The following is a 57,671-nucleotide window of genomic DNA, read 5'->3' as shown; positions in this document are numbered from 1 at the left end:
TCCGGCAAGGACAACTCGCAGGGCGGCGCCAACGTCCCCGGCCCGACCACCACGTCGGTCTACCGCACCACCGGCGCGACGGCCCCGACGACGACTCTCGTGCCACTGTCCGGCTCCGTATCCGGCACGGACACACAGGGTTTCATCGGGCAGGGCGCGCGCTGCAATTCGGACGATCCGGCCATGGCCATCGGCCGCACCGACAAGTCCCGGCTGGTCGTGTGCCGCACCACCACCGGGCGTTTCTACTACGTGGGCCAGCGCATCAGCGACAATGCGGGTATCCAGCTCGACGACCCGGTCCCCGACGGCACCGGCGGCTACACCGTCACCAATCCGACGGACGGCACCAAATACCGCATCACCGCCTACAGCCTGGTCATCACCAAGGGTGGCGAGACCCTCGCGAACGAATCCATGATCGAATACGCCCACCGCTGAGCTCGATCCAACGAAAAACCTCGCGCCCGATGAATGATCATTGGCAGGGGCCCGGTGCATCCGCTACGTTCGGCTGTAATCGCAGGTGGATTGATCGGAGTTGATCGGGAAATGCGCGCAGCCGTCGTGAGCAAGCTAGAGGGCCCCGAATCCATCGAGGTGCTCGACGTTCCCGAGCCCGCCAGCTATCCCGGTGGTGTCCTCATCGACGTGCACGCCGCCGGTATCGCCTTCCCCGATGTGCTGATGACCCGCGGTCTCTACCAGATGAAGCCGCCGCTGCCCTATGTCGTCGGCTGTGAGGTCGCGGGCATCGTGCGTGAGGCCCCCGAGGACGCACACGTGCGCCCCGGTGATCGCGTGGTCGCGCTGACCCTGCTCGGCAATGCCGCCGCGGAAGTGGCCGTGGCTCCCGTCGACATGGTGTTCAAGCTGCCCGACAACGTCTCGCTGGAATCCGGTGCCGGCGTGCTGTTCAACGATCTGACCGTGCACTTCTGCCTGCGCAACCGCGGCCGCCTGGCCGAGGGCGAGACCGTGCTCGTGCACGGCGCCGCGGGCGGCATCGGCACCTCCACGCTGCGCATGGCGCAGGCGCTCGGCGCGGGCCGTGTGATCGCGGTGGTCAGCACCGAGGAGAAGGCCGAGGTCGCGCGGGCGAATGGCGCCACCGATGTGGTGCTGACCGACGGCTGGCTGGCCGCGGTCAAGGAACTCACCGGCGGCCGCGGCGTCGATATCGTGCTCGATCCGGTCGGCGGCGACCGCTTCACCGACAGCATCCGGTCGCTCGCCTCCGCCGGGCGACTACTCGTGGTCGGCTTCACCGCGGGCGACATCCCGACCGTCAAGGTGAATCGCCTGCTGCTCAAGAACGTCGAGGTGGTCGGCGCGGCCTGGGGCGAATGGGTCATGTCGCATCCCGGCTACCTGAAGGAGCAGTGGGCCGAGGTGGAACCGCTGCTCGCCAACGGCAAGATCGCTCCGCCGGAGCCGGTGATCTACACCCTCGCGCACACGGCCGAGGCCGTCTCCGCCCTCGACAAGCGCACCGCCACCGGCAAGGTTGTCGTCACGCTCCGCTGACGCGTTTGCCTTCCTCCATTACCTTCACCTGCCCGCATGACATGCGGGCAGGTGAAAATTGGGATCCAGAACGCGTAGCGTGCTGAATCGTGAAGCTGTCCAACCGGATCCTGAACCGGACGCTGCTCGCGCGTCAGCACCTGCTGGAGCGATCCACGCTCGGCGTGCACGACCTGTGCGACCACCTGATCGGCCTGCAGGCGCAGGACATGCTGCCGCCTTTCGTCGCATCCTGGAGTCGCATAGCCGATTTCGATCCGGCGACGGTGTCGAAGGCGCTCGACGACCGCTCCCTGGTGCGAATCACCTTGATGCGCGGCACGATTCACCTGGTCACCCCGCCGGACGCGCTGCGCATCGCCCCGCACATCCAGCCGGAACTGGAGAAGATCCCGTTCCGCAAGGGCTTCAACTACGGCGCGCTGGTCGGCCTGGATCCGGAAGCCGTTCGCGCACACGGTGAATCGGTTCTCGGCGACGAGCCGATGTCCGCCGCCGAGCTGCGCGAGCACGCCGCCGCCCGCTACCCCGACCGCGATCCGGGCGCGATCGTGCAGGCCTGGCTCTACCAGCTCCCCGTGCTGCAGACCCCGCCCCGCGGCCGCTGGGGCGACAGCAGCCGCCCGATCTGGTCGCGCGTACAACCCTGGCTCGGCGCACCCCTCGACCCGGACTACCCGCTCGAAGAATTGCTGCTGCGCTACCTGCGCGCCTTCGGTCCCGCCAGCACCATGGACATGCAGACCTGGTCCAAACTCACCGGCATCAAGAAGGCCGTCGACAAACTCGGCGACCGGGTCCGCACCTACACCGACGACCGCGGCCGCACCCTCTACGACGCCGCCGACTGCACCCTGGCCGACCCTGATCTCCCGGCCCCCGTCCGCCTGCTCGGCTGGTACGACAACGCCATCCTCTCCCACCAGGACCGCACCCGCATCGTCCCCGACGGCAATGCCCCACCCCTGCGCGCCTTCGCCAACGCGGTCTCGCCGATCCTGGTGGACGGCTACCTCTCCGGCGTTTACAAGATCTTCCCCGAGGGCGACAAGGCCACCATGCGCATCATCCCGCACAGCGGCTGGACCGCCGCCGAACAGGACGCCATCGAGGCCGAGGCCCATGCGCTGCTGGCCTTCCTGGAACCGAATCGCACCCCGATCGTCGAAATCCTCACACCGGGAGCCGATCTGCGGCCCTCGCGGTAGGCTTCCCGGCACGGCGCTCATGGCTGCAACGGGCGTGCGGGCACCGGCCGAACACCGGGCGGGCGAACCAGCCGCGTTTCCGAGAGGAATGCCGCATGGTGCGCAGCCAGTCCTGTTCCGTCGTCATCGGCGGGGTCACCGTCTACGCCGCCACGCCCGAGGGGCCGCGCTGGCTGCCCGGGCAGCACGTCGTCGTCACCGATGGCGTGATCACCGGTATCGGTTCCGAGGTCCGATCCGACCTGCCGTACACCGATGGTGCGGGCGGCCATCTGATTCCGGGGTTCGTCAACACCCACACCCACTTGCAACAGTCCGTCCTGCGAGGTGCGGGGGAGGGGCTGCCGCTGCTCGAATGGCTGCACTGCGTCGGCGAATTCACCGTCGCGGCCACCCCCGAACAGACCTACCTCGCCGCGCTGGCGGGCGGTCTGGAACTGCTGCGCAGCGGGGTCACCACCGTCGTCGAGCACATGTGGCCGAATCCGTCGGAGGCCGTGCACGACGCGGCGCTGCGGGCACTGGGGGAGTTGGGGATCCGGGTGGTGTTCGGGCGCGGCCTCGCCGACCGCTCCGACCCCACCCGCAAGTGGGGCATGGATCCCCGCCTGGTGCAACCACTTCCGGAGGCCTTCGCGCACATCGCGGATCTCGATGCGCGCCTGGCGGATTCCCGCATCACGACCGCACTGGCCGTCCCGAATCCGCGCTGCCTCACCCCGGACGGCATGGCCGCCGTCGCCGAATACGCGGCGCGGCACGGCAAGACCATCTCCATCCACCTGCTGGAGACCACCACCGACGAGGACATGTGCCGATTGCATGCAGCCTGCTCGGCCGTCGACTACCTGGACGACGGCGGCCTCCTCGGCCCCCGGACCCTGGCGGTTCACTGCTGCAAACTCGACGCCCACGGCCGCGAAACCCTCGCCGCACGAGGCATTTCCGTGTCCTACAACCCGCTCAGCAATATGCGCCTCGGCAGCGGCGTGGCCCCGATCCCCGCCATGCTCGCCGCCGGCGTGCGCGTGGGCCTCGGCGTCGACGGCGCGGCCAGCAACGACACCCAGGACATGCTGCTGGCGCTGCGCATGGGCGCGTACCTGCAGCGTGCGCACCACGAACGCGCCGACCTGCTGCCCAGCGACGAGATGCTCCACCTGGCCACCCGCGGCGCGGCCCCCGCCCTCGGACTCCCGGACGGTCCCACCGGCCTGGCCGTCGGCGACCGCGCCGATCTCACCCTGCTCCGCTTCGACCGCGACTTCGCCTGCCTGCCCGTTCGCGACCCGGGCGCGACCCTGCTGACCACCGGCTCCCCGCGGGTGGTGGACACCGTCTGGGTCGACGGCGAGGCCGTGATCCGCGACGGCCACAGCACCCGGATCTCGGAGCGGGATCTGGTGAAGCTACTGAATGGCATGCGATAACTGTTAATAAGCTCGAAACAGAGGCTTGATTGCATGTAATCCAGCTCGCCAATACTGAGTGCATCAACAAGTTGCACGCAGTACGGAAAGTTGGTGAGCATGGTGACCGTGACCTCGGAAGTCATGAGACCGGAAATCATGACCGCGGAGATCTCCTTCACCGGAGCCGGAAAGCGCTACGGCGGCAACGGTTCCGGTGAGGTGGTCGCCCTCACCGGTATCGACCTCGACATCCGGCGCGGCGAATTCGTCGCGGTGGTAGGGCCTTCCGGCTGCGGTAAGTCCACGCTGCTGCGCCTGGCCGCCGGACTGGAGTCCTGCACCTCGGGAAGCGTTGCGGTGCACACCGATTCGGTCGGCGTCATCTTCCAGGACGCCACCCTGCTGCCCTGGCGCAAGGTGCTGCGCAATGTGGAACTGTGCGCCGAGCTGCGGGGGATCGGCCGCGCCGAACGCCGGGCCCGCGCGACCCGCGCCCTGTCGGCGGTCGGCCTGGCCGATTTCGCGGGCAAACTCCCCGGCCAGCTGTCCGGCGGCATGCGCATGCGGGTCTCCCTGGCCCGCGCGCTGGCGCTGGAACCCGAACTCATGCTGCTGGACGAACCGTTCGGCGCACTCGACGAGATCACGCGTCTCGGCATGCAGGAGGAGTTGCTCCGCCTGTACCGCGACAATGCCTTCACCGCCCTGTTCATCACCCACTCGGTCTCCGAGGCCGTCTTCCTCGCCTCCCGCGTCGTGGTCATGTCCGCCCGCCCCGGCCGCATCCACGAGGTCATCGACATCGACCTCCCGTACCCGCGCACCCGCGACCTGCGCTACGAGCCCGCCTTCACCGACCTGGCCGGGCGCGTCTCGCGAGCGCTGAAAGAAGCCTCCTGATGGCCGTGTCAGCCCCCGCCCCAGCCGTTTTCACCGCCGCGTCCGACAGTCCGGCGGCGGCCGCCGACCCCGCCGTGCGGCGTTCGTTCGTACCCCGCCTGATGCGGCGGCTCCTGGTCCCCGCCATATCGGCCGGATTGGCGCTCGGCGCCTGGTATCTGGTGTCGCTGGTGCTGCTCTCACCGGAGCGGCGGTTCCTGCTGCCGCCGCCGCATCGGGTGTTCACCGAATCCCTTTCCAACCCGGCGAAATTGGAGACCATGCTGCGGGCGCTGGCCGTCACCGCGCGGATCGCCGTCACCGGGCTGGCGCTGGCCGCGGTGATCGGCGTCGCGGTCGGGGTGATCATGAGCCAGGCCAAGGTGGTCGAGCGGGTGGTCTACCCGTATGCCGTGGTGCTGCAGGCGATTCCGGTGCTGGCCGTGGTGCCGCTGATCGGGCTGTGGTTCGGCTACGGATCCACCGCGCGGACCATCGTGTGCGTCCTCATCGCGGTGCACCCGATCATCGCCATGACGCTGTTCGGGATCCAGTCGGTGGACGCCAATCTGCGCGAGCTGTTCGCCCTCGGTCGCGCGAATCGCCTGCGCCGCCTGGTCTCCCTGGAGTTGCCCGCCGCCCTGCCGTCGATCATGGCCAGCCTGCGCACGGCCGCCGGACTCTCGGTGACCGGCGCGGTCATCGGCGACATGTTCTTCGCCAAGGGCAGGCCCGGCATCGGCACCCTGCTCGACACCTATCGCGCCCGCCTGCAATCGGAGGATCTGCTGGCCGCGCTGGTGCTCGCCGCCCTCTTCGGCGTCACCGTCTTCGCGCTGTTCACCGCGGCACAGCGGCTCACCGTAGGTCGCTGGCACGCCTCCAGCCGCTGAAAATCCCTTGCCCCCAGCACTATTCGTGGAGAAGCCATGCCCAAAACCATCCGGCGGCTCGGCGTCGCGGCCTTCGCCGCGCTGACCGTCACCGCGGCGGCCGCCTGTTCCGATGACCCCTCCGACACCCCGGCCGTGGCCCTGCCCGCCGCCCCGGCCGAACAACAGCTCGCCGGCGTCTGCCCCGCCACCGTCGCGGTACAGCTGCAATGGGAACCCGAGACCGATTCCGGCCCGATCTTCGGCCTGCTCGGCCCCGGCTACCGCGTCGACGCCGACAACAGCAAGGTCACCGGCCCACTCGTGGTGGACGGCAAGGACACCGGCGTGAAGCTGGAGATCCGCGCGGGCGGCCCGGCCATCGGCTTCCAGACCGTGCCCTCGCAGATGTACGTCGATTCCTCGATCACGTTGGGCCTCACCCACTCCGAGCAAGCCCTCGCCGCCGCGGGCAAGCAGCCGGTCGTGGCCGTCACAACCCTGCTCCGCTACAGCCCGCAGATGCTCATGTGGGATCCCAAGACCCATCCGGATTGGCACGGCATCGCCGACATCGGCAAAGCCGGTGCACCCGTGGTCGTTTCGAAGGGCCAGCTCTACCCCGACTGGCTGGTGGACCGGGGACTGCTGAACGCCAAGCAGATCGACGCGTCCTACGACAACTCGCCGTCCCGCTTCGTCGCCGATCCCTCCTTCGCGCAGCAGGGCTTCGCCAACTCCGAGCCCTACGTCTACGAGCACGAGGTGAAGGCCTGGAACAAGCCGGTCGCGTATCAGCTGCTGCGCGACGTCGGCTACGAGGGCTACGCCCGCACGGTCACCGTGCGGGCCGACAAGCTGAACGAACTGCGTCCCTGTCTGCAACGGCTGGTCCCCATGATCCAAAGGGCCACGGCGCAATTCCGCGCCGACCCGAAGCCGGTGAACGACGTGGTCGTGGACGTCGTCGCCAAGAGCCCCAAATTCACGCCCTACAGCGCCGAACTCGCCGCCTTCGGGTCCCGGATGCTCATCGACAACGGTCTCGTCGGCCCCGAAAGCGACGGTGTCATCGGCAGTTTCGACACCGCCCGCGTGCAGCGCGTCATCGACGCGTTCACCCCGATCCTGCGCCGCGGCGGCGCGGACGTCCCCGCCGGTCTCACCGCCAACGACCTGGTCACCACCGAATTCATCGACAAGAAGGTAACCCCATGACCTACGACCTGTCCGAAGTCGCCCGCGAACAGCGCATGGGCGGAATCGGTTCCGAGACCGACACCCGCGAGATCCGCGTCATCGACCTCACCGATTTCGAAACCCGCCGGGCCGAGATCACCGACCAGCTCTGGACCGCCGCCACCGAGATCGGCTTCTTCCAGCTGTCCGGCCACGGCATCCCGCAGGCGCAGATCGACGACGTCTTCACGCGCACCGCAGCGTTTTTCGCGCTCCCCGAACCCGTCAAGGCGCAATACCCGCTGGTCAAGGCGAACAACGCGGGTTGGGAGAGCCTGAGCCAGGTGCGCCCGTCCATCGGCGTCCCGGATCAGAAGGAGTCGTACCAGATCACCCGCCCGCACATGGCCGAGCTGTGGCCCAGCGACACCGAACTGCCCGGATTCGCCTCGGCCATCCTCGATTTCGAACACCGTTGCTGGACCGTCGCCATGCGTGTGCTGTCGTGTTTCGCCGACCGCCTCGGCTTCCCCCGCGACCACTTCACCGCCGGCCACGACCCGGCCTCGCCCGAGTATCAGAGCACCCTGCGACTGCTCCACTACTTCGCCGTCCCCGAGGAACTGCGCGACGTCCCCGGCCGCTGGCGCGCCGGCGCGCACACCGACTTCGACTGCCTCACCCTGCTCTTCCAGCGCGACGGCCAAGGCGGACTGCAGGTCTGCCCCGGCAAGGAGATGGAAGACCAGCAGTGGACCTCCATCACCCCCTCCTCGGCCCTCATCACCTGCAATATCGGTGACATGCTCACCCGCTGGAGCGACGACCTGCTGCCCTCCAACTTCCATCGCGTTCGCAGCCCCGGGCCCGAGGAGTACCAGGGCGACCGCTACAGCATCGCCTACTTCGCCCAGGCCGATCGCGACGCCGTCATCGCCGGTCCGCGCGGCGCCTATCCGCCGGTCACCGCCGCCGACTTCCTCACCCAGCGCGTCCAGGCCAACTACCAGCCGCAACGGTAAATTGCACTGCGACAGGAAAGGACCCCTCATGACCGAACCGGACGAGCTGCTCGGCCCGAGCGTGCACCGGCAGCTGCGGCAACTCGTCCTGTCCGGCGAGCTGGAACCCGGTGCGCCGCTGAGCGTCCTGGCCCTGTCCGCGCGACTGGGCGTGAGCCGCAGCCCCGTTCGCGAGGCCGTGCAACAGCTCATCTACGAGGGCCTGGCCGTCACCGTCGCGCACGCGGGCGCGCGGGTGGCCGTCGTCGACGACGACCGCATCCGCGAGGTCCTCGCCGTGCGCGCGGTCCTCGACGGCCTCGCCGCCGCCCAGGCCGCCACCCGCCTCACCGAATCCGACCTCGGCAAACTCACCGCCCTGCTGGGCGTCCAGGAAGAAAACCTGCGCGACAACGCCGACCCGGCCCGCGACACCGAACTCGACCTCGAGTTCCACACCTTCATCCGCGACCGCGCCGGAAACGCCACCCTGGCAACCGAACTCGCCCGCCTCGAGGCCCAGGCTCACCTCTACCGCGGCGACCTGTGGCGGCACCCCCGCAACCGCAGCACCGCCCTGCGCGAGCATCGTCGCATCCTCGACGCCCTGGAATCCGGGCACCCCGGCGACGCCCGCGCCGCCGCCGAAGCCCATGTCTGCGGGCTCATCACCCGCCTGGATCGCCGCTGACCGGTACCGCCCGCCGCTGATCAGGGATGCGCGGCCCGGTACGCCGGGGCCTTGCTGGACCCGGCGGGGGTGAGGGTGCGCAGCAGCGGCAGGGTGCGGTGCCCGATGACCGTGGACAGCACCACCACGCTGTGCGAGCGCACCACCGAACTGGTCTTGTCGATGCTCAGCAGCACCGCCTGCAGCCCGGCATGGGAGTCCGCGCCGATGCGGCACAGCACATCACCGGACCCCGTCGTCGCATACGCCTCCAGCACACCGGGAATCGCCTCCAGGTCCGCGCTCACCGCCTCCAGCGCACCCTGGGCGATCTCCAGCGTCACGAAGGCCTGGACGTCGAAACCGGCTGCGGTGACATCGATCTGGGGGTCGTAGGAGGAGATCACCCCCGCCTCCTCCATGCGCGCGATGCGCGACTGCACGGTGGCGCGGGCGACCCGGGTGCGGCGGGAGAGTTCGAGGATGCCCGCCTTCTGGTACTCGTGCATGGCGGTGAGAATGGCCAGATCCAGCTCGTCTAGCCGGGCGGGCGTGCGAGACATCGCGAAGCCTCCGCTCTGATTCGAGCGGTAGCTCCGCTCGTGCGTGCGCTGCTATTCAAATTGTCCAGCACCGGCGGGCAGATGGTGGTGCAATTCACCAGAGTGTCCAGTGGAATTCGGCGATATTGCCTAGTCGCCACCCCCGGGTTTTCCTGGGCACATGAGCATCGACGCAGGAAAACCAGGCCTCGACGGTTACCTCCCCGCCAGATCCGGCGACCTGCCCGGCGACGACGAGTTACGCCGCCTGGTCGGCCTGGTGGACCACGATGCCGCCGCCGACCCGTTCCCCGTGCTGGGCTGGGACGCGGTGGTATGGGTGGTCGGCAACGCCACCCAGACCGCCCACTATCTGCAGTCCGCCTTCGGCATGCGGTTGGAGGCCTACGCGGGTCCCGAGACCGGCAATCGTGACCACAAGGCGTTCGTGCTGCGCAGCGGCGGCGCGCGATTCGTCGTCAAGGGTGCGGTGGATCCGGCCAGTCCGCTTGTCGCACACCACGATCGGCACGGGGACGGGGTGGTGGACATCGCGCTCGAGGTCCCCGACGTGGACCGCTGCATCGAGCGCGCCCGCGCCCAGGGCGCCACCGTGCTGGACGAACCCCGCGACGAGACAGACGAATACGGCACCGTCCGCACCGCCGCCATCGCCACCTACGGCGAGACCCGGCACACCCTCGTCGACCGCTCCCGCTACTACGGCCCCTATCTCCCCGGCTACATCTCGCGCACCTCCGCCTACGCCCCGCGCCCCGGGCAGCCCAAGCGCATCTTCCAGGCCATCGACCACGTGGTCGGCAATGTGGAACTCGGGCAGATGGACGAATGGGTCGAGTTCTACCGGCGCGTCATGGGATTCGAGAACATGGCCGAATTCGTCGGCGACGATATCGCCACCGAGTACTCCGCCCTGATGAGCAAGGTCGTGGCCAACGGCAATCACCGCGTCAAGTTCCCGCTCAACGAACCCGCGCCCAGCCGCAAGCGCTCGCAGATCGACGAGTATCTCGAGTTCTATCAGGGCCCCGGCGTCCAGCACATCGCGTTGGCCACCAACGACATCCTCACCGCCGTCGATGTGCTGCGCCGCGAGGGCATCGAATTCCTCGACACCCCCGACAGTTACTACGAGGACCCGGAACTGCGCGCCCGCATCGGCCACGTCCGCGTCCCCGTGAACGAACTGCAGCGCCGCGGCATCCTGGTCGACCGCGACGAGGACGGCTATCTGCTGCAGATCTTCTGCAAGCCCATCACCGACCGGCCCACCGTCTTCTTCGAACTCATCGAACGCCACGGCAGCCTCGGCTTCGGCAAGGGCAACTTCAAGGCCCTGTTCCAGGCGATCGAACGCGAACAGGAGGCGCGTGGAAACCTGTGAACAGCAAAGCAACACGGCCGCAAACCCGCCCGCCGAGCCTGATCCGGCAAAACCAGTAGAGTTCACGCCATGCGAATGGCGTCGGCGATCGTGGCGGGGTTGAGCCTCGCGCTGCTGCTGTCGGCCTGTGGGGGGAAGAAGGATTCGAGCGACGAGCCGGGGTTCAAACCACCGCAGAAGGTGGCGACCCTCGGCCCGTTCGTCGGCGAATGCGGCCACCTCACCGACGACGAGGTGCGCGACCTGGGTGGGCTCGGCACCCTCACCACCGTCTTCAAGAACTCCGTCGGCTGCAACTGGCAGGCCGGCGGCATCAGCTCCTCCAGCGTCACCTTCGCCTCCTACCGCGGCAGCCCGATCGACCGCGAGAAGGCGTGGGTCGCCAGCGTCGGCCGCACCCCCGACACCATCGAGGTCGGCGGCAAGAAGGGCTTCCAGGCCCTGGACCCGAGCAACGCCGTCTGCGATCTCGCCGTGCAACTCGACGACGACTTCTTCGAATGGTCCATCTCCTACGGCGTCTTCAGCAGCGGCAATCTGGGCAACCCGTGTGACCGCACCCGCAAGATGGCCGAACTGACCGTGCAGCGGCTCGGATGAGGGGCACTGTGATGCGATCCAGGACCGCGGCCGTCTCGCTCGCCGCGCTCGCCCTGACCGCCACCCTCGCCGGCTGCGGCAAGACCGTGCCCGGCACCGCGCTCCCCGCGGGCGGGACCACCGGCACCGGCGGCACCACCCGCATCAACACCAATTTCGACAAGCTGCTGCGCGAATGCCAGGTGGTCGCCGTCGACGACATCGCCAAGGCGGTCGGCGACAACATGTACGTCGACCCGTCCTTCAACGGCGCGGTCTGCATGTGGAATCTGACCGGCGGCACCGCGGGCAGCGGCATGGTCACCCTCAGCTGGTACGAGGAGGGCTCGCTCAACAATGAGAAGCAGAACAACGACCGCCTCAAATATGTGAGCAACGACATAACCGTGCAGGGCCGCCGCTCGGTGGAAACGCGTCGCCCGAATGATGGGGACTCGTGTGGAGTGAGCGCACCCGCGGCGGACACCGGCATCGTGGGCTGGTGGGTCAACTATCGCGCCGGAACCCAGCACGGGGACCCCTGCGATGCGGCGCGCAAGCTGGTCGAGCTGACATTGAACCTGGCTCGATAAGCCCTCTACCAGCCCCGCTCGAGGGACCCACTTTTGCCCCGGATAGAGCCTGCGGGTATCGTGGACCGCTGTGCCCGGAGCATGCGGGCAAGTTGATGTGCAGTACGTAGGCCAGCGAGAGCGGCTGACCGTTTCAGCATGCCTTGAAAAAGGCCTCTGAGCTGCGCACGACACGCCCGACCTCGTGGCGACGAAATGCCACGGGAACAGGGCGGAAAGCTCGAATGACAAAGACATGAAGTTCCAGACACCTGGTTACTAAAAGGAAAGCCGGTCTATGCCAACCATCAACCAGCTGGTCCGCAAGGGTCGCCGCGACAAGGTCGCCAAGACCAAGACTGCGGCCCTCAAGGGGAGCCCGCAGCGTCGTGGCGTGTGCACCCGCGTGTACACCACGACCCCGAAGAAGCCGAACTCCGCGCTGCGTAAGGTCGCGCGTGTTCGCCTGACCAGCGCGGTCGAGGTCACGGCTTACATCCCCGGTGAGGGCCACAACCTGCAGGAGCACTCGATGGTGCTCGTCCGCGGCGGTCGTGTGAAGGACCTCCCGGGTGTGCGCTACAAGATCATCCGCGGTTCGCTCGACACCCAGGGTGTGAAGAACCGCAAGCAGGCCCGCAGCCGCTACGGCGCCAAGAAGGAGAAGAGCTAATGCCGCGTAAGGGTCCCGCTCCCAAGCGTCCCCTGATCAACGACCCGGTCTACGGCTCCCCGCTGGTGACGCAGCTGGTCAACAAGATCCTGCTGGACGGCAAGAAGTCCACCGCCGAGCGCATCGTCTACGGTGCCCTCGAGCAGGCCCGCGAGAAGACCGGCACCGATCCGGTCGTCACCCTCAAGCGCGCGCTGGACAACGTCAAGCCCGCCCTCGAGGTCAAGCCCCGTCGTGTCGGTGGCGCCACCTACCAGGTGCCGGTCGAGGTCCGTCCGGGCCGCGCCAACACCCTCGCGCTGCGCTGGCTGGTCAACTACTCCCGCGCCCGTCGCGAGAAGACCATGGTCGAGCGTCTGGCCAACGAGCTGCTGGACGCCAGCAACGGTCTCGGTGCTTCGGTGAAGCGCCGTGAGGACACCCACAAGATGGCCGAGTCGAACCGGGCCTTCGCGCACTACCGCTGGTGACCTGTGGCCCGGCCCTCCGTTCGGAAGTGCCGGGAGACGAGTCACATGTCGGGCGCGACCGCCGAGCTGCTACAAGCGAGGCACTTATGCGTCGCGCCCGACGTTGACACCGAGGGCTTCGGAGAACTCGAGGCCTATCCCGTTGAATCCCAACTAGCTACGAGCGGGGAAGATTTCCGTGGCACAGGAAGTGCTCACCGACCTGAACAAGGTCCGCAACATCGGCATCATGGCCCACATCGATGCGGGCAAGACGACCACCACCGAACGCATCCTGTTCTACACCGGTATCACGTACAAGATCGGTGAAGTTCACGATGGCGCCGCCACCATGGACTGGATGGCGCAGGAGCAGGAACGCGGCATCACCATCACGTCCGCCGCGACCACCTGTTACTGGAACGACAACCAGATCAACATCATCGACACCCCCGGCCACGTCGACTTCACCGTCGAGGTGGAGCGTTCGCTGCGCGTGCTCGATGGCGCCGTCGCGGTGTTCGACGGTAAGGAAGGCGTCGAGCCGCAGTCCGAGCAGGTGTGGCGCCAGGCCGACAAGTACGACGTGCCGCGAATCTGCTTCGTCAACAAGATGGACAAGCTGGGCGCTGACTTCTACTTCACCGTTCAGACCATCAAGGACCGCCTGGGCGCGAAGCCGCTGGTCATCCAGCTGCCGATCGGCGCCGAGGACACCTTCGAGGGCATCGTCGACCTGGTCGAGATGAACGCCAAGGTCTGGAAGGGCGAGACCAAGCTCGGCGAGCAGTACGAGGTCGTCGAGATCCCGGCCGATCTCAAGGATCAGGCCGAGGTGTACCGCCAGGAACTGCTCGAGACCGTCGCCGAGTCCGATGAGGCGCTGCTGGAGAAGTTCTTCGGTGGCGAGGAGCTCTCGGTCGAGGAGATCAAGGGCGCCATCCGCAAGATGACCGTCAACTCCGAGCTCTACCCGGTGCTGTGCGGTTCCGCGTTCAAGAACAAGGGCGTGCAGCCCATGCTCGACGCGGTCGTGGACTACCTGCCGTCGCCGCTGAACGTCGAGTCCGTGCAGGGCCACGTGCCCGGCAAGGAAGACGAGATCCTCACCCGGAAGCCGTCTTCCGAGGAGCCGTTCGCGGCGCTGGCGTTCAAGATCGCCACGCACCCGTTCTTCGGCAAGCTGACCTACGTCCGTGTGTACTCCGGCAAGGTCGACTCCGGCGCCCAGGTCATCAACGCGACCAAGGGCAAGAAGGAGCGTCTGGGCAAGCTGTTCCAGATGCACTCCAACAAGGAGAACCCGGTTCCCGAGGCCGTGGCCGGCCACATCTACGCGGTCATCGGTCTGAAGGACACCACCACGGGTGACACCCTGTGCGATCCGCAGAACCAGATCGTGTTGGAGTCCATGACCTTCCCGGATCCGGTCATCGAGGTGGCCATCGAGCCGAAGACCAAGGCCGACCAGGAGAAGCTGGGCACCGCCATCCAGAAGTTCGCGGAGGAGGACCCCACCTTCAACGTGAAGCTGGATCAGGAGACCGGCCAGACCGTCATCGGCGGCATGGGCGAGCTCCAGCTCGACATCTACGTCGACCGCATGAAGCGCGAGTTCAAGGTCGAGGCCAACATCGGTAAGCCGCAGGTGGCCTACCGTGAGACCCTCACCAAGACGGTGGACAAGTACGAGTACACCCACAAGAAGCAGACCGGTGGTTCGGGCCAGTTCGCCCGTGTCATCATCGCTCTCGCGCCGCTGGTCGACGCCGAGGACGGCGCTACTTACGAGTTCGAGAACAAGGTCACCGGTGGCCGCGTTCCGCGTGAGTACATCCCCTCGGTCGACGCGGGCATCCAGGACGCCATGCAGTACGGCGTGCTGGCCGGCTTCCCGCTGGTGAACGTGAAGGCTTCGCTGCTCGACGGCGCCTACCACGAGGTCGACTCCTCGGAAATGGCGTTCAAGATCGCCGGCGCGATGGCCCTCAAGGAAGCGGCCCGCAAGGCCGGTCCGGTGATCCTCGAGCCGCTCATGGCGGTCGAGGTCACCACGCCCGAGGATTACATGGGCGAAGTGATCGGCGACCTGAACTCCCGCCGTGGCCAGATCCAGGCCATGGAGGAACGCAGTGGTGCCCGTGTCGTCAAGGCGCTGGTTCCGCTCTCGGAGATGTTCGGCTACATCGGTGACCTGCGGTCGAAGACCCAGGGCCGGGCCAACTTCTCCATGGTGTTCAATTCGTACGCGGAGGTTCCGGCCAACGTGTCGAAGGAGATCATCGCCAAGGCGACCGGCGAGTAATTCGCTGTCGGGACGGGTTTGCGAGAATCCGTCCCGAGTGGTCGTCGATCGACCCCAAGTAATACAAACCGCACTGCTGCAAAAAGCACGCACTAACTAGTCCAGGAGGACAACAGTGGCGAAGGCGAAGTTCGAGCGGACGAAGCCCCACGTCAACATCGGCACCATTGGTCACGTCGACCACGGCAAGACCACGCTGACCGCGGCGATCACCAAGGTGCTGGCTGACAAGTACCCGGACCTGAACGCGGCCTTCGCGTTCGACCAGATCGACAAGGCGCCGGAGGAGAAGGCTCGTGGTATCACGATCAACATCTCCCACGTCGAGTACCAGACCGAGAAGCGCCACTACGCGCACGTCGACGCCCCGGGCCACGCGGACTACATCAAGAACATGATCACCGGTGCCGCCCAGATGGACGGCGCGATCCTGGTCGTGGCCGCCACCGACGGCCCGATGCCGCAGACCCGTGAGCACGTGCTGCTCGCCCGCCAGGTCGGCGTTCCTTACATCCTTGTCGCGCTGAACAAGTCCGACATGGTCGACGACGAGGAAATCCTCGAGCTCGTCGAGATGGAGGTCCGCGAGCTGCTGGCTTCGCAGGAGTTCGACGAGGATGCCCCCGTCGTGCGCGTCTCCGGCCTGAAGGCCCTCGAGGGTGACGAGAAGTGGGCGCAGTCCGTTCTCGACCTGATGAACGCCGTCGACGAGTCGATCCCGGACCCGGTCCGTGAGACCGACAAGCCCTTCCTGATGCCGATCGAGGACGTCTTCACGATCACCGGTCGTGGCACCGTCGTCACCGGTCGTATCGAGCGCGGCATCATCAACGTGAACGAGGAAGTCGAGATCGTCGGCATCCGTGAGAAGGTCACCAAGACCACCATCACGGGCATCGAGATGTTCCGCAAGCTCCTCGACAACGGCCAGGCGGGCGACAACGTCGGTCTGCTGGTCCGTGGTATCAAGCGCGAAGATGTCGAGCGTGGCCAGGTCGTCGTGAAGCCGGGCACCACCACCCCGCACACCGAGTTCGAGGGCCAGGCGTACATCCTGTCGAAGGACGAGGGCGGCCGCCACACCCCGTTCTTCAACAACTACCGCCCGCAGTTCTACTTCCGTACCACCGACGTGACCGGCGTCGTGACCCTCCCCGAGGGCACCGAGATGGTCATGCCGGGCGACAACACCGAGATGAGCGTCAAGCTGATCCAGCCGGTCGCCATGGACGAGGGCCTGCGTTTCGCGATCCGTGAGGGTGGCCGCACCGTCGGTGCCGGTCGCGTCACCAAGATCATCAAGTGATTTCCTGAATCACCTGGTGATTCCTTGAATCGCTAGCAAGCGGCGTCGCTCCGAAAGGAGCGGCGCCGCTTGTGTTTTCGGGGGTCTTCAGGACTTGCGGGGCTCGCCGTTCTCGTCGATCCAATCGGTGACGGCGGTGCCGGAGACCATGCCGTCGCTGCCGGGCAGGACGCTCGGCCGGCGCTCGTCCTTGTAGCTCTCGGCCATGCGATGGGCCTGGGCGCGATGCTCGTCGGTCACCTCGGGCTCCGGGGTCCGCTCGGGCTCCGGGGTCCGCTCGGGCTCCGGAGTGACGGGCCGTTCTTCTTTCGTGGTCATGTCGCAGACCTGCCCGGCTCGGCCGGGATCAAACGTCAGAGCTGTTGCGCGGCAGTGATCTTGCCGTCCGCCGGGGTCGCGCCCAGGATCCGGCCGGATTCGAAAGCGGCTGCGGCAGCGGGCAATTCGCCGGATCGGCCACTGACCATGACGCGCACACGGCCGCCACCGGCGCTCGGGCGGCCCAGGGCGTCCAGGCGGCGCAGGGTCTGGCCCGCAACGGCTTCCGCGCTGTCGAAGACGCGGACACCGGCCGGCAGCGCGGCGAGGATGTCGTCCAGGACGAGCGGGTAATGGGTGCAGCCCAGCACGATGCCCTCGGTGTCGGCGGGGGTGCGCGCGGCCGCGTCGGCAATGGCCTCGGCGATGACGGGCAGATCCCCGCGGTCGATGGCATCGGCCAGGCCGTGGCAGGCGACCCCGGTGATATCCGCGTCGCCGCCGAAGCGGGCGATCAGGTCGGCCTGGTAGGCGCTGGCGGTGGTGGCCGCGGTCGCCCAGACAGCGACCTTCCGGCAAGCGGCGGCCGCGGGCTTGATCGCGGGCACGGTGCCGATCACGGGCACGCCGGGGCCGACCATGGCGCGGACGTGTTCGAGGGCGGTGACGCTGGCCGTATTGCACGGCAGCACAATGACTTCCGCGCCCTCGCGCAGGGCGAGGCGCGCGGTGTCCAGTACCCGGTCGATGACCCACTGCTCCGGTTTCGGCCCCCACGGCGCGCCGTCGGGATCATTGAGCAGCAGCAGGTCGAGATCGGGCCGCAGCTTCCGCAACCAGGCGGCCGTGGGCAGCAGCCCCAGTCCGGAGTCGATGAGCGCGACGATCACACCTAGCACGGTAATGAAGACCCCGGCGATACCGCGAACCGCGGGGTCGATACCGCTCAGCCGACGGCGGTGGGCCTCAGGTTCGCGGCGAGTTCCGCCCGGGCCTTCATGACCTTGCCGACCATGCTCGCGCCCACCACGGCGACCAGCTGGCCCGCGCGCAGGTAATGGGCGAGGAACTTGCGCCCCTTGTCCTCCACGACGCGGATCTCGTCGGCCAGCGCGGGGATCCCCAGCACCTGAATCTTCATGTCGTACTGGTCGCTCCAGACGTACGGCACCTGGACGTCGGCACTCGCCTCGGTACCGAGCAGCGCCGCGGCCAGCGCCTGCGCCTGCTCGCCCGCATTGGTCCAGTGCTCCACACGCTTGAGACGGCCGCTGGCATGCGGCCAGGCGGCCACATCGCCGACCGCCCAGACGCCGGGAACCGAGGTGCGGCCGGTCTCGTCGGCGAGCACGCCGCCGCCCTCGCCGGGCGCGGCGAGCGGAATGCCGGAGTCGGCCAGCCAGTCGGTGACCGGCACCGAGCCGATACCGATGACCACCAGGTCGGCGTCGATGACGCCGCCGTCCGCCAGGCGCACGCCGCTGACCGAGTCGCCCTCGGTGACAAGCGATTCCATGCCGACTCCGCAGCGCACCTCGACGCCCTCGGATTCGTGCAGCCGGGTCACCAGCGCGCCCACCTCCGCGCCGAGCGCGGCGAACAGGGGAGTGGGCTGTGGTTCGACGATGGTCACGTCGAGACCGCGCGCCCGGAAGCTCGCCGCGAGTTCGCAGCCGATGAATCCCGCGCCGACGATGACGGCCTTGCGCGCGCCCGCCAAATGGTCGCGCAGCCCGGCGGCGTCCTCGTGCGAGCGCAGCACGTGCACCCCGGAAACCTCGGGCAGTCCCGGAATGCGACGCGGCCGCAAACCCGTGGCGATCACCAGGGCGTCGTAGCCCAGCTCGCTGCCATCGGACAGCCGGACCCGCCGCGCGGTGGTGTCGACCCCGGTGGCGGTGGCGCCCAGCCGTAACTGAATCCGCTCCTCCGCGTAGAACTCGGCGGGCCGCAGGGCGGTGTCGTCGGTCTCGCCGCGCATGTACTGCTTGGACAGCGGCGGCCGGTCGTAGGGCGCTCGGTTCTCATCGCCGAGCAGGGTGATCTCGCCCGGGTAACCCGCACGTCGCAGCTCTTCGGCGGTGCGGAGTCCCGCCAGCCCCGCACCCACTATTAGAACGTGTTCTACCGAGTCCGACATGCGGTAACCATATCGGTTCCCGAGCACGCGCATCGATGTGTCGCGCGTCACACCCGAACTGCGGCCGAAGCGTATCCGAGCATTGATTGATCGGGCGGTCAATCAGGAATACAACGAAAGCAGAACATATTCCCTCGCCTTTCAAAGGAGGCATTCCATGTTCACCGTGAGTCGCGCCGAGCAGGCCGTAACCGTCGTGCTCGGCGCAGTCGCCGCGCTGTCCCCGATCTGGGTGGCGCACAGCAACCGCGCACTGTGGTCCCTCGTGGTGCTCGGCGTGCTGATCGCACTCGCGGGCCTGTCCCAGCTCACCGACCGGGCCAGCTCCTGGACCGGCCGCGCGCTCGGCGTGCTGGGCGTCCTGATGTTCATCTCCCCGTGGGTGATGAACTTCCACTCCTACAGCAACGCCTCGTGGGTTGCGTGGATCGTGGGTGCGTTGACGGTGGTGGTCGCATTGGCCGAGATGCCCGAGGTTGCGGGTCGTTTCGGCGCCGCGGCGCACTGACCGGTACCGGGCACGCCGGCCTCGGGACCCCCGTGACCGCGGGAGAGTCCCGAGGTCGGCGTATCCGCGCGTTATGCTTGTCGTCTACGTCCGCCCGACCGGTGGCGGAAGCCTCCGCTCGTGAGCGTGAGGAGGAAGTCGAGCAGTGCCCACACCACGGCGTCGTCGCAGCAAGAAGACCGACGGGGATGCTCGCCAGCTCATCCTCGATGCTGCCGAAAGGCTCTTCGCGGCAAATGGATTCGACGCGACCCCCACGGCCTCGATCGCCGATGCGGCCGGGGTGCCGAAGGGCCTGGTCTTCTATTACTTCCCGACCAAGGGCGCGATTCTCTCGGCCCTGATGGAGGAGCGGGTTCCGCCGCAGCCGCTCGATGACATCGAATCCGTGGTGGTCCCCGGCGATCCGGCCAAGAGCCTGGTCAATATGGACGCCGCGCTGAATCTGCGCGACAACCACTCCTCGGTGCTGCGGGTGATCATGTGGCGCGAGGCCGACACCCATCCGGATGTGCGGAAACAATTGCGCCGCATGCGTGATCAGCTGCTCGACGCGACCGCGTGGGTGCTGGCGGCGAGCACGCCCACCCCGGTGCAGCCGGGGACGCTGCGGGCCTGCGCGGCGGCGTGGGTGTCGGCCATGCTGGCCATCGCGAGCACCGATCGGTTGCATGCCCTGGACGGGGTGCCGCTGCCGACGGCCGACGAGATCATGAACGTGGCCCAGGTGGTCGCGGCGGGCATGACCCAGATGGGCTGAGCCCGGCCATATTTCGCCGGCCGAAAATGTTTGCTGGCGTGTCGCTATATCTTCTTCACGACTCCCGGACGACACTCGTCATGGGTTAAGCGTGTGATTTTCACTGCGAAGATCGTGGAGGAACCTGGTGAAGGCCAAGTGGTTGCTGCGTGCGCTCGGAATCCTGACGACGGGTCTGGCCCTGGCCGGAATGACGCCTGTGGCACAGGCGGATCCGATCTATCCCGCGCCCGATCCGGATCCGTTCTACGCGCAACCGGCCGATCTCGCCGAGCGCAATCCGGGTGACGTGCTGGCGGTGCGGTCCATGCCGCCGCTGCCGATCTTCCCGGACACCACCGTCACCCTGGTGAAGTTCCGGTCCACCAATTCGGAGGGCGGCCCGATCGCCGCCGTCACCACCGTGCTCACCCCGCGTGAGCATCGGACCGACGGACCCCTGCTGTCCTATCAGCACATCATCAACGGCCTCGGCGCCGACTGCGCGGTGTCGCGGGTGCTGTACACCAGCGATCCGAATCTGTATGTGAAGGAAGCCGTCGCGCTGAACGGCGCGCTGCGGCGCGGCTGGTCGGTGGCGCTGCCGGATCATCTCGGCCCGAATTCGGCTTATGGCGCGGCCAAATTGGGCGGGCAGATCACGCTGGACGGTATTCGCGCGGCCCAGCGGCTGCCCGAATTGGGTTTGGGCAACAGCGAGGTGGCCATGGCCGGATACTCCGGCGGCGGCATGGCGACCGCGTGGGCCGCGGCGCTCGCGCCCCGCTACGCGCCGGAGCTGAAGCTCGCGGGCGCGGCCACCGGCGGGGTGCCGATGAATCTGGTGAAGATGGTGAACTCCCTGGGCCTGCAGCCGCATCCGGCGTTCGGGCTGGCCATGGCGGCGGCGATCGGGCTGGAGCGCGAGTATCCGGATCGGCTGCCGATCAGCACCCAGATGAACCCGGCGGGCCTGGCCGCCCGCAATGCCATGGCCAATGGCTGCACCAACGAGATCATGGCGATCGGCGCGGGTCACAGCGCCCGTGAATTCGCCGCCAGCACTTCGATGATCGACGATCCGACCGTGATGGCGGTGCTGGAGGAGAACAGCCTCGAGCTGTACGACGGGGTGCCGAATATCCCGGTCTTCGAATGGCATTCGCCGAGCGATCCGCTGATTCCGGTGGACGCCATCGTGAATACCGATCGCCGCTATTGCGCGGCCGGGGTGCGCCTGGACATGGATATGAATCCGTCGCCGGAGCATCTGTCCGCGGCGGTGCTGGGCCTGCCGGACGCCTTCGCCTGGATCGATGCGCGCCTGCGCGGGGAACCCGCGCCGTCCAACTGCTGAGATCCGTGTCGCGTCAATGCCCCGATACCCTTGATCGTGTATCGCTTTCACGGTGTGCGCTGCCGTGTTTCACGATGTGCGCTGGCGTGCCAGGAATCGTGGCCCGACTCGCCTCCGGTAGCGCGGCCCGGTAAGAATGGCGGCCATGGATGCCGATTTCACTGCCGGTCCGGGAGATTCGCGCCCCGCGCGCCAGCCGGGCTACCGCCTCACCCACCCGGATACCGCGTCGCCGGGCACCTCGCCGAACCCGGTGCTCACCGGCATCGACACCGGCAGCCACGGTGGCCTGGGCCGCAATGGCCAGGACGTGCAGGCGGTGCAGTGGTCCTCCGCGCCCGTAACCCTGCGCAGCGCACCGGAATCCGATGCGCTGCCGCGCCGGCTGGCCCCGGATCTGCCGCAGCGCACCGCGGATCCGGAGGCGGTGGCCGCGCGCCTGGCCGCCGATGAGCCGTTCGCGGCCCGCATCACCACCGACCTCGACGCGTACGCCGCGCCCGCCACGAACGGGGAGCCCTTCGCGGCGCACCCGGCCACCAACGGCTCGCCGTTCGCCACCCGCACCACCGCGCAGGAAGACGTCTTCGGCGCGAGCCCGGTCATCGACGAGCCCGTCGTCTCCCGCCGCTACGCCCCGGACCCCGAACCCGCCGTCCGGCCCGAGCACCCGGTCCGGCTGGAGAGCATGGAGGCCGTCGCCGCCTCGCTGCGCGAGAGCGTCCAGGACGTGCCGAGCGAGCCGGTGCCCGCCCCCGCACCCAAGGCCCCGTCCCGCCGCCGCGCGGCCCCGGAGCCGGAACCGGTTGTCGCGCAGCAGGAATCGGCTCCTGTCGAGTCGGAGCCGACACCTCGCGAATCGAAGTCGGCCGAGTTCCGCACCAGCGACGCCACCATCGAACTGCACCACATCATGCGACTGCTGACGGCCAGCCACGATCTGGACGAGGCTGCGAAAGCAGCCGAAAGCGGCGAGATCACCGTCGCCGAATTTGCCCAGGCCGCACGCCGCACTCGCGCGGCAGCCGTCGATATCGTCGCGGCCTGGTACGGCGGCTCCGACCACATGCGGAAATTCGGCGAGGTGCTGTTACAGGCCGCGGCTGAAAGCTCCCCCGCCCCTCCGCGCCTTTAGCGGCGGGCTCAGGAGCGTAGCCAGTTTCGCATCCGGACCGCGGTGGGGTGCCGAAACGATTTTGGACGTACCCGGGGAGTTACCCCGACCGTTACGAGATCAGTCGTCGCCTTAGTATTCGGTCGAGAGCCCACCGATGCGGGAGGCGCGATGAGCGGGACCGGCATAGCAGCGAATGACCTGACCGCGGCGGCGGTACAGGCGGAATTGGCGGCGCTCGCCGATCCTGCCGATGCCGTGCATCTGCAGCGGTTTTTCAAGACGGGGCCCGGGGAGTACGGGGAGGGTGATGTTTTTCTCGGCGTCCGGGTTCCGCAGACCCGGAAGGCCGTGAAACGTTTTGCGGGCATGCCGCTTTCGGAGATCGACAAGCTGCTGGATTCTCCGGTGCACGAACACCGGCTGGCCGGGCTGGTGATTCTGAATGGGGAGATGGCGAAGGCGTCGCGCAAACGCGGGGGAGACGAGGCGCGGCAGCGCGAAATCGTCGAGCTGTATCTGGCCGCCGTGCGGCGCGGGCGGGTGAACAACTGGGATCTGGTCGATGCTTCGGCCGAGTTCATTCTGGGGCCGTGGTTCGCCGAGCGCCCGCGCGATCTGCTCTTCGAATTCGCGGCGGCGGATTCACTGTGGGAGCGGCGGGTGGCGCTGCTCACCACCTTCGCCTTCATCAAGCAGGGCGATACCTCGACGACTCTCGATCTGTGTGAGCGACTCCTCTCCGATCGCCGGGATCTGATTCAGAAGGCGCTCGGCTGGATGCTGCGGGAGATCGGCAAACGGGTGGATGCCGCGATTCTCACCGGATTTCTGGACGCGCACGCCGCGGATATGGGCCGCACGGCACTGAGTTACGCGACCGAACATCTGACCCCTGAGCAGCGGATTCATTACCGCGCACAGCGGTGAAATCGACGCTGCCGGATTGCTGTGACATACCGCTCGGCCTACAAACACTGACTGTTCACCCTGTGTTCAGTTTACGTTAACCTAGCGCAATCATTCTGTGATCAGTCGGCGACGGCCGATACCAGCTCGAAACGAGCTGGTACCCCTCGCGCGGAGACCGCCAACCTTGGGCGAGAGCGCGATCGAACGGTGATTGCTCGGAAATTTCCGAGTCCCGTTCTCCCACATTGCACATCAATCCATGCAGTGCGTCGACGGGTTCTCCCGGGAACCCGTCGTGGTCAGCGCTGCGCCGTGTCGCCATGCCTTTGAAAAAACTGATCTCCCAGCCCAAGGCCGCCGTCGCTCTCGCGCTGGCCGCCACCGCCGTGGTCGCCGCCTCCGGCACCGCCTCCGCCGACGTCATCAATGGCGTCCCGCCGGAGTTCCAGGCCACCGCCCAGCAGGTTCAGCAGCAGGCCGTCCAGATCAATGACGGTCTGCCCGCGCCGCAGCAGGACCAGATCCGCCAGTGGGTCGAGACCCTGCCCGCGCCCTTCAACCAGCTGCTGCCCCCGACCTTCGCGAACGACCTCGACGGCTGGATCAAGAACGCGCTGTACGTGATGAACCAGCACGGCATTCCGGGCAGCTACGACGGCATCTTCCGCAATATCCAGCGCGAGTCCGGCGGCAACCCGCAGGCCATCAACCTCTACGACTCGAATGCCGCCGCCGGCATTCCGTCCAAGGGCCTGCTCCAGGTGATCGACCCGACCTTCCAGGCGTACCACGTCGACGGTACGTCGTGGGATATCTACGACCCGGTCGCGAATATCGCGGCGGCCTGCAACTACGCGGCTCACCGCTACGGTTCGATCGACAACGTCTTCGGGGCTTACTAGCCGAAGGGCCGCAAAGAATTTCGGCCGCCGCGTGATTCACGCGGCGGCCGAATTCGTTGGGGGGTTCGGGGGCGAAGCCCCTGAGAGTCCCGAGAGTTGGTTATCTCAGAACTGGATCTTCAGGTGATCGGTCACCGGCCGCGCCTGGCAGCCCAGGATGTAGCCGTTGGCGATGTCCTCGGGATCGAGAATTTCCGCGTTCTCCATTTCGACCTCACCCTCGAGCACGGTGCACGCGCACGATCCGCATTCGCCCTCGAGGCAGGAATACGGCACGTCGATGCCCTTCGAGAGCATGATGTCGACCAGCGTCTGACTGCGCGGCCACGTCAATTCGTGCGTCTCGCCGTCCAATTCGACCTCGACGCTGGCGGCGTCGGCGGCCTCCTCCTCGGTGATCTCGGTCGGCGCGACCTCGGCGAACGGATCGCCGGACAGCGAATTGAACACCTCCGCGTGAGTCCGGTTGCGCGGCATGCCGATCTGGCCGAGCGCGTCGTGGACGCGGTCCATGAACGGCTTGGGCCCGCACATGAACGCCTCGTACCCGGCGTACGGCGCGACCAGGGTGGCCAGCGCGTCGGCGGTGGGCAGCCCCTGCAGGTGCTCGAGCCAGTGGATGACGACCAGCCGCTGCGGGTGCTTGTCGGCGAGTTCGCGCAGTTCGCCCGCGAAGATGACCGACTCGTGGTCGCGGTTGGCGTAGACCACGACGATGCGCCCGTTGCCGCGCGAGAGCGCCGACTTGAGGATGGACATCACCGGGGTGACGCCGCTGCCGGCCGCGAACAGCAGCAGGTCCTCGTCGAGGTTCTTGGGCGTGAAGACGCCCGAGGGCGGCAGCACCTCGAGGGTGTCGCCCGCTTTCACGTTGTCGCACACCCAGTTCGAGGCGTAGCCGTCGGCGGTGCGCTTGACGGTCACCTTCGGCTTGTCGTCGGTGTGGGGCGAGCTGGCCAGCGAGTAGCAGCGGGCGACGGACCCGGTGAGGTCGCTGGGGATGCGCAGGGTCAGGAACTGGCCGGGCGAGTAGGCGAAGCGCTCACGCAGGTCCTCGGGCACGTCGAATACCAGCGAGCAGGAGTCGGCCGTCTCGTTGATGACCGCGGAGACCCGCAGCACGGCCGATCGCGAGCTGTGCGGTACGTCGACGGTGGTCATAGTGTCCTCTCGAACCGAAACTAGAACGTGTTCTAGTTTCACTATACGATGCTGTCCCGTTGGCGGACAAGCTGAGCCTCCAGGCCCGCGATCAGCACGTCCATCGAGAAGTCGTAGGAGTACCTGCCGCGCAGATCGGCCAGATGCTTGGTGGCGCGCTCCACTGCTTCCGGGAGTACCCGATCCACCAGTGCATTACGGTCGCGCGGGTTCACCTTCGAGCGGCCGAACAGGTAGGTGTGGATGGTGGCGTAGGCGGAGAGCACATTGCGCTCGTCGAATCCGGCGTCGAAGAGGATTTCCATCACGGCGGCGATGAGATCGAGCTGTTTGCCCAGCATCTGCTCGATCAGAACATCGCCGAGACCGGGATGTTTGCGCAATTTCTCGTCGATCTGGTCGATCAGATCGCGCAACCGCATTTGCCACGAACCGAATTCGGGTGGGGGCTTGCGCACTCCGGTGAGCGCGGCGGTGGCGACCAGATCGAGTAGCTCGCGCTTGTCGGCGACGTAGTAATAGGGGGCCATCGGAGAAACTCCGAGTTCGCGGGAGAGCCGGCGCATGGACAGCTTCTCCACGCCGTCCTGCCGGACCACCCGCAGGGCGGCCTCGACGATCTCGGATTCCGAGAGGGTGTTGCCGCCCCCACTTGTCTGCATGCGCCCGACTCCCATACCGCCTCGACCACTATGAGGACGCGATGCCGTCCCCGACCTGTTCAACCGCCAATTTTCCTCACGCAGTGTAGAGCGCCACCGACTTCGGCAGTCGAGCTACGGTCCGACGCGAACCCGTGCGATGAGAAGTAGCGGGCAAATTCCGCACTGCCAGCGTGGCAATCATCATTGCTACTGGTGTGCTGACTTAGCATTCGGGAATGCGCCATGATCGCCTTCCCGATGGTTTCGGGGTGCGAATCGATCCCAAGGTGCGCACTTATTCCGGTGGACGGCTCCTGGTCGGCGGCACGCCGACGAGGTTGCTACGGCTCGCGCCGGAAGCTGCGGCCTTGATCGGTGACGGCTACCTCGAGGTGACCGACCCCGCGTCGGCTCGGGTTGCCAGACGTCTTCTGGATTCCGGCGTGGCCAATCCGCGCCCGCGGCTGCTGCCGTCGCTGGAGGACGTGACCGTGATCGTGCCGGTGCACAACAACGCTCCCGAGCTGCCGCGGCTGCTGTCGGCGCTGCGCGGGCACACCGTGATCGTGGTGGACGACGGATCGGACGCACCGGTGCGGATTCCGGAGTCGCGCGGCAACCGCTGCCGGATCACCGTGCTGCGCCGGGATCGCCGGCACGGTGTGGCCGCCGCCCGCAATTACGGATTGCGGGCCGCGTCAACCGAATTCGTGGCCTTCCTGGACCCGGACGTGGTGCCCCGCACCGGCTGGCTGGAGGTCATGCTCGGCCATTTCAGCGATCCCAAGGTGGCGTTGGTGGCCCCGCGCATCCTGGCCATGGATCCGGATTCGACGCTGCTGGCCCGCTACGAGCACACCCGCGGTTCGGTGCACCGCGGCCGCCGCGAGTCGGCGGTGCACGCGCACGGCCCGGTGCCCTACGTGCCGAGTTCGGCGGTGCTGGTGCGCCGCCTGGCCCTGCTGGCCGAGGGCGGTTTCGACGAGTCCATGGCCGCGGGCGGCGATGTCGACCTGTGCTGGCGGCTGGACCGCGCGGGCTGGCGGCTGCGCTACGAACCGGCCGCCCGGGTGGCGCACAGCAATCCGGTCTCGCTGCGAAAGTGGTTCGCCCACAAGGTCACCCACGGTACCGGCGTGGCCCCGCTGGCCCAGCGGCATCCGGGCCTGGCCTCGCCGCTGTCACTACCGATCTGGACCGCGGTGTCGGCCGCGCTGCTGAGCACGCTGTCCGGCTGGGGCGTGTTCGGCGGTCTGCTGACCATGGCCGCCACGCTGATCCGATTACGCCGGGTCTTCGCCGGGCTCGACAATCCGACGCGGGTGGCCGCCATCTATATGACGCGCGGATTCACCGGCGGCGTCTGGCGATTGGCCTCGGCCATGTGCCGGCACTATTGGCCGGTCACCCTGCTGGGCATGGTGTGCTCGCGCCGGGTCCGGCATATCGCGATCACCCTGGCCATGGCCGAGGGCCTGGCCGACTGGTTCACCCACCGGGAGCCGGGCAGCCTGGATCCGGTCCGCTATGTGCTGTGCAAACGCGTGGACGATGTGGCCTACGGCGCGGGTCTGTGGTGGGGCGCGGCCCGCATCCGCAGCGCCGCGGCGCTGAAACCCACGCTGCCGCCTACCTAGTCGGCGATCAGGCGGACCGGCATGTGCCGCACGCCGGTGTGCTTGTTGCTGCGGGTGTACTCCACAGGCCCGGTGAGCTCGGCGCTCGCGACCCGATCGAGCAGCGCGTCGAAGATGACCCGCATCTCCATCCGCGCCAGATTGGAACCGAGGCAGAAATGCCCGCCGCGCCCGAACGCCAGATGCGGATTGGGCCGCCGTCCGATATCGAAGCGGTGCGGTTCGTCGAATACGCTCGCGTCCCGGTTGGCGGAGGTCCACCACAGGGTCACCTTGTCCCCGGCGCGAATTCGCCGCTCGCCCAGCACCGTGTCACGGGTGGCGGTGCGCCGGTTGTAGGAGGTGGAGGAGGCCCAGCGCAGCATTTCCTCGACGGCGCCGTCCAATTGGGAGCGATCGGCGCGCAACGACCGCCACAGTTCCGGCCGCTCGATGAACGCCAGCATCCCGACGGCGATGGAATTGCGCGTGGTCTCGCTGCCCGCCGTCATCAAAAGGCTGAACAGCATGGCCTTTTCCATATCGCTGAGCGGTTTCCCGTCGAGGGTGGCGTGCGCGGCCAGCGACATCAGGTCCTCGGCCGGATCGGCGGTCTTGGCCGCGAGCAGCCGTGCGCCGTAGGCCCGGGTCTCGGCGGTCGCGCGCCGGGTGCGTTCGGTGTCCTCGCCCAGTTCCCGATCGTCGTAGTCCAGCTTCACATTCGCCCACGCGAACAGCTGATGCCGATCCTCCTGCGGCACCCCGAGCAATTGCGCGACCGCCTGCAACGGCAGTTCGGCGGCGAGGTCGAGCAGAAAGTCGCAGTCGCCCTTGGCCACTGCCGCGTCCACGATGGTCGCGGCGCGCTGCCGCAGATCGTGCTCGATGAGCTTCAGGGTGCGCGGCGCGACGCTGGGCATGAGCAGTCGCCGCACTCCGGCGTGCCGCGGATCGTCCATCATATTGAGCAGCACCCCGACCGCCCAGTCCGCGGGCAGATCCTCGATCAGCGTCCCGCCGCCCGCGCGTTCACCGCCGGTCTCGGAGGAGTAGGTCCGCGAATCTCCCGCCACGGCAACGATGTCCGCGTATCGGCTGACCACCCAGAATCCCTCGCCGTCCGGGGTGTGCGCGGTGGGCGGATGCCACCACACCGGTTCCCGTTCCCGGAGCCGATCGAAGTCCGCGTGCGGAAACCCGTCAGCGAATCGATCGAGGTCGGTCAGGTCGATGTCCTCCACGGCCCCACTGTGCCACGATCGAACCTCTGACTGAACAGGTTCCATTTAACTAAATGCTGCGTAGCTCACATTCCCGGTCGAGGGTGTCGCTGTGTGACCTGTCGGACAAACGTCCTGCTTCCGCCTTGAGGTCTCAGGTGTGTCGGTACTCTTTGGGGCGGAAAGAAAGGCAAATGGTCAGCAATCTCGCAGGTGGAGGCCAGCCCCACCACGGCGTCGAACCGGGCAGTCAACTCGGGGCGCTCGAAACGTATGCCGCCCAGGCGCATGGATACCTCAGCGTGGGCGGCGATCAGCTGGGGCAGCTACCCGGTTTGCTGCGGCCGATGGTCCTGGAATCATGGCTGCGCAGCGTGCGCGGTGGCGTGGATCCCATGGACGACGGTGACGGTCGGGGCCTGCGCGGGGCGGATTTGGCGCGCTATCGCGACGCCCACGCCATTGCCGCGGTCATGCCGTTGGTGGACAAGCTATTACTGCGCGATGCGACCAGCACCGGCCTGATCGTGGTGGTGGCCGACCAGTTCGGCCGCGTGCTCTCGGTGCACGGCAATGCCGATCGGGTGCAGGCCGCCGCGGAGGCGGGCCTGCGCGAGGGCAATGATCTGAGCGAGCGCCGGGTCGGCACCAATGCCGTCGGCCTGGTGGTACGCACCGGCCGCGCGGCCTGGATCCACGGGCCCGAGCACTTCCTGCACCGCATGCACCAGATCACGGGAGCCGCTGCGCCGGTGCACGATCCGGACGGCCGCCTGGTGGGTGTGCTGATGATCGCGGGCGGGGTGCGGGTGGCACGCCCGGAGATCCTGGCGCTGGTGAAGGCGGCGGCCACGGCCGCGGAGATGGATCTGCTGCTGGCCGCGGTGCGTTCGGGTCAGGACCGGCGCGCGCACGCCGATGCCCCGGAGCCGGAGCGGCTCGGGCTGGAGGTGCTCGGGCTGGGGCAGCCGCAGCTGACCGTGGCGGGGGAGCGAGTTCCCTTGTCGCAGCGGCATGCCGAGATCCTGCTGCTGCTGGCCGAGCACACCGAGGGCCTGTCGGCCGATCACCTGGCGCTGCTGCTCGACGACGCCGATCTGGACAACGCCACCATTCGCGCGGCCATGTCGCGGCTGCGGTCGGTGGTCGGCTCGAATGTGTTCGGTTCGCGCCCCTACCGTTTGCGCGTTCCGATCGCCACCGATGTGGAGGCGCTGCGCGCCGCACTGGATTCCGGTGATGTGGATACCGCCGTGCGTTTGTACGCGGGTCCGGTCCTGCCGCGTTCGACCGCGCCGGGAGTTATAGACATTCGCGATGAATTGCGAGTTCGGCTGCGCACCGCCGTCTTACGGTCGGGCGACACTTCGGTGCTGAGCCGGTGGACCGCCGGCGCCGAGGGGCGTGACGATGCGGCCGCGTGGGCGGCCTACCGCGCCACCGTTGATCGGGAGTCTCCGCTGTACGCGCAGATCGAAGCCAAGATTCGCGTGCTCGATCGGCGCATGGGCGCCGATGCAACGCAGTTGCAACGTTTCGACTCATAGTCTCCACATCCGAAAGTGCGGTCTGTCACACCGCCGCCTCGCCATGTGGTCGTACCCACATTCATCGCGATCTTCGCGTGAGCTCTGCTCCCAACTAGACGCTCGTCCAACTTTTTTTCGGGAAAAAGTTCCTTTTTATTGTGTAAACGCCTAGTGTCCACATGCATGAACGGCATCCATGTGATGCAGGTGACAGTTGGAGGAGATCGGCAGCAGGACACCAGCGGATGCGATGACCCGGAGGCACTCGCATCCCGGCCGGCGAGCCAGTAGGCCCGGCCGCTTCGAGCACTAGTTGGATCACACGCGCGGCTGCGTCATTGCAGTGACCACCTGCGCATTCGTCGAATCACCCAGGGCGGTGCGAACTTTCGCGGCCTGGCGCGCTCTCGTACACGGGGCGCACCCCAGGTCTATTTCGCGATGCCCCGAAACCGTTGGTCGACATAGCAATTCGCAATGACATGGGAGGCTCTGGTGCAAGGTACGGACTCGACTGGTCTGCGACCCAGTGAAGTTCCGACGTCGGATATCTCAGCGCCATTTCCTCTCGGGCCCGCACAGATCGGGGTCTGGTACGCCCAGCTGCTGAACCCGGATGTGCCGTTGACCATGGCCCAGTACGTCGATATCGAGGGTGATTTCGATGTCGATCTGCTGCTGCGAGTCTCCGAGGACGGCGTGCCGATCTGGCGCTCCTCCCAGCTGCGCTTCACCGAGATCGACGGGCAGCCCCACCAGTACCTGGACCTGTCCGCGGGTCACAACACCACCCTGATGGACCTGCGCTCGGAATCGGATCCCGTTGCGGCGGCGCACGAATGGATGCGGACCCAGGTCGTCAAGCCGGTGGACGTGCTCACCGATACCGAAATGCTCTTCGCCCCCACCCTGATCCGGGTCGCCGATCAGCGCTGGTTCTGGTTCGTGATCGGTCACCACATCGTCGGCGACGGCTACGCGGCCATGAACACCATGCAGTGGTCCGCCCGCCGCTACACCGCGCTGCGGCGCGGCCTGGAGCCGGAGACGGTCAAGGTCGGCACGCTGCGCGAACTGGTCGAGTCGGAGTTCGCCTACCGCGAGAGCAGCCGGTTCCGGACCGACCGCGCGCACTGGGCCGAGCGCACCGCGGGCCTGGAGGGCGGCACCACCCTCAAGGGCCGCACGGCCCCGCCCCGCGCGGGCAATATGCGCTACGAGGCCCCGCTGCCCGAGCAGCTGCAGCGACGCGTCGAAGAAGTTGGCGCGCAGCATGATTCGGGTCTGCCCGGCGTGGTGGTGGCGGCCTTCGCGGCCTACCTGGCGCGGCTGACCGGCAAGGACGAGGCGGTGCTGAGCCTGCCGGTGACGGCGCGCACCACCGCGGTTATGCGGCGCTCGACGGGCATGCTGTCCAATATCGTGCCGCTGCGCATTCCGGTGCGCGAGGACACCACCTGGGGCGAGCTGCTGAAGTCGGCGCGCGTGGAGATCTCGGGCGCGCTGCGCCATCAGCGCTACCGGCACGAGGACATCCACCGCGATGCCGAGCAGCAGGGCAGCCCAGCCTCCCGGGGACTGTTCGGCCCGATGGTCAACATCATGCTGTTCCATCCCCACCTGGAGTTCGGGGATATCAAGGCGCGCCTGCACCTGCTGTCCTCGAGCCCGGTGGAGGACATGAGCCTCAACCTCTTCTACGGCGAGAACGACCGCATCCACCTCGATCTCGAGGTGAACCCGAATCTCTACTCGAGCGCCGAGACCATCCGGCATCACCGGCGTTTCGTGAACTTCCTGGAGCGGCTGGTCGGCCTGGACGCCGAGGCGGCGATCGCGGGGGTGGACGTCTGCACCGAGCTGGAACGCGATGTGGTGCTGCGGCTGTGGAACGACACCGCGTTCCCGCTCGACGCCGAGGCCACGCTGGTGTCGATGTTCGAGGATCGGGCGGCGCACACGCCGTCGGCCCCGGCCGTCCGGTTCGCCGGTGAGCCGGACCGCGATCTCAGCTACGGCGCGTTCGCGGAGCGGGTGAATCGCCTTGCCCGCCACCTGATCTCGCAGGGCGTGGGCCCGGAGTCGCTGGTCGCCCTGCACCTGCGCCGGTCGCCGGAGCTGGTGGTGGCCATGTACGCGGTGCAGGCCGCGGGCGCGGCCTACGTGCCGCTGGATCCGGACCATCCGGCCGAGCGCACCGCGCACATCCTGAAGACCGCCTCGCCCGCGCTGCTGCTGACCACCTCGGCCGACCGCATCGAAACCGACATCGCCGCACTGCATCTGGACGAGATGGGCGATGACGCGCTGGCCGCGTACTCGGCCGCGCCGGTGACCGACGCCGAGCGCTCGGCTCCGCTGCGCCCGGCCAATACCGCCTACGTCATCTTCACCTCGGGTTCCACCGGCCGCCCCAAGGGCGTGGCGGTCACCCACGCGGCGATCGTCAACCGCCTGGTGTGGATGCAGCGGACCTACGGCCTGTCCGAGACCGACGTGGTGCTGCAGAAGACGCCCGCCACCTTCGACGTGTCGGTGTGGGAGTTCTTCTGGCCCTTGCAGATCGGCGCGACACTGGTGCTCGCGCAGCCGGACGGCCACCGCGATCCGGCCTACCTGCGCGCGGTGATCGCCGAATATGGCGTCACCACAGCACATTTCGTACCGTCCATGCTGGATGCCTATGTGGCCGAGCTGGAGTCGAGCGGCGCCGACCGCTCCTCGCTGACCCGGGTGTTCGCCTCCGGTGAGGCGCTGCCCGCGTCCACCGCCCAGCGGCTGCGCGCCTTGACCGGCGCGGCCCTGCACAACCTCTACGGCCCCACCGAAGCTGCGGTCGATGTCACCTTCCACGAGGTGACGGCCGCGGACACCGTTTCCGTGCCGATCGGCGCACCGGTGTTCAATACCCGGCTGTACGTGCTCGACGCGCGTCTGCGGCCGGTTCCCGTGGGTACCCCGGGTGAGCTGTATCTGTCGGGGGTTCAGCTCGCCCGGGGCTACGTGACGCGACCGGGCCTGACGGCCGAGCGTTTCGTGGCCGATCCCTTCTCCGGGGTCGAGAACGGCGCCGGGAACGCGGGCGGCGCGCTCATGTACCGCACCGGCGATCTGGTCTGCTGGACCGACAACGGTGAGCTGGAGTACCTGGGCCGCACCGATTTCCAGGTGAAGCTGCGCGGCCTGCGCATCGAGCTGGGCGAGATCGAGGCCGTGCTGGCCGAGGTCGACGGCGTGTCCCGCGCGGTGGTGATCGTGCGCGACGAGCAGCTGGTCGCCTATGTGGTCGCGCCCGCCGAACTGGACGCCACCCGCTTGAAGGCCGCCGCGGCGCGGGCGCTGCCGGGCTATATGGTGCCGAGCGCGTACGTGGTGCTGGATGCCCTGCCGGTCAATGCCTCCGGCAAGCTGGACCGAGCCGCGCTGCCCGCGCCGGTGCGGACGGTGGCCCGCTTCGAGGCCCCGGAGACCGTCACCGAACGGGCCGTGGCCCGGGTGTTCGCCGAGGTGCTGGGCGCCGCGGCGGTCGGCCGCGCCGATGACTTCTTCGCCCTGGGCGGCAACAGCCTGATCGCCACCCAGGTGGCGTCGCGGCTGAACGCCGAGCTGGGCTGCCGGTTGACCGTGCGCGAAATGTTCAGCGCCACCTCGGTATCCGAGCTGGCGTCGGAGATCGACGCCCAGTTCCTGGACGCGGACGCGCAGGCCGGTAAGGCCGTCGCCCTGGTGCGCCGCGAGCGCCCGGAGGCGCTGCCGCTGTCCCCGGCTCAGCAGCGCATCTGGTTCCTCAATCGCTTCGACACCGCCAGCGCCGGCTACAACATGCCGTTCGTGGTGCGCCTGCGCGGCGAGGCCGACGAGGCGGCCATGGCGGCCGCGCTGACCGACGTGCTGGATCGGCACGAGGTGCTGCGCACCGTATTCCCCTCGACCGCGGCGGGTTTCGCGGTCCAGCGGGTGCTGCCCGTGGCGGAGGCGGCCGCGCCGGTGGTGCGCGAGCACGCCGACGCCGACGAACTGGACGCCCGGCTGCGCGCCTTCGCGGCCCGGGGTTTCGACCTGGAACGCGAGATCCCGTTCCGTGCACAGATGTTCACCGTCACCGGCGCGGTCGCCTCGGATTGCGGACTGGGCGGTCCGGTCTCGGTGGATGCCGCCGATCTCGACGTCCCCGAGTACGCCCTCGCCATCGTGCTGCACCACATCGCCGCCGACGGACTCTCGCTGCCGATCCTGGCCCGCGACCTGATCACCGCCTACCTCGCGCGCACCGAGGGCCGGGTCCCGGACTGGCGGCCGCTGCCCGTGCAGTACGCCGATTACACGCTGTGGCAGCGCGATCGCCTCGGCGCGGCCGAGGATCCGGACTCGCTGCTCTCGCGTCAGTTGGACTTCTGGCGGCAGACCCTGGCGGGCGCGCCGGACCTGCTGGAACTGCCCACCGACCGCCCGCGCCCCGCGCTGGCCACCGGGCGCGGCGCGAAGCTGGACCTCGACCTGCCCGCCGAGTTGCACGCGCGTATTTCGGAAACGGCTCGGGCCGAGGGTGTTTCGACCTTCATGCTGATCCACACCGTGCTGGCGATCCTGCTCGCGCGCCTGTCCGGTCAGCCCGACATCGTGATCGGCACCCCGGTCGGCGGCCGCGGCGCGCGCGAACTCGACGATCTGATCGGCATGTTCGTCAATACGCTGCCGCTGCGCACCGAGATCGACGGCACGCTCGGCTTCGGCGAGTTGGCGCGCCGGGTCCGCGACACCGATCTGGCCGCCTTCGCACACGCGGATGTCCCCTTCGAGCAACTCGTCGAGGTGCTGAATCCGCCCCGCTCGCAAGCCCGTCACCCGCTGTTCCAGGTGGCGCTGTCGTTCACCGCCACCGGAGACATCAGCCTCGAACTGCCCGGATTGCTTGCCACGACGGGTACCCTGGATACCGGAGTGACCAAATTCGACCTCTCGGTCGCGGTCACCGAAAGCTTCGCCGGTGCCGGTCCCGGGGAAGGTCCGGCACCGGCGGGGATCCACGCGGAGTTCGAATTCGCGGTGGATCTGTTCGATTCCGCCACCATCGAGGGTTTCGCGCGCCGTTTCACCCGGCTGCTCGAGGCGGTCACCGCCGATCCGTCCGTGCTCGTGGACGCGCTGCCGCTGCTGGCCGAGGCCGAATACGACGATCTGACAACCCGTTCCGGCGGCGCGGTACAGACCGTCCAGTTACTTCCGGAGATCATGGCGGCCGCCGCGGCCGCCGCGCCCGATCGCCTCGCGCTGGTCGAGGGCGATACCGAATTCACCTATGCCGAACTGGACGAAACGTCCAATCGCTTGGCGCGCTTGCTGATCGATCGCGGGCTGGGCACCGAGGATCTGGTGGCCGTCAGCCTGCCGCGTTCGGTGGAATACATCGTGGCGGTGTGGGCCATCGCCAAGACCGGCGCGGCCTGGGTGCCGGTCGATCCCGCCTTCCCGGCCGACCGCATCGACTACATCGTGCGCGACGCGGGTGCGAAGCTGGGCATGACGGTGAACTCCGTGCGTGACGCGCTGCCGGACACGCTGCCCTGGCTGCTTCTCGACGACGCCGGATTCACCGGCGCCTGCGCGGATTTCGCCGCCGACCCGATCACCGACGCGGACCGCGTGCGCCCGCTGCGCGCCGCGAACGTCGTGTACTCCATCTACACGTCCGGTTCGACCGGTCTGCCCAAGGGTGTGGTGGTCACCCACTCGGGTCTGGCCGGACTGGCCGAGGCGCAGTACGAGCGCTTCTCCGGTACCGCGGACGCCCGGGTCCTGCACGTGACCAGTTCCTCGTTCGACGTCTCGATCGGCGAGCTGCTGCTGGCCCTGCGCTCGGCGGCCACCCTGGTGGTCGCGCCGACGGGTGCGCACATCGGCGCGGAACTCGCCGAAGTGATTCGGACGCAGCGGGTTACCCACGTCTTCATGACGCCCTCGGGTGTCAGCACCATCGATCCGGCGGATGTGCCGACCCTGGCCCACGTCGCGGTCGGCGGCGAGGCGTTCTCGCCGGAGATGGTGCGCCGCTGGTCGCAGGCCGGGCGCGAATTCATCAACGCCTACGGCCCGACCGAGGCCACGGTGGTCGTGAACATCACCGGGCCGCTGTCGGCGGACAAGCCGGTGACCATCGGCCGCCTGGTGCCGGGCGCGCGGGAGTGGATTCTGGACGGCCGGCTGCGGCCGGTGCCGGTCGGCGCGGTCGGCGAACTGTACGTGGCGGGCAATCCGGTCACCCGCGGCTACCGCGACCGCGCGGCCCTGACCGCGGCCCGCTTCGTGGCCTGCCCGTGGTCGCCCGGTGAACGCATGTACCGCACCGGTGATCTGGTGCGCTGGACCGCCGACGGCGATGTGGAATACCTGGGCCGCAATGACACCCAGGTGAAGCTGCGCGGCTTCCGCATCGAACTCGGCGAGATCGAGGCGGCGCTGGCGGAACTGCCGCAGGTGCGCACCGCCGTGGTGACCATGCACTCCGATGCCGCGCGCGGTGATCAGCTGGTCGCCTACCTGGTGCCCGCCGCGGGCGAGGTGGATGTGGCCGAGGTGAAGACGGCTCTCGCGGGCCGGTTGGCCGCGTACATGATTCCGGCGGCCTTCACCGTCATGGATGCCTTCCCGATGACGGTCAACGGCAAGCTCGACTATCGCGCGCTGCCCGCGCCGGTCTTCGCCGCCCGCGAATTCCGCGCTCCCGCAACGCCGGTCGAGGAACTGGTGGCGAAGGTATTCGCCGAGGTGCTCGGCCTGGTCCCGGCCGAGGCCGCCGCGTCGCAGGCCACGACCGCGCCCGTCCGGACCGCCGCGCCCGGCATCGGCGCGGACGACGACTTCTTCGAGCTCGGCGGCAACTCGCTGGTCGCCACCCAGGTGGTGGCCCGGCTGGGCGCGGCCCTGGACACCCAGGTGCCGGTGCGCCTGCTGTTCGAGGCGTCCAGCGTCGCCGAACTGGCCGCGCGCCTGGGCGAATTGGCCGGAAAGGGCGGCCGGACGCCGCTGGTGGCGGGGGAGCGGCCCGACATCGTGCCGCTGTCCTACGCCCAGCAGCGCATGTGGTTCCTCAACCGCTTCGACAACAGCTCCATCGCCGACAACCTGGTCGCGGCCATCCGCCTGGACGGTCCGCTCGACGAGGCGGCGCTGGCCGCGGCCGTCACCGATGTGGTTGCGCGGCACGAGACTCTGCGCACCGTGTACCCGGCCATCGATGGTGTCGGACGTCAGCTGGTGCTGCCGGTCGAGGCGGCCGGTGTCGCGCTGGCCGCCGAGCAGGTCAGCGCCGAGGACCTGCAGTCGCGCATCTTCGACCTGGCGGTGCTGCCCTTCGCGGTCGACGAGCACGCCCCGGCCCGCCTGACCCTGCTGCGGGTCGCGCCCGAGACCCACGTGCTGGTGCTGGCCGTGCACCACATCGCCGCAGACGGCTGGTCCATCGCCCCGCTGACCCGGGATCTCATGCTGGCCTACGCTTCCCGCCGCGGCGGCGAGGCCCCGCAGTGGACGCCGCTGCCGGTCCAGTACTCCGACTACACGCTGTGGCAGCGTGACCTGCTGGGCAACGAGGAAGATCCGGAATCGCTGCTGGCCAATCAGATTCGCTTCTGGCGAGCCGAACTGTCCGGACAGCCCGAGACCTTGGACCTGCCCGGCGACCGTCCCCGCCCGGCCGTGGCGACCCGCCGGGGCGCGCAGTACCGCTTCTCGATCTCCGCCGAACGTCAGCTGGCGCTGCGTGAACTCGCCGAGGGTGAGCGCGCCACCGCGTTCATGGCGCTGCACGCGGCCTTCGCCACGCTGCTCGCGAAACTGTCCGGCACCGGCGACATTTCGATCGGCTCGGTCGTCGCGGGTCGCGGTGAGCAGGTCCTCGACGACCTGGTCGGCATGTTCGTCAATACCGTGGTGCTGCGCACCCAGGTGGCCCCGCACCGGTCCTTCCGGGAGCTGCTGGCCCAGGTGCGCGAGACCGATCTGCGCGCCCTCGCGCACGTGGACGTGCCCTTCGAGCGGCTGGTCGAGGTGCTCAACCCGATGCGCTCGCAGGCCCGCCACCCGCTGTTCCAGGTGGCCCTGGACCTGCAGAACACCACGCCCGCGACGCTGGAGCTGGACGGCCTGACGGCCACCCGCATCGATCTGGATCCCGGCATCGCCAAATTCGACCTGCAGCTGTCGCTGGTCGAGGACCACGCGACCGGTGCGTTGGACGCGGTATTCACCTACGCCACCGATATTTTCGACGAGGCCACCGTCGCCGCCTTCGCCCGGCGGCTGGATGTGGTGCTCGAGGCCGTCACCGCCAACCCGGACCGCCTGATCGGCGAGATCGACCTGCTCATCGGCGACGAGCGCGCCCGCGTGCTCATGTCCTGGAACGACACCGCCCACCGGATCGCCCCGGCGACCCTGGTGTCGCTGTTCGAGGCGCAGGCGCTGACCAGCCCCGATGCCCCGGCGCTGGAATTCGAGGGGACGACCCTGTCCTACGGCGAGTTCGCCGACCGGGTGCACCGGCTGGCGCGCAAGCTGGTCGAGACCGGAGTGACCGCGGAATCCCGTGTGGCGCTGGCCATCCGGCGCTCCACCGATCTGGTCGTCGGCATGTACGCGGTGCTGGCCGCCGGTGGCGCGTACGTGCCGATCGACCCGGATCAGCCGCGTCAGCGCATCCGGTACGTGCTCGACACGGCCGAGCCGGTCGCGGTGCTCACCACGGCCCGCGATGGTTTCACCGCCGAGGGTGACCTGCCGACCCTGCGGGTGGACACCCTCGATCTGAGCGACTACCCGGGCACTCCGCTGACCGACGCGGATCGCCCTGCGCCGCTGCGGGATTCGAACACCGCCTACGTGATCTTCACCTCCGGTTCGACCGGCCGCCCGAAGGGTGTGGCCATGCCCCACTCCGGCGTGGTCAACCGCCTGGTGTGGGGTCAGGCCCGCTACGGCCTGACCGCGGACGATGTCGTCCTGCAGAAGACGCCGGCCACCTTCGACGTTTCGGTGTGGGAGTTCTTCTGGCCCTTGCAGACCGGTGCGCGCCTGCTGCTGGCCGCGCCGGACGGCCACCGCGATCCGAAGTACCTGGCCGACCTCATCGCCGACCGCGGCGTGACGGTCGCGCATTTCGTGCCGTCCATGATGGCCGTGTTCGTGGCCGAACCGGCCGCGGCGCGGTGCACCGGGCTGCGGCAGGTGTTCTCCTCCGGCGAGGCGCTGCCCGCGCCGACCGCACAGAAGCTGCGCGAGCTGACCGGCGCGCGGCTGCACAACCTGTACGGCCCGACCGAGACCGCGGTCGAGATCACCTATCACGAGGTGGCCGAGGCGGATTCGGCGATCGTGCCGATCGGACGGCCGGTCTGGAATACCCGCGTCTATGTCCTCGATGCCCGCCTGAACCCGGTCGCGCCGGGTGTCGCGGGTGAGCTCTACCTGGCGGGCGAGCAGCTGGCCCGCGGCTACCTGGGCCGACCGGACCTGTCGGCGGACCGCTTCGTGGCCGACCCGTTCGGCACCGGCGGGCGCATGTATCGCACCGGTGACCTGGTCACCTGGACCGCCGACGGCGAGCTGAACTACTTGGGTCGCACCGACTTCCAGGTGAAGCTGCGTGGCCTGCGCATCGAGCTCGGCGAGATCGAGGCCGCACTGCTGGCCCAGCCGGGCGTCGCCCAGGCGGTCGCGCTGGTGCACGCCGACGCGCACGCCGGTGATCAGCTGGCCGGGTACCTGGTCCGGGAGCCGGGCGCGGTGCTCGACGCCGACGCGATCAAGGCGAACCTGGCGACCGCGCTGCCCGGCTACATGATCCCGGCCGCGCTGGTGGTGCTGGATGCCTTCCCGCTCAATGCCTCCGGCAAGCTGGACCGCACCGCGCTGCCCGCCCCGATCTTCGAGACGGCGGAATACGTCGCTCCCGAGACGGTGGCCCAGGAGGTCGTCGCGGGTGTGTTCGCGGATCTGCTCGGGGTCGAGCGGGTCGGCGCGAACGACGACTTCTTCGCCCGCGGCGGCAGCTCGCTGCTCGCGGCGCGCGCCATCGCCCGGGTGAGCGCGGCCCTGGACGCCGAGCTCTCGGTGCGCGAATTGTTCTACGCGCCAACGGTTGCCGGGCTGGCCGCGCTCGCCGAAGCGCGCTCGGGTGCGGGCACCCGCCTGCCGCTGATCGCGCGCCCGCGTCCGGCGCACATCCCGCTCTCGGACGCCCAGCGTCGCATCTGGTTCCTCAACCGGTACTACGCCGACGAGGGTGTCCCGGGACCCGGCGCGGCAGCCGACAATATCCCGCTCGTCCTGCGGGTATCGGGTGCATTGGATCCAGCAGTGCTGAATGCCGCACTGCACGAAGTGGTTTCGCGTCACGAGACCCTGCGCACCGTCTACCCCGACGGCCCGGAGGGCCCCGAGCAGCAGGTGCTGCCGACGGCCGATATCGCACTGACCGTCGCCGAGATCACCCCGGACGAGGTCGTCGACCGGGTCGCCGCCCTCATCGGCCAGTCCTTCGACCTGACCAGCGAAATCCCGCTGCGCGCCGCGTGTTTCACCCTCTCGGACACCGAGCACGTATTGGTCCTGGTGGTCCACCACATCAGCGCGGACGGATTCTCGCTGGGCCCGCTGGCCCTCGACTTCCTCACCGCCTACCAGGCCCGCCGCGAGGGCGGCGATCCCGCCTGGACGCCGCTGCCCGTGCAGTACGCCGACTACACGCTGTGGCAGGCCGAACGCCTCGGTGACGACACCGACGCCCGCACCGCCGCCCACAAGCAGCTCGAGTTCTGGCGGCAGCGCCTGGCCGATCTGCCCGACCTGCTGGAACTGCCCACGGACCACCCGCGTCCGGCCGTCACCACCCAGCGCGGCCGCGAATTCCGCGCGGTGATCGACGCCGAAACCCATGCGGGCCTGAAGGATCTGGCCCGCGCCGCGGACGCCACCCTGTTCAGCACCGTGCACGCGGCCCTGGCCGCCCTGCTGGCCCGGCTGTCCGGCTCCACCGATATCGCCATCGGCACCCCGGTGGCCGGTCGCGGTGAGCAGGCCCTCGACGGCCTGGTCGGCATGTTCGTCAACACCCTGGTGCTGCGCACGCAGGTCGATCCGCGCGCCGGATTCGACGTCGTCCTGAAGACGGTGCGCGAGAACGACATCGAGGCGCTCTCGCACCCGGACGTCCCGTTCGAGCGCCTGGTCGAGGTGCTGGCCCCGGCCCGCCTGGCCAACCGCCACCCGCTGTACCAGGTGGCGCTGTCCTTCCAGAATTACGACCTGCCCCCGCTGGAGCTGCCGGACCTGCGCGTCGCGCCGGAGCCGATCGATATCGCGGTGGCCAAGGTGGATCTGCAGTTCACCGTGGCGGAGACCTTCGACACCGAGGGCCGCCCGGCGGGCCTGACCGTCGACATCACCTATGCCACCGATCTTTTCGATGCCGCGAGCATCGAGCGGCTGGCCGAGCGCTTCGAGCGGGTGCTGGCCGCGGTGGTCGCCGATCCGGCCGTGGCCGTGCAGGCGCTGCCGCTGCTGTCGCCCGCCGAATACGCCGATCTGACCACCCGCTCCGGCGGTGCCGTCGAAACCGGCCGCCGCCTGCCGGATTTGCTGGCCGCCGCCGTAGCCGCGCGCCCGGACCACATCGCGCTGGTCGACGGCGGCCGGGAGCTCACCTACCGCGAGCTCGACTCGGTCTCGAACCGCCTGGCGCGCCTGCTGATCCAGCGCGGCCTCGGACCGGACGACATGGTCGCGGTCGCCATGCCGCGCTCGCTGGATTCGGTGCTGGCGGTGTGGTCGATCACCAAGGCGGGCGCGGGCTGGGTGCCGGTCGATCCGGCCCACCCGGACGACCGGATCCGCTACATGGTCTCGGATTCCGGTGTCGCACTGGGCCTGACGGTGCGCGCCGTCGCCGACGGACTGCCGGGCGACATTCCGTGGCTGGTGCTCGACGACTTCGAATTCCGCAGCGCCGCCGCCGAGTTCGACGACGCGGCGATCGGTGAGCAGGAGCGGGTGCGCCCGCTGCACGCCGACCACCTCGCCTACACCATCTACACCTCCGGTTCGACCGGCCTGCCCAAGGGCGTCATGGTTGCCCACCGCGGCCTGCCCGGCCTGGCCGCCGCCCAGACGACCCGCTACTTCGGCTCCCCCGAAGCCCGTGTCCTGCACGTCTCGTCGCCGTCGTTCGACATCTCGGTCGGCGAGCTGCTGTTCGCCGTCGACTCGGCCGCCACCCTGGTGGTGGCCCCGCCGGAGCAGGCGCTGGGCCACGAACTCTCGGATCTGATCCGCGCGCACCGGGTCACACACCTGGTCATGACCCCGTCCGTACTGGACACCATCGATCCGGCCGATACCCCGGACGTGCGCTTCGCCGCCACCGGTGGCGAGGCCGTCCCGGCCGAGCTGGTGCGCCGCTGGGCGGAAGCCGGTCGGCTGCTGGTGGACGCCTACGGTCCCACCGAGGCCACGGTCATCGTGAATTGCACTGCGCCACTCAGCGCTTCGGATCCCGTCACCATCGGTACGCCGCTGGCCGGTGTCCGGGAATGGGTGCTCGACGCCCGGCTGCGGCCGGTGCCGGTCGGCGCGGTCGGCGAGCTGTACGTGGCGAGCGCGCAGCTGGCGCGCGGCTACCGCGGCCGGGGCGCGCTCACCGCCGATCGCTTCGTGGCCTGCCCCTGGGCCCCGGGCGAGCGCATGTACCGCACCGGCGACCTGGTGCGCTGGACCGCCGCCGGCGATGTGGAATACCTGGGCCGCAACGACTCCCAGGTGAAGGTCCGCGGCTACCGGATCGAGCTGGGCGAGATCGAGGCCGCACTGGCCGCGCATCCGTCGGTGCGCCGGGCAGTGGTGGTCGTGCACTCCGATCAGCTGGTCGCCTACCTGGAGCCCGAAGCCGAAGGCCTGGACCTGGATTCGGTGCGTGCGGAGATCACCGGCCGCCTGGCCGCCTACATGGTTCCGGCCGCCTTCACGGTGCTCGAGTCCATGCCCATGACGGTCAACGGCAAGCTCGACTACCGGGCCTTGCCCGCGCCGGTCTTCGAGGGCAATGCCTACCGCCGCCCGGCCACCCCGGCTGAGGAACTGGTCGCGGGCGTGTTCGCCGAACTGCTCGGCGTGACCTCGGTCGGTGCGGACGACGACTTCTTCGCCCTGGGCGGCAGCTCGCTGGTCGCGGCCAAAGCCGCTGCGCGCCTGGGCTCCGTCTTCGAGACCACGGTCGGCGTGCGTGCGCTGTTCGAGGCCCCGACGGTCGCCGCGCTGGCGGCCCGGATCGCCGCGGGCACCGGCGAGGCGCAGCGGCCCGCGCTGATCGCCGGTGAACGCCCCGAGCGGCTGCCGCTGTCCCCGGCCCAGCAGCGCATGTGGTTCATCAACCGCTTCGATCGCGCCTCGACGGCCTACAACGTGCCCATCGCCCTGCGGCTTTCGGGCGAGCTGAACGTCGAGGCCCTGACCGCGGCGTTCGCGGACGTGCTGACCCGGCACGAGACGCTGCGCACCGTATACCCGGAGACCCCGCAGGGTCCCGCCCAGGTCATTCTGCCCGCAGCACAGGCGGTCTCGGTCTTGCGCACCGGCCAGGTCACCGAGACCGAACTGCCGGTGCGGGTCCGCGAGATCCTCACCACCACCTTCGACGTCACCACCGAGGTCCCGATCCGGGTGGAGCTGCTGCACCTGGTGGACGCCGACGGCAACACCACCGGAGAGCACGTGCTCGCCGGTGTGCTGCACCATATTTCGGCCGACGGCTCATCGGTGGTCCCGCTGGTGCGCGACCTCATGGTGGCCTACCACGCGCGGCTGGCCGGCGCCGAGCCGTCGTGGCAGCCCCTGAGCGTGCAGTACGCCGACTACGCGCTGTGGCAGCACGCCATGCTCGGCTCCGAGGACGACGCCGAATCGGTCGCCGCCACTCAGCTCGGCTACTGGCGTATCGCCCTGGCCGGACTGCCGGACCAGCTGGACCTGCCCACCGACCACCCGCGTCCGGCCCGACAGAGCCTGCGCGGCAACTACATTCGGCTCCCACTCGACGCCGCGCTGCACGCCCGCCTGACCGAACTGGGCCGCGCCAATGGCGCGACCCTGTTCATGGTCGTGCACGCCGCCTTCAGCGCCCTGCTGGCGCGGCTGTCCGGCACCGACGACATCGCGGTCGGCACCCCGATCGCGGGCCGCGGCGACCGGGCCCTGGACGACGTGATCGGCATGTTCGTCAACACGCTGGTACTGCGCACCCGCACCGACGCGGCCGAATCCTTCACCGATCTGCTGGCGCGGGTGCGGACCGCCGACATCGCGGCCTTCTCGCACGCAGACGTGCCGTTCGAGCGGCTGGTGGAGGTGCTCAATCCGGCGCGTTCGACCGCCCGGCACCCGCTCATGCAGGTGGGCCTGTCCTTCCAGAACCACGAGCGCGCCGAGCTGGCGCTGCCCGGCCTGACCGTGTCCGAGATCGAATTCGACACCCACGTGGCGCAATTCGACCTGCACCTGTTCGCGGTGGACGATTACGCCGAGTCCGGCGCGCCCGCCGGGCTGGGCCTCACCCTCGGCTACGCCACCGACCTGTTCACCGACGCCACCGCGCAGCGCATCCTGGCCGCCCTGGCCCGGCTGCTGGAAGCCGTTGCCGCCCAGCCCGACACGGCGATCGGCGATATCGACCTGCTGGGCGCGGGCCTGCGCCAGCGCATGCTGCACGACTGGAACGCGACCGCCCGGCAGAGCGAATCCGCAACCCTCGCGGACCTGGTCGACGCTCAGGTCGCGGCCACCCCGGGCGCGATTGCCCTGATCGACGGCGAAACCACGCTCACCTACAGCGAATTCGATGCCCGGGTGAACCGCCTGGCCCGCCGCCTGATCGCGGCGGGCGTCGGCCCGGAAACCGGTGTGGTCCTGGCCATGCGCCGCGGCATCGATCTCGTGGTCGCCATGTACGCGGTGGTCAAGGCGGGCGGCGCGTACGTGCCGATCGATCCCGACCACCCGGCCGACCGCATCGCCTACATCGTCGAAACCGCAGGGCCGGCAGTAATTCTCACGACGTCGGCCGACGGCGTGCCGTTCACCTCCGACGTGCCGGTGCTCACGGTCGATGCCCTCGACCTGAGCAACTACCCGGCCGCTCCGGTGACCGATGCCGACCGCATTGCGCCCCTGCGGGATTCGAACACCGCCTACGCCATCTTCACCTCCGGCTCGACCGGCCTGCCCAAGGGCGTGGCGGTACCGCACGCCGCCATCGTCAACCAGTTGCGCTGGCTGCGTGAAACCTTCGAGCTGGGTGCGAGCGACCGCACGCTGCTCAAGACCCCCGCCACCTTCGACCTGTCGGTGTGGGAGTTCTGGTCCGCGCTGACCACCGGCGGCGCGCTGGTGGTGTCCGCCGTGGGCGACGAGCGCGATCCGGATCGCCTGCGCGAGCTGATCGAGACCCACGCCGTCACGGTCCTGCACCCCGTGCCCTCGCTGCTGGGCATGCTGCTGGCGGGCGGCCCACTGCCCGCGTCGGTGCGCGCGGTGCTGGCCATCGGTGAGGCGCTGCCCGCCGCGACGGCCGCCGACTTCCTCGACAGGCACGAGAAGTCGGGTGGCGCACGGCTGTTCAACCTCTACGGCCCCACCGAGACCGCCGTCTCGATCACCTCCTACGAGGTCCGCGAGCGGCACCGGCAGGCCGTGCCCATCGGCGCGCCCGCCTGGAACAGCCGGGTGTACGTGCTCGACGCCCGCCTGCAGCCGGTTCCGATCGGCGTGCCCGGCGAGCTGTACCTGTCCGGTGCGCAGCTGGCCCGCGGCTACCACGGCCGTCCGGCGCTGACCGCCGACCGCTTCGTGGCCGATCCCTTTGCGGGCGGCCGTATGTACCGCACCGGCGATATCGTGCGCTGGCGCGAGGACGGCACCCTGGAATACGTCGATCGCGCGGACTTCCAGGTCAAGATCGGTGGCTTCCGCATCGAGCTGGGCGAGGTGGAGACGGTCCTGCGGCGGGCAGCCGGCGTCACCGCCGCGGTGGCCATCGCCCACAACTCCGACGCGGGGGCGCGACTGGTCGCCTACGCCGCGATGCCCGGCATCGCCGACGACCGCCGCGATCAGGTCTCGGCCGAACTCCGCGCCGCCCTCGTCGCCGAACTGCCCAAGTACATGGTCCCGTCGGCCCTGGTCATCCTGGATGCCCTGCCGCTCAACGCCAATGGCAAGGTGGACCGCGCCCGCCTCCCCGAACCGGTCTTCGCGGTCGCGGCCTACCGCGAGCCGGTCACCGCCCTCGAGCGCACCGTCGCGGCGGGCTTCGCCGAGGTCCTCGGCGCGACCGAGTCGACCCTCATCGGCCTCGACACCGATTTCTTCGCCCTGGGCGGCAATTCGCTCATGGCGACCCGCCTGGCCGCCCGGCTGGGCTCGGATCTCGGTGTGCGCGTGCCGGTCTCGGCCCTGTTCGAGGCCCCGACGGCGGGCGGCCTGGCGGCCTGGATCGCCACCGCCGACCGCTCCGAGCTGCTGCCCGCGCTGACCCGCCGCACCGAGACCGGCCCGGCCCCGCTGTCGCTGGCCCAGCAGCGCATGTGGGTGCTCAACCGCCTGCATCCGGAATCGGGTGCGTACAACGTGCCCGCCGCGGTCCGGCTCACCGGCGAGCTCGACCCGGCCGTGCTCACCGCCGCGCTGCGGGATGTGCTGGAGCGCCACGAGATTCTGCGCACCCGCTATCCCGAGGTGGACGGCGAGCCTGTCCAGGTGGTCCTGGCCCTCGGCGAGCTCGACGGTGCCCTGACCCCGATCCCGGTGTCCGAGAACGACCTTCCGGCCCGACTGCTGGAGACCGTCACGGCTGGTTTCGACGTCACGATCGCACCGCCGGTCCGGGTCCAGCTGTTCCAGCTCGCCCCCACCGAGCACGTCCTGCTGGTGGTCCTGCACCACATCAGCTCCGACGGTTACTCGGCGCTGCCCATGACCCGGGACCTGTTGGTGGCCTACACCTCTCGCCTGGCCGGTGCCGCCCCCGCCTGGGCCCCGCTCGAGATCCAGTACGGCGATTTCGCCGCCTGGCAGCGCGCGGTGCTGGGCTCCGACACCGACCCGGACAGCCTGCAGTCCCGGCAGCTGCGCTTCTGGGTGGACGAATTGCGTTCGGCTCCCGAGCAGTTGGCGCTCCCGACCGATCGTCCCCGTCCGGCCCGTCGCGAGATGCTCGGCGAGACCATCGCTTTCGAGGTGGACGCCGACACCGTCGAACGGCTCTCCGCGCTGGCCCGTGAGCACGGTGCGACCCTGTTCACCACCGTGCACGCCGCCTTCGCGGTGCTGCTGTCGAAGCTGTCCGGCCAGCGCGACATCTCGATCGGCGTCCCCGTCGCCGGCCGCGGTGAACGGGCCCTGGACGACCTGATCGGCATGTTCGTCAACACCGTGGTGCTGCGCACCGAGATCGACGGCAAGCTCGCCTTCACCGAGCTGCTGCGGCAGGTGCGCGACCGCGATCTGGCCGCCTTCGACCACGGCGACGTGCCGTTCGAGCGGGTGGTGGAGGCCGTGCTGGCCGCCGCCGGCCGCGCCCGCTCGGCCTCGACGAACCCGTTGTTCCAGGTGGCCTTCGCCTTCCAGAACATGACGCCGGTCTCGGCGTCGCTGCCTGGCCTCACGGTCGAGGTGCTCGAACCCGAGTTCACCGAGGCCAAGTTCGATCTCCAGCTCACCGCGCTGGAGGTCCGCGACGACGCCGGACAGGTCACCGGCCTGGACATGCGATTCGTCTACGCCACCGACATTTTCGGCAAGGATTCGGTGCACCTGCTGGCCCAGCGACTGCTGCTGGTGCTGAAGGCCATCGCCGCCGACCCCGAAGCGCCGGTGCGCGCCATCGATATCCGGACCGCGTCGGAGCGCGGCCGCCGACCGGGGGCGGCCCAGGCCGAACCCATTGCCCCGCAACCGCAATCAACCGACCTGCCCACCCTGATCGCCGCCGCCGCGGCGATCGAGCCGGACGCGGTCGCGCTGACCCACGCGGAGCACACGGTCACCTACCGGGATCTCGCCGAGAAGATCGCCGTCACCGCCCGTGCCCTGGGCGCCGCCGCAAAGCCGGAGGCCCTGGTCAACGTGGCACTCGCCGGACTGGTGCCCGGCATTCTGGCCGCCCTCGGCGCGGCCGGACTCCACCAGACCCTGAGCACGCTCACCGCGGACGCGCAGGCGCTGGTTCTTCGCTCGGACAGCACGTCGGAAGGAAGCCTCTGATGCACTACGCAGAGTCGATCGCTACCAGCCGAACCGGCCGGGTCACGGCCCTACGCCGCGCCTACGGCGTGGGCGACCTACCTTGCCTGATCGGTGTGGTGGCCGAGTTGGAACCCGACCGCGTCGCCCTACGGTATGCCGGGGAAACCGTCACCTACCGGGCCCTCGCCGCCGAGATCGGCATGCTCGGCGAGGCCATGGGCGGCGCGCTGGAACCCGAGGCGCTCATGCAGGTCGTGGTGTCCGGGCAGCTGCCGGGGCTCCTCAACGAGGAGGGTGGGCTCACCGCCACATTGGAGGCGCTGGTCGACGACGCCGTGCTCGCCGCCTCCGACGTGCTCGACCCGAAGCTGGCCCCGGTCGAGACGCTGACCACCCAGTTCCGCGCCCAGGTCCAGCGCACCCCGGACGCGGTGGCGCTGGAATTCGAGGGCGAGACCCTCACCTACGCCGAATTCGCCACCCGGGTAACGGTTCTCGCCCGGCACCTGCGCGGCCTGGGCGTCGGCCCCGACGTGCTGGTGGGCCTGGCGGTGCGGCGCTCCTTCGAGCTGCTGGTCGGCATGTTCGCCATTCACGAGGCGGGCGGCGCGTACGTGCCCATCGATCCGGATCACCCGGCCGAGCGCATCGCCTACGTGCTCGAGGTCGCGCAGCCGGCGGTGGTGCTCACCACCACCGCCGATCAAACCGACTTCGGCCTCGACATCCCGGTGCTGCGGGTCGACGAATTCGAGCGCACCGCAAAGGAACTCGGCATCGACGGCAACCGGGTGCTCTCCCCGGCCGACGATCCCGAACTCGAGCAGCCCGGGCCGGACAACCTGGCCTACGTCATCTTCACCTCGGGTTCCACCGGCCGGCCCAAGGGCGTGGCCATCCCGCACCGCGCGGTCATCGCCTTCCTGCGCTGGCAGCAGCGTCAGTTCCGGCTGACCGACGAGGACGCCACGCTGTTCAAGACCAGCACCACCTTCGACGCGTCGGTGTGGGAGATCTTCTGGCCCCTGCACACCGGAGCCCGGGTGGTGGTCGCCTCCCCGCAGGGGCATCTGGATCCGGCCTACCTGCTCGCGACCATCCGCGAATCCCGGGTCACCACCACGTTCTTCGTGACCCAGATGCTCGCGGCGCTGCTGGCCGAGGTGGTGCGCAGCGGGGAGGACATGCCCGACTCCCTGCGCTACCTGCTGACCGGCGGCGAGACCGTGCCCGTGAGCATCGCCGCTGACTTCCGCAGCGTCAGCGGCGCGACGCTCTTCGACGTGTACGGCCCCACCGAGTCCACCGTGCTGGCCACCGCCCACGAGGTCACCGCCGCCGATATCGACTCCATCCCGATCGGCAGCCCCGGCGACGATGTCGAGGTGCTGGTGCTCGACGAGGACCTGCGCCCCGTGCCCGCCGGTGTGGTCGGCGAGCTGTACATCGCGGGACCTCAACTCGCACGCGGCTATCTCGGTCGTGCGGCGCTCACCGCCGAACGCTTCGTGGCCAATCCCGAAGGCCCGTCGGGCGATCGGATGTACCGCACCGGCGATCTGGTGCGCTGGGTGTCCATCGACGGCGGCCCGGATGAGCTGGAATACGTGGGCCGCAGTGACTTTCAGGTGAAGATGCGCGGCCTTCGCATCGAACTCGGCGAGGTGGAGTCGGCGCTGCGCCGCCACCGCGCGGTCGCCCAGGCCGTGGTGGTCATGCACACCCGCCCGAACGGCGAGCAGGCGCTGGTCGGCTACGTGACCGCCGCCGAGGGCCACGAAATCGACACCGCCGAGGTGCTTTCCGAGGCGCGCTCGCACGTGCCGGAGTACATGGTGCCCTCGGTGCTGGTGCCCATGGTCGAACTGCCGCTCAATGTGAACGGCAAGGTGGATCGGCGCGCCCTGCCCGAACCGGTGTTCGCCGATACGACCGCCGCCTATCGCGCGCCCGCCACGCCCGCCGAGGAGGCGGTCGCGGCCATCTTCGCCGATCTGCTCGATCTCGCGGTGGTCGGCGCGGACGACGACTTCTTCGTCATCGGCGGCAACTCGCTCATCGCCACCCGGGCCATCGCCCGCATCCGGGAGACGCTGGGCGTCACCGTCGACGTGCGCGACTTCTTCGAGTGCCCAACGGTTTCCGCACTGGCGGCACTCCAGGACGCGCAGGGTCCCGTCGCCCGGCCACCCCTGGTCGCGGGCCCGCGCCCGGAGCACATTCCGCTCTCGCCCGCCCAGCAGCGCATGTGGTTCCTCAACCACTACGCGCGCAGCGAATACGATCCGGCCACCGACGAATTCGACCCCTCGGCCGTGGACAACATGCCCTTCGCGCTGCGCCTGCGGGGCGAACTCGACACCGACGCGCTGGCCGCCGCCTTCGCCGACGTGATCGACCGCCACGAATCGCTGCGCACCTACTACCCGGCCACCGAGCAGGGCCCCTCCCAGGTGGTGCTGCCCGCCGCGGCCGTGGACCTCACCCCGCGCGAGGTGCCCGAGGATCAGCTGACCGCGACCGTACTCACTTTGGCCGCACAGGGATTCGACGTCACCGCCGAGGTGCCGCTGCGCGCCCGCCTGCTGCGTTCCGGCCCCGGCGATCACACGCTGGTGGTGGTGGCCCATCACATCGCCGCCGACGGCGCCTCCATCGGACCGCTGGTGCGCGACCTGGTCATGGCCTACATGGCGCGGCAGGCCGGGCAGCGCCCGCAGTACGAGCCGCTGGCCGTCCAGTACGCCGATTACGCGCTGTGGCAGCGGGCCTGGATGGGCGACGAATCCGATCCGGAGTCGGTGTCGGCCCGTCAGATCGCCTTCTGGGCACGCGAACTCGCGGAGTTGCCCGCCCAGCTGGATCTGCCCGCCGACCGTCCGCGTCCGGCCGTCTCCAGCGGCCGGGGCGCGACCTTCGAAACCGTTCTCGACGCGGACCTGCGGGCCGCGGTCGACCGGTTGGCCGCCGAGCACCGCGCCACCCCGTTCATGGTGCTGCACGCCGCGCTGGCCGCGGTGCTGGCCCGGCTGTCGGGCACCGCCGATATCGCCATCGGCACCCCGGTCGCCGGACGCGGTGATCAGGCGCTGGACGAGCTGGTCGGCATGTTCGTCAACACCCTGGTGCTGCGGTCGCAGGTGCGGGGCGGCGGCACCTTCGCCGAGCTGATCTCCCATGTGCGCGACCGGGATCTGCGCGCCTTCGCCCATCGTGACGTGCCCTTCGAGCGCCTGGTCGAGGTGCTCAACCCGGCCCGCGCCCGCAACCGCCACCCGCTGTTCCAGGTGGCGCTGTTCATGCAGAACCTGGGCGAGCTCAGCGCCTCGCTGCCCGGGCTCAGCGCCGAGCAGCTGGCCTTCGATCCGGGCATCGCCAAGTTCGACCTGCAGCTGACCGTGGTCGGCGACGGCGATGCCTACCGCGTCGAATACACCTACGCCACCGACCTTTTCGACGACCACACGGTGCGCGAGTTCGCCGCCAAGTTCACCCGCCTGCTCACCGCCGCCACCGCGGACGCCGCGGTCCCGGTCGGCGATATCGAACTGCTCGACGCCGGGGAATACGACTACGTCACCTCGAGCTGGAACGCCACCGGGGCCCGCGTTCCGGATCTGTTCCTGCACCAGGGATTCGACGCACAGGCCGCGCGCACCCCCAACGCCCGCGCCCTCGTCTTCGGCGACACCGAACTGACCTACGCCGAGTTCTCCGAGCGGGCGAACCGGCTGGCCCGCTACCTGATCGCGCAGGGCGTCGGCCCGGAATCGCTCGTCGTCCTCGCCATGGCCCGCTCGGTCGAGCTGGTGGTCGCCATGTACGCCGTGCTGCGCGCCGGCGGCGCGTACGTGCCGGTGGACCCCGCCCATCCGGCCGAGCGCATCGGCCACATTCTCACCACCGCCGGACCGCACTCGGTGCTGACCACCCGGCGAGACGGCTTCACACTGCCCGAAACCGTCACTGTCCCACTGCATCACCTGGACGAACTGGACCTCGACGGCTACCCGGCCGCCAAGATCGCCGACCGCGAGCGGCTCGGTGTGCTGCACCCCGAGCACCCCGCCTACGTGCTGTTCACCTCGGGCTCCACAGGCAAGCCCAAGGGTGTGGCCGTGACCCACCGCGCCATCGCCAATCAGCTGGCCTGGATGCAGGCCGAATACGGTGTGCGCAACCAGGACGTCTACCTGCAGAAGACCGCCACCACCTTCGATGTCTCGCTGTGGGGCTACTTCCTGCCGCTGCGCGCGGGCGCGACACTCGTGGTCGCGAGCCCCGACGGGCACCGCGATGCGCGCTACATCGCCGAAACCATCGCGCGGCACCGGGTCACGCTGACCGACTTCGTGCCCTCCATGCTCGCGGTGTTCGCCGCGCACGCCGAGGCGGGCGAACTCGATTCGCTGCGTGAGGTTTTCGTCATCGGCGAAGCCCTCCCGCCGGAGACGGTCACCGCCTTCTGGGCCGTCAGCGACGCCGGGGTGCACAACCTGTACGGGCCCACCGAGGCCGCGGTGTCCATCACCTTCCGCGAGGCGCACCGCTCCGACAGCCTCACGGTGCCGATCGGCGAGCCGGAGTGGAACTCCCAGGTCTTCGTGCTGGATTCCCGCCTGCACCCGGTCGCCATCGGCGTGCCCGGTGAGCTGTACCTGGCCGGGACCCAGCTGGCCCGCGGCTACCACGGCCGGGTCGACCTCACGTCGGACCGCTTCTTGGCCAACCCGTTCGGGCGGCCCGGCGAGCGCATGTACCGCACCGGCGACCTGGTCAAGTGGACCGAGGATGGCGAGCTGGTCTACCTGGACCGCCTGGACTTCCAGATCAAGTTCCGCGGTCAGCGCATCGAGCTGGCCGAGATCGAGAGTGCGCTGCTGGCCGGGGATGTCGCTCAGGCCGCGGTCCAGCTGGTCAAGGGCGAGGCAGGGGATTACCTGGCCGGATATGTGGTCGCGAAGCCGAACACCGATATCGACCTGGATGCCCTGCGCGAGCAGGCGGCCCGCGTCCTCCCGTCCTACATGATGCCCACGGCCCTCATGGCCCTGCCCGAGCTGCCGCTCAACGCCAGCGGCAAGCTCGACCGCAAGGCGCTGCCCGTTCCGGAACTGCGCGCCAAGGACTTCCGCAGCCCGGTCGACGCCGCGCAGCGACTGGTGGCGGAGGTCTTCGCCGAGGTTCTGGGTGCCGAGCGGGTCGGCCTCGATGACGACTTCTTCGCCCTCGGCGGCAGCTCGCTCGACGCCGCCCGCGTCACCGCACGGCTCGGTGCCGAACTGGGCAGCCGCGTGCCCGTCCGCGTTCTCTTCGAAGCCTCCACCGTCGAGGGCCTGGCCGCCTTGCTGGTCGAGACGAATCCGGATGCCGCGCGCCCCACGCTGGCCGCGCGGCCGCGCCCCGAGCGCATTCCGCTCTCGCCCGCCCAGCAGCGACTGTGGTTCCTCAACCGGATCGAGGCCGAGGGCGGCGAGCGCAGCGTCTACAACCTGCCCATCGTCCTGCGGCTGCGCGGAGACCTGGATATCGCGGCCCTCGAACAGGCAGCCATGGACGTGCTGGCCCGCCACGAATCCCTGCGCACTACCTACCCGGACTCGGAATCCGGGCCTTACCAAGACATTCTGGATGTGGCGGACATCGGGCTGAGCCTCAGCCCGATGCCCGCCACCGCCACCGAGATGCCGGGAACGATCGCCGCTTTCGCCGCCGCGGGGTTCGACGTGAGCCGCGAACTTCCCTCTCGCATCGGTTTGTTCATTGTCGATGAGCACAGCGTGGTGGACGACGAGTCCACTGAAACCGCTGAATACGTACTGGCCGTCGTCGTGCACCACATCGCCGCCGACGCCCTCTCCCTGCAGCCGCTCATCGCGGATCTCATGCGGGCCTACACCGCCCGGCTGGCAGGCGCGGAACCCGGCTGGGAACCCCTGGCCGTGCAGTACGCCGACTACAGCCTCTGGCAGCACGAATTGCTCGGTGACGCAGCCGATCCCGGCAGCCTGGGATACCGGCAGCTCGACTTCTGGCGCGAGACCCTCGCGGGCTTGCCCCCGCAGCTGGCCCTGCCCACCGACCGCCCCCGTCCCGCCGTGCCCACCAATGCCGGTGCGTCCGTTCCGTTCTCGGTCGACGCGACCGTCGCCGCCGGACTGCGGGAGCTGGCGCGCACCCACGGCGTCACCATGTTCATGGTCGTGCACGCCGCCTTCGCCGCCCTGCTGGCGCGCAGCACCGGCACCGGCGATATCGCCGTCGGCTCGCCGATCGGTGGTCGCGGCGAGCGCGAACTCGACGCCCTGATCGGCATGTTCGTCAACACGCTCGTCCTGCGCAGCCGGGTCGAGCCGGGCCAGTCGTTCGCCGATCTGCTGGCACAGACCCGTTCCACCGACGTGGCCGCGTTCGCCAACGCCGAGCTCCCCTTCGAGCGCATCGTCGACGCCCTGGCCGTGGACCGCACCACCGGCGCGCCCCCGCTCGCCCAGGTGATGCTGACCTTCACCGACGCCGTCCGCATGAGCGATGCGGACACCTTCGCCCTGCCCGGCCTCACGGTGTCGCCGGTCGAAATCGACGACCCCACCGTGAAATTCGACCTGCACCTGGTCGTGGGCGATCAGGGAGCCGACGCCGGGCTGACCGGCAACCTGCGCTACGCCACCGAACTCTTCGACGCCGCCACCGCCGAGGCCCTGGCCGAGCGTTTCGGCCGGGTGCTCGCGGCCGTGGCCGCCGACGCCACGGTCGGCATCGGCGATATCGAACTCCTCGACGCCGACGAGCGCGACCGAATCCTGCACGAGTGGAACGACACCGCGGCCACCCTGCCGCACGACGTCACCCTGGCCTCGCTGTTCGACGCCCAGGTGGCGCGCACGCCCGAAGCGACCGCGCTCAGCTTCGAGGGGACGACTCTGTCCTATGCCGAGTTCGCTGTCCGCGTGCGGCGGCTCGCCCGCTGGCTCATCGCCGAGGGCGTCGGCCCGGATTCCTTCGTGGCGCTGGGCATGCGGCGCTCGATCGATCTGCTGGTCGGCATGTACGCCGTCACCGTCGCCGGTGCCGCCTATGTTCCGCTCGACCCGGACCATCCGGCCGAGCGCACCGAGTACATCCTCGAGACCGCCGACCCGGTCACCGTGCTGACCTCCGGTGAAGACCTGCTGATGGATGTCGCGCAGGTGCGCATCGATCTGCTGGATCTCACCGGGATCTCCGACGAACCGCTCACCGACGCGGATCGCAGTGCGCCGCTGCGTTCTTCGAACAATGCCTACGTCATCTTCACCTCCGGTTCGACCGGCCGCCCGAAGGGTGTGGCGGTGCCGCACTCGGCCATCGTCAACCGTCTCGTGTGGATGCAGGCCGAGTACCGGCTGACCGCCGACGACATCGTGCTGCAGAAGACCCCGGCCACCTTCGACGTGTCGGTGTGGGAGTTCTTCTGGCCCTTGCAGATCGGCGCGAAGCTGGTCATCGCCCGGCCGGAGGCGCACCGCGATCCGGCCCAGCTCGCCGAACTCATTGCCCGCGAGGGCGTCACGGTCACCCACTTCGTGCCGTCCATGCTGTCCGTCTTCGTGGCGGAAGCAGCCGCCGCGCGCTGCACCAGCCTGCGCATGGTCTTCGCCTCCGGCGAGGCGCTCGCCCCGAAGCCCGCGCATCGACTACGCGCGCTCACCGGAAGCGAGCTGCACAACCTCTACGGCCCCACCGAGGCCGCGGTCGACGTGACCTACCACGAGGTCGTCGACGCCGACGTCGACACCGTTCCGATCGGCCGCCCGGTCTTCAATACCCGGCTCTACGTGCTGGATTCGCGCCTGCGTCCCGTCCCCGCCGGTATCGCGGGTGAGCTGTACCTGGCCGGTGATCAGCTCGCGACCAGCTATATCGCTCGCCCCGACCTGACCGCGGATCGCTTCGTGGCCAACCCGTTCGGTGATGCCGAGCGCATGTACCGCACGGGCGACCTGGTCAAGTGGACCGCCGACGGTGAACTGGAATACCTGGGCCGCACCGACTTCCAGGTGAAGCTGCGCGGCCTGCGCATCGAACTGGGCGAGATCGAAGCTGCTCTGACCGCACTCGACTCCATCGCCCAGGCGGCGGTGCTCGTGCGCGGCAGCGATCCGCAGCTGGTCGCCTACCTGGTTCCGGCACCGGGCGCGGAACTGCTCATGCCGGCGGTGAAAACCGCTCTTGCACAGCTCCTTCCGTCCTACATGGTGCCCGCGGTGTACATGTCGCTGGACGCCCTGCCGCTCAATGCCTCCGGCAAGCTGGATCGCGCCGCCCTGCCCGCGCCCACCTCCGCCACCTCTGCCTTCCGCGCCCCCACCGGCCCCGAGGAGCGCATCGTCGCCGAGGTCTTCGCCTCCTTGCTCGGCGTCGAGCGCGCCGGCGCGGACGACGACTTCTTCGCCCTCGGCGGCAACTCGCTCATCGCCACCCAGCTGGTGGCGCGCCTGGGCAAGGCCGCCGGCGTGCGGATTCCGTTGCGCGCGGTGTTCGACGACGCCACCGTCGCCGGGCTGGCCGCCCGCATCGCCGCGGCCGATGCCGAGTCCGTGGTGGAGCTGCCGCCGGTCGTCGCGCAGCAGCGCGGCGAGCGCATCCCGCTGTCCATCGCCCAGCAGCGCATGTGGTTCCTCAACCGCTTCGACATTCGCGACGGCTACACCATTCCGTTCGC

33 protein-coding genes (1 of these 33 running past the window's edge) are annotated in these 57,671 nt (G+C 69.0%); 26 read left to right on the top strand and 7 right to left on the bottom strand.

Going from position 1 to position 57,671, the window contains the following annotated elements:
* The 9 genes from ON43_RS31685 to ON43_RS31645 form a co-directional block, all read left to right on the top strand.
* On the top strand, window positions 1-441 hold the end of the coding sequence (locus tag ON43_RS31685) for a serine/threonine-protein kinase (protein ID WP_040813400.1). The gene continues 1,449 nt to the left of window position 1, outside the view; the window shows 441 of its 1,890 coding nt (coding positions 1,450-1,890); the start codon falls outside the window, past its left edge; the stop codon is at window positions 439-441.
* A 111-nt stretch (window positions 442-552) separates the two neighbouring features.
* Window positions 553-1,527 (top strand): NADPH:quinone oxidoreductase family protein, encoded by a 975-nt coding sequence (locus ON43_RS31680; protein ID WP_040813399.1) that lies wholly within the window; start codon window positions 553-555, stop codon window positions 1,525-1,527.
* A gap of 89 nt (window positions 1,528-1,616) precedes the next feature.
* The gene (locus ON43_RS31675; RefSeq protein ID WP_040813397.1) at window positions 1,617-2,735 is read left to right on the top strand and encodes a winged helix DNA-binding domain-containing protein; all 1,119 of its coding nucleotides are present in this window, start codon (window positions 1,617-1,619) and stop codon (window positions 2,733-2,735) included.
* Window positions 2,736-2,830: 95 nt separating this feature from the next.
* A complete protein-coding gene (locus ON43_RS31670; RefSeq protein ID WP_040813395.1) occupies window positions 2,831-4,165 on the top strand; it encodes an amidohydrolase family protein in 1,335 nt (444 codons plus the stop codon).
* 99 nt (window positions 4,166-4,264) lie between these two features.
* The gene (locus ON43_RS31665) at window positions 4,265-5,047 is read left to right on the top strand and encodes an ABC transporter ATP-binding protein (protein ID WP_051179513.1); all 783 of its coding nucleotides are present in this window, start codon (window positions 4,265-4,267) and stop codon (window positions 5,045-5,047) included.
* Complete coding sequence (locus ON43_RS31660; RefSeq protein WP_040813393.1) at window positions 5,047-5,919, top strand: ABC transporter permease; 873 nt, start codon at window positions 5,047-5,049, stop codon at window positions 5,917-5,919. The genes ON43_RS31665 and ON43_RS31660 overlap by 1 nt, the downstream gene beginning before the upstream one ends.
* Before the next feature lie 36 nt (window positions 5,920-5,955).
* Entirely contained in the window at window positions 5,956-7,116 is a 1,161-nt protein-coding gene (locus ON43_RS31655; protein ID WP_040813391.1) for a hypothetical protein, read from the top strand.
* Window positions 7,113-8,099, top strand: a complete 987-nt coding sequence (locus tag ON43_RS31650; protein WP_040813389.1) for an isopenicillin N synthase family dioxygenase — start codon at window positions 7,113-7,115, stop codon at window positions 8,097-8,099. Before ON43_RS31655 ends, ON43_RS31650 begins: the two co-directional genes overlap by 4 nt.
* Window positions 8,100-8,127: 28 nt before the next feature.
* Window positions 8,128-8,769: a GntR family transcriptional regulator gene (locus ON43_RS31645; RefSeq protein WP_040813387.1), complete on the top strand. Its 642-nt coding sequence runs from the start codon at window positions 8,128-8,130 to the stop codon at window positions 8,767-8,769.
* A gap of 20 nt (window positions 8,770-8,789) precedes the next feature.
* On the opposite strand, the gene ON43_RS31640 is transcribed toward ON43_RS31645, so the two are convergent.
* Window positions 8,790-9,311: an Lrp/AsnC family transcriptional regulator gene (locus tag ON43_RS31640; protein WP_040813385.1), complete on the bottom strand. Its 522-nt coding sequence runs from the start codon at window positions 9,309-9,311 to the stop codon at window positions 8,790-8,792.
* 160 nt (window positions 9,312-9,471) lie between these two features.
* On the opposite strand from ON43_RS31640, the gene hppD reads away from it, so the two are divergent.
* The 7 genes from hppD to tuf all read left to right on the top strand — a co-directional run bounded on the left by hppD (window position 9,472) and on the right by tuf (window position 16,579).
* Window positions 9,472-10,695 carry a 4-hydroxyphenylpyruvate dioxygenase gene (hppD, locus tag ON43_RS31635; protein ID WP_040813384.1) on the top strand — a complete coding sequence of 408 codons (1,224 nt, stop codon included), beginning with the start codon at window positions 9,472-9,474 and terminating at the stop codon, window positions 10,693-10,695.
* A 69-nt stretch (window positions 10,696-10,764) separates the two neighbouring features.
* On the top strand, window positions 10,765-11,295 hold the full coding sequence (locus ON43_RS31630) for a DUF3558 domain-containing protein (RefSeq protein ID WP_040813382.1): 531 nt from the start codon (window positions 10,765-10,767) through the stop codon (window positions 11,293-11,295).
* A gap of 11 nt (window positions 11,296-11,306) precedes the next feature.
* Window positions 11,307-11,867 (top strand): DUF3558 domain-containing protein, encoded by a 561-nt coding sequence (locus ON43_RS31625; RefSeq protein ID WP_086008071.1) that lies wholly within the window; start codon window positions 11,307-11,309, stop codon window positions 11,865-11,867.
* Window positions 11,868-12,144: 277 nt separating this feature from the next.
* Window positions 12,145-12,519, top strand: a complete 375-nt coding sequence (gene rpsL / locus ON43_RS31620; protein ID WP_014353064.1) for a 30S ribosomal protein S12 — start codon at window positions 12,145-12,147, stop codon at window positions 12,517-12,519.
* The gene (rpsG, locus tag ON43_RS31615) at window positions 12,519-12,989 is read left to right on the top strand and encodes a 30S ribosomal protein S7 (protein WP_040813378.1); all 471 of its coding nucleotides are present in this window, start codon (window positions 12,519-12,521) and stop codon (window positions 12,987-12,989) included. Before rpsL ends, rpsG begins: the two co-directional genes overlap by 1 nt.
* 178 nt (window positions 12,990-13,167) lie before the next feature.
* Complete coding sequence (gene fusA, locus ON43_RS31610; RefSeq protein WP_040813376.1) at window positions 13,168-15,273, top strand: elongation factor G; 2,106 nt, start codon at window positions 13,168-13,170, stop codon at window positions 15,271-15,273.
* Window positions 15,274-15,388: 115 nt separating this feature from the next.
* Window positions 15,389-16,579, top strand: a complete 1,191-nt coding sequence (gene tuf / locus ON43_RS31605) for an elongation factor Tu (protein WP_040813375.1) — start codon at window positions 15,389-15,391, stop codon at window positions 16,577-16,579.
* Between the two features lie 87 nt (window positions 16,580-16,666).
* On the opposite strand, the gene ON43_RS31600 is transcribed toward tuf, so the two are convergent.
* The 3 genes from ON43_RS31600 to ON43_RS31590 are packed head-to-tail and all read right to left on the bottom strand — an operon-like array spanning window position 16,667 to window position 18,977.
* Window positions 16,667-16,897 carry a hypothetical protein gene (locus tag ON43_RS31600; RefSeq protein WP_040813374.1) on the bottom strand — a complete coding sequence of 77 codons (231 nt, stop codon included), beginning with the start codon at window positions 16,895-16,897 and terminating at the stop codon, window positions 16,667-16,669.
* Window positions 16,898-16,932: 35 nt separating this feature from the next.
* Entirely contained in the window at window positions 16,933-17,727 is a 795-nt protein-coding gene (locus ON43_RS31595) for a glutamate racemase (protein WP_040813372.1), read from the bottom strand.
* 56 nt (window positions 17,728-17,783) lie between these two features.
* A complete protein-coding gene (locus ON43_RS31590) occupies window positions 17,784-18,977 on the bottom strand; it encodes an NAD(P)/FAD-dependent oxidoreductase (protein ID WP_040813370.1) in 1,194 nt (397 codons plus the stop codon).
* A 157-nt stretch (window positions 18,978-19,134) separates the two neighbouring features.
* Here ON43_RS31590 and ON43_RS31585 point away from each other — a divergent pair, with 157 nt between their 5' ends.
* The 6 genes from ON43_RS31585 (at window position 19,135) to ON43_RS31560 (ending at window position 24,509) form a co-directional block, all read left to right on the top strand.
* Window positions 19,135-19,485, top strand: coding sequence for an SPW repeat protein (locus ON43_RS31585; RefSeq protein WP_040813369.1), 351 nt, complete (start codon window positions 19,135-19,137; stop codon window positions 19,483-19,485).
* 145 nt (window positions 19,486-19,630) lie between these two features.
* On the top strand, window positions 19,631-20,245 hold the full coding sequence (locus ON43_RS31580) for a TetR/AcrR family transcriptional regulator (RefSeq protein WP_040813367.1): 615 nt from the start codon (window positions 19,631-19,633) through the stop codon (window positions 20,243-20,245).
* Window positions 20,246-20,435: 190 nt separating this feature from the next.
* Window positions 20,436-21,581 (top strand): lipase family protein, encoded by a 1,146-nt coding sequence (locus ON43_RS31575; RefSeq protein WP_083913870.1) that lies wholly within the window; start codon window positions 20,436-20,438, stop codon window positions 21,579-21,581.
* A gap of 145 nt (window positions 21,582-21,726) precedes the next feature.
* Window positions 21,727-22,716, top strand: coding sequence for a hypothetical protein (locus ON43_RS31570; protein WP_157514256.1), 990 nt, complete (start codon window positions 21,727-21,729; stop codon window positions 22,714-22,716).
* A 150-nt stretch (window positions 22,717-22,866) separates the two neighbouring features.
* Window positions 22,867-23,625 carry a DNA alkylation repair protein gene (locus ON43_RS31565; RefSeq protein WP_040813362.1) on the top strand — a complete coding sequence of 253 codons (759 nt, stop codon included), beginning with the start codon at window positions 22,867-22,869 and terminating at the stop codon, window positions 23,623-23,625.
* A 302-nt stretch (window positions 23,626-23,927) separates the two neighbouring features.
* Window positions 23,928-24,509 carry a transglycosylase SLT domain-containing protein gene (locus ON43_RS31560; RefSeq protein ID WP_040813361.1) on the top strand — a complete coding sequence of 194 codons (582 nt, stop codon included), beginning with the start codon at window positions 23,928-23,930 and terminating at the stop codon, window positions 24,507-24,509.
* 105 nt (window positions 24,510-24,614) lie between these two features.
* Here ON43_RS31560 and ON43_RS31555 read toward each other — a convergent pair whose 3' ends face one another.
* Both ON43_RS31555 and mftR2 read right to left on the bottom strand, forming a co-directional pair.
* Complete coding sequence (locus ON43_RS31555; RefSeq protein WP_040813360.1) at window positions 24,615-25,670, bottom strand: ferredoxin--NADP reductase; 1,056 nt, start codon at window positions 25,668-25,670, stop codon at window positions 24,615-24,617.
* Window positions 25,671-25,711: 41 nt separating this feature from the next.
* Entirely contained in the window at window positions 25,712-26,332 is a 621-nt protein-coding gene (mftR2, locus tag ON43_RS31550; protein ID WP_051179511.1) for a mycofactocin system transcriptional regulator MftR2, read from the bottom strand.
* Between the two features lie 218 nt (window positions 26,333-26,550).
* Here mftR2 and mftF point away from each other — a divergent pair, with 218 nt between their 5' ends.
* Complete coding sequence (gene mftF, locus ON43_RS31545) at window positions 26,551-27,951, top strand: mycofactocin biosynthesis glycosyltransferase MftF (protein WP_040813358.1); 1,401 nt, start codon at window positions 26,551-26,553, stop codon at window positions 27,949-27,951.
* Here the strand turns inward: mftF and ON43_RS31540 are convergent.
* Window positions 27,948-29,216, bottom strand: a complete 1,269-nt coding sequence (locus tag ON43_RS31540; protein WP_051179510.1) for a cytochrome P450 — start codon at window positions 29,214-29,216, stop codon at window positions 27,948-27,950. The two genes, mftF and ON43_RS31540, sit on opposite strands and share 4 nt — an antisense overlap.
* Window positions 29,217-29,344: 128 nt before the next feature.
* Between ON43_RS31540 and ON43_RS31535 the strand changes: the two genes are divergently transcribed.
* From ON43_RS31535 to ON43_RS31525, 3 genes are all read left to right on the top strand, one after another.
* Window positions 29,345-30,697 carry a GAF domain-containing protein gene (locus ON43_RS31535; RefSeq protein WP_040813354.1) on the top strand — a complete coding sequence of 451 codons (1,353 nt, stop codon included), beginning with the start codon at window positions 29,345-29,347 and terminating at the stop codon, window positions 30,695-30,697.
* Between the two features lie 459 nt (window positions 30,698-31,156).
* Window positions 31,157-48,985, top strand: coding sequence for a non-ribosomal peptide synthase/polyketide synthase (locus tag ON43_RS31530; protein WP_051179509.1), 17,829 nt, complete (start codon window positions 31,157-31,159; stop codon window positions 48,983-48,985).
* On the top strand, window positions 48,985-57,671 hold an 8,687-nt coding region (locus ON43_RS31525), incomplete at its 3' end, for a non-ribosomal peptide synthetase (RefSeq protein ID WP_040813352.1). The genes ON43_RS31530 and ON43_RS31525, both read left to right, overlap by 1 nt.

It is taken from the genome of Nocardia concava NBRC 100430, from assembly GCF_000308815.1.
In the GTDB taxonomy this organism is placed as follows: Bacteria; Actinomycetota; Actinomycetes; order Mycobacteriales; family Mycobacteriaceae; genus Nocardia; species Nocardia concava.
Note: the sequence above shows the minus strand (reverse complement) of the source record. Positions and strands in the feature narration are given on the sequence as shown.

Bases quoted from the DNA above. Each gene is read 5' to 3' on its own strand.
- mftF (WP_040813358.1), top strand. From the start codon at position 26,551: ATGCGCCATGATCGCCTTCCCGATGGTTTCGGGGTGCGAATCGATCCC.
- ON43_RS31535 (WP_040813354.1), top strand. From the start codon at position 29,345: ATGGTCAGCAATCTCGCAGGTGGAGGCCAGCCCCACCACGGCGTCGAA.
- ON43_RS31600 (WP_040813374.1), bottom strand. From the start codon at position 16,897: ATGACCACGAAAGAAGAACGGCCCGTCACTCCGGAGCCCGAGCGGACC.
- mftR2 (WP_051179511.1), bottom strand. From the start codon at position 26,332: ATGCAGACAAGTGGGGGCGGCAACACCCTCTCGGAATCCGAGATCGTC.
- ON43_RS31570 (WP_157514256.1), top strand. From the start codon at position 21,727: ATGGATGCCGATTTCACTGCCGGTCCGGGAGATTCGCGCCCCGCGCGC.
- ON43_RS31665 (WP_051179513.1), top strand. From the start codon at position 4,265: ATGGTGACCGTGACCTCGGAAGTCATGAGACCGGAAATCATGACCGCG.
- ON43_RS31655 (WP_040813391.1), top strand. From the start codon at position 5,956: ATGCCCAAAACCATCCGGCGGCTCGGCGTCGCGGCCTTCGCCGCGCTG.
- ON43_RS31670 (WP_040813395.1), top strand. From the start codon at position 2,831: ATGGTGCGCAGCCAGTCCTGTTCCGTCGTCATCGGCGGGGTCACCGTC.
- rpsL (WP_014353064.1), top strand. From the start codon at position 12,145: ATGCCAACCATCAACCAGCTGGTCCGCAAGGGTCGCCGCGACAAGGTC.
- ON43_RS31625 (WP_086008071.1), top strand. From the start codon at position 11,307: ATGCGATCCAGGACCGCGGCCGTCTCGCTCGCCGCGCTCGCCCTGACC.
- ON43_RS31560 (WP_040813361.1), top strand. From the start codon at position 23,928: ATGCCTTTGAAAAAACTGATCTCCCAGCCCAAGGCCGCCGTCGCTCTC.
- ON43_RS31640 (WP_040813385.1), bottom strand. From the start codon at position 9,311: ATGTCTCGCACGCCCGCCCGGCTAGACGAGCTGGATCTGGCCATTCTC.
- ON43_RS31555 (WP_040813360.1), bottom strand. From the start codon at position 25,670: ATGACCACCGTCGACGTACCGCACAGCTCGCGATCGGCCGTGCTGCGG.
- ON43_RS31565 (WP_040813362.1), top strand. From the start codon at position 22,867: ATGAGCGGGACCGGCATAGCAGCGAATGACCTGACCGCGGCGGCGGTA.
- ON43_RS31630 (WP_040813382.1), top strand. From the start codon at position 10,765: ATGCGAATGGCGTCGGCGATCGTGGCGGGGTTGAGCCTCGCGCTGCTG.
- ON43_RS31590 (WP_040813370.1), bottom strand. From the start codon at position 18,977: ATGTCGGACTCGGTAGAACACGTTCTAATAGTGGGTGCGGGGCTGGCG.
- ON43_RS31530 (WP_051179509.1), top strand. From the start codon at position 31,157: ATGACATGGGAGGCTCTGGTGCAAGGTACGGACTCGACTGGTCTGCGA.
- ON43_RS31650 (WP_040813389.1), top strand. From the start codon at position 7,113: ATGACCTACGACCTGTCCGAAGTCGCCCGCGAACAGCGCATGGGCGGA.
- ON43_RS31680 (WP_040813399.1), top strand. From the start codon at position 553: ATGCGCGCAGCCGTCGTGAGCAAGCTAGAGGGCCCCGAATCCATCGAG.
- ON43_RS31585 (WP_040813369.1), top strand. From the start codon at position 19,135: ATGTTCACCGTGAGTCGCGCCGAGCAGGCCGTAACCGTCGTGCTCGGC.
- ON43_RS31540 (WP_051179510.1), bottom strand. From the start codon at position 29,216: ATGGAACCTGTTCAGTCAGAGGTTCGATCGTGGCACAGTGGGGCCGTG.
- hppD (WP_040813384.1), top strand. From the start codon at position 9,472: ATGAGCATCGACGCAGGAAAACCAGGCCTCGACGGTTACCTCCCCGCC.
- ON43_RS31660 (WP_040813393.1), top strand. From the start codon at position 5,047: ATGGCCGTGTCAGCCCCCGCCCCAGCCGTTTTCACCGCCGCGTCCGAC.
- ON43_RS31645 (WP_040813387.1), top strand. From the start codon at position 8,128: ATGACCGAACCGGACGAGCTGCTCGGCCCGAGCGTGCACCGGCAGCTG.
- rpsG (WP_040813378.1), top strand. From the start codon at position 12,519: ATGCCGCGTAAGGGTCCCGCTCCCAAGCGTCCCCTGATCAACGACCCG.
- ON43_RS31575 (WP_083913870.1), top strand. From the start codon at position 20,436: ATGACGCCTGTGGCACAGGCGGATCCGATCTATCCCGCGCCCGATCCG.